The sequence below is a fragment of the Bacteroides sp. ET225 genome (assembly GCF_024733745.1).
GTDB classification, from domain to species: domain Bacteria; phylum Bacteroidota; class Bacteroidia; order Bacteroidales; family Bacteroidaceae; genus Phocaeicola; species Phocaeicola excrementipullorum.
The window spans coordinates 1-57,105 of the sequence record NZ_JANRHN010000004.1 but is presented as its reverse complement, the minus strand read 5'-3'; the positions used below and the strand labels follow the sequence as shown (position 1 = coordinate 57,105).

Here is a 57,105-nt window from a genome sequence, read left to right as displayed (position 1 = left end):
TTCCCAGTATCTGGGTGCCGGATTGCGCAACAAGATGGTTCAGGTGGTGGGAGTTTCCCTGCTGCTGAACCTGGCTGTAGGGCTTGTTATCAGTGCGATTCTGTATTTTGGCGCTCCAACGCTTTTGGGATGGATGGGCTTGCGTCCGGAATTGCTGAAATACGGAGTCGGATACATGGAGATTGTAGGAGCGTTTGCTTTCTTTCAGGCCCTTTCGCTGACCGTTTCGGCTTCGTTGCGGAGCGCGAACAAGGCCGTTTATCCGATGCTTGTGACGGTGCTGGTAAACGTGATGAACATCATCGGCAACTACATGCTGATATTCGGAAAGTTCGGCATGCCCGAACTGGGTGCTGAAGGCGCAGCCATTTCAACGGCATTTTCCCGCGGCGTGAGCATGGTTGTGCTGTTCGTTATCCTGTTCCGCAAGCACATCCCACGTTTTCCGCGGGCCTATTTCCGTCCTTTCCCCTGGGTTGAGCTGAAGAACCTGCTGAAAGTCGGTCTGCCTTCTGCCGGAGAGAATATGTCTTATAGCTTTTCGCAGGTTGTCATCACTTACCTTATCAACATACTGGGAAACGATGCCCTGGCTACACGCACCTATACCGTGAATACGACGATGTTCGTTTATTTGTTCGCCATAGCCATGGCGCAAGGCGGAGCGATCTGTATCGGGCACCTGGTGGGGCGGAAGAAGATTCATGCGGCCTATCTTCTCGGCAAGTACGTGATGCGGCTTTCAATTCTCGTGTCGTTGGCATTGTCGTGCGTCTGGGCAATCTCCGGCCATGCCATCTTCGACTGGCTGACTGACAATGAAGAGATTATCCGTCTGGGCGTGACTGTTCTTGTGGTTGACGTGATCGTTGAAATCGGCCGTGCCGTGAACATTTACGCCACCAATGCCCTCCGTTCTGCAGGAGATGTGAATTATCCGTTCTACGTAGGGCTGGTTGTGCAATGGACCGTATCGGTCGGGCTCAGCTATTTCTTCGGCATCTGTCTTGGCTGGGGACTGGTAGGCATGTGGTGCGCATTCCTGCTTGACGAAAACATCCGGGCATTTATCTTCGTCAAGCGCTGGAACAGTTTGAAATGGGCTAAAAAGGGCTTCGTGAAGTAGATGCTTCACATGCCCTTGGCCGGGTGTCCTCCATTGAGCGCCATGATACAGAAGTAGCAGATCATGGTGCAGAAGATGGTGATCAGAAGTGCCGATGCAGACCATTTCACCAGCTTCTTGTCTTTCTTAGCCGTTCCGTATACGATGCCCACGAGCGTGGTGAGGAAGAGGCCTCCGATGGCTCCTACGAAACCCTGCACGGCGAAACCTGTCAGAATCAGGATTCCCATCGTGATGAGAATGTTGCGTTTCATGGCTTTCGTTTTTTTAGGTTATATGCTGGCTTTCAATGCTTTGATGACGGATGAAGTGAATCCGGAATGTTCCAGTTCGTTGATTCCCTTGATGGTGATGCCTCCAGGAGTGGTCACCTTTTCTATTTCCAGTGCCGGGTGTGTGCTTTCGTTCTGCAGAAGCAGCTGGGCCGCGCCTTCCACGGTCTGAGCCACCATCTTCATGGCGTCTTGCGGCTTTATTCCCATTTCCACGCCCGCCTGCATGGCCGCCTGTATGTATTTCAGCACGTAGGCGATGCCGCATGAGGTGAGCGAGGTGGCTGCGGCAAACTGTTTTTCTTCGATGAGCATGGCCATGCCCATTTCGTTGAAGAGTTTCATCAGCAGGTCTTTCTGCTCTTCCGAGGCGTTTCGCGCTGCAACGAGCGTCATGCTTTCGCCCAGGGATATGGCAGTGTTGGGGATGACCCGGAATAGGGGCATCTCGGGATCCACGTAGTGCGCCAGATTCTCGAACGTAAGTCCGGCCGCTACGGACACCAGAATCTGAGGCTGGCGCAGACGGAGCGGTTTCAGCACCTCTTCCATCTTCCACGGCTTTACCGCCGCTATAACGATGTCGGCATCAGATGCCGCCTCTTTGTTGCTGTTGGTTGTGTTGATGCCGGGAAAATCCGCTTTCAGCATCTCCAGCTTGCCGTTGCTCGGATTCGATACGGCGATTTCGTCTGCTTTGATATAATGCCCTTTGGCCAGTCCGCGTGCAATGGCTCCACCCATGTTACCGGCTCCGATAATTGCTATTTTCATGTTCCGTTTGTTTGTATATTGCAAAGATAAGATTTTTATCGAGAAATAGCAGGTGTTCGGGTGATAATTTGTCGCCGGCTTTGGGAGCTGTTTGAAGCCGGTTGGGGGAAATGAGGCTGGGGCACGGTTGATGTCCCGTTATGTTTATCTCTTCACTTGAGTGAGGAGATCGCTTCACTGCAATGATACGATGTCTTCACTGGAGTGATACGGTCGTATCACTCCAGTGACAGGGCTGACGCATTAAAAAGAATATTGATTATTAAGTACTTATTATTCAGCATATACTGATTCTATAGGTAAAAAAACAGCCTTTTTATCAGGCTTTAGTATATCTCTAAATATCAGATACTCTGAATATCAATGACTTTAGTAATGCGTCAGCCCTGCTCCAGTGAAGAGGTTTGCGTGTCGGGGTGTTTTTTCCTTCTTCCCGTGTTCAGAAGCACAAGAGAAGCGTTGCCCGTTTGTCGAGTTCCAGTTTTTCTTCCAGCTTGATGGTTTGTCCGCTCAGGAAATCCGTAGCGCTGGTCTGGGGGAGTATCTCTTTATATGGCGTTAAGTCGAGTACCTGTCTTTCGTCTGTTCCGTTCATGATGACTACCACCGACTTGCCTTTGTATTCCCTCTGGTAGACATACGTTCCGTGGGCGATGGAGAAGTGCTTCATGCTTCCCTTTCCTATCGCTTCGTTGTTCTTTCTCCACTGCAGGAGCTTTCTGGTGAAGTCATAAGCCTCGTTCTGCAAGGAAGTGCGGCCCTCGGCCTTGAAGCAGTCGGTCTTGTCGCCCTGCCATCCTCCGGGGAAGTCTTTTCTCAGGCATCCGTCACCGTTTGCCTTGTCGCCGTCCATCAGGATTTCTGTTCCGTAATAGATTTGCGGGATGCCTCGGGTGGTGAGCAGGAATGTCATGGCCTGCTTGTAGCGTGTCAGGTTTTGGGCGAGCTCTTCCGTTCGTCCGAAGCGTGATGTGTCGTGGTTGTCCAGGAAAATCAGCAGGTTCATCGGATTGGCATATACGAGGTCCTGCGTGTGATAATCGTAGAGGCGGTACAGGCCGTTCGCCCAGTCGGTGGTTTCTTCGTCGAAAGCCTTGGCCATCAGGTCTGTCAGGGGGAAGTCCATTACCGTAGGCAGATTGGAGTTCTTGGGAGCGGCCAGCTTGCTGTCCTTTTGCCAGTAGGACACGAGCACATTGCTGTTGAGCCATGTTTCTCCCACGATGTTGAAGTTAGGATATTCTTCAAGCACTTCCTTGCACCATTCCGACATAAAGTCGTAGTCGGCATACGGGTGCGTGTCCTGGCGTATGCCGTTGATTCCGGCATACTCTATCCACCAGATGCTCGACTGGATGAGATAGCGCGCCACATGCCGGTTGCGCTGGTTGAAGTCGGGCATCACCTGAGTGAACCATCCGTCGGTGGCTATCTTCTTTTCGTAGCTGCTTGCATGGATGTCCATCACGCTGGCCGTTTTGAAGGAAGTCTGCACGTATTCCGACTTGAAGTTGAACCAGTCTTTCGAGGGCCTGTCCTTGAAGAGATAGTTCTCGCTTCCGCAATGGTTGAATATCATGTCCATCACAACCTTCAGGTCCTTCTGGTGCGCCTTGTCCACCAGCTGCCTGAAATCGGCATTCGTTCCGAAGCGCCGGTCAATCTGATAGTAGTCGGTTATTGCGTATCCGTGGTATGAGCCGCTTTCCATGTCGTTCTCCTGTATGGGGTTCAGCCAGATGGCGGTCGCTCCCAGGTCGCTGATATAGTCCAGATGGTCTTCTACGCCTTTCAGGTCACCTCCGTGGCGTGCAAACAGGTCTTCGCGGTTTATCTTGTTTTCCAGCATGCCCTCCACCACGTCGTTTTCCGGATTTCCGTTGGCAAAGCGGTCGGGCATAATCAGATAAAGCACATCGCTCGATGTGAATCCCTGGATGTCGCTCCCCTTGCGGGTGCGCTCTTTCAGTTCGTAGGGGATGACGGTTGATTTCTTGCCCTGCCTGAGGGTTATGTCGAAATGCTGGGGTCCGGCTTCCGACAAGTCGAGGTAGAGCAGAAGATAGTTGGGGTTGTCCTGCCGGACGATTTCTTTGATGCTGATGTCCTTGCCCGACAAGGTTACATCGGATGATGCGATACCGTTTCCGTAGAGCAGAATCTGGAGTTCGGGGTTTTTCATTCCGGCCCACCAGAATTGGGGAGCCACTTGCTTGACCGTCAGGGCATGAGCCGTAGCCTTGAAGCCTAAAAGACCGAATAGAGTCATGATGATAGCTAATGTTTGTTTCATGATATAGTGTGTGTTTGAGGTTTTTTACAAATTTAAGAGTTTGTTCGGCACACACTTTCTGATAAAATGAAAATATAAATCCTTTTAAAGGCTATTTGTCTTGTATTCAACATGTTGCCAGCGTTTTTCATAGGTGATATTATAAAGGGATATGAACCGCAAAGTAAATGGAAAGGCCACAAAACGCACGGAAAATGCATGAATCTCCGCGCCGTTCTGTGGCCTCTTCTGTGAGTGGGCCTCACGTAAAGTATGGCTGTTCTGCTTCCGTGAGGAAGCGGCTGATTTATTTCAGGATGCAGTGCAGTCTGTTCAAGAAGTCATCGGCTTCGTCCATGCTGAGGCAGAGAGGAGGAAGCAGGCGGATGACGCTTGTTCCGCTTACGCCCGTAAACACCTTCTGCTCGAACAGCAGTTTGCTGCGGAGTTCCTTCACGGGCTCTTCAAATTCCAGCCCGATCATAAGTCCTTTGCCGCGGACCTCCTTGATGCCCTTGAAGTTTTTAAGCTCTTCGAGCAAGTGCGCTCCCACTTTTGCCGCATTCTCCACGAGGTGTTCTTCTTTCATCACGTCGAGCACGGCTATTGCGGCCGCACATGCAAGATGGTTTCCTCCGAATGTCGTGCCCAGCTGTCCGTAGACGGGCTTGAATTTCGGGCTTATCAGCACGCCTCCCATGGGGAACCCGTTGCCGATGCCCTTTGCCATGGTAATCATGTCCGGGCATATGCCGTGGTACTGGTGGGCGAAGAATTTTCCGCTCCGCCCGTAGCCCGACTGGATTTCGTCGACGATGAACACCGTACCGTATTTGTCGCATTCGGTGCGGATGGCCTGCATGAATTCGGTTGTCGGCATCTGGATTCCTCCCACGCCCTGAATCCCTTCGATGATGACCGCACAGACATCACCTTTGGCGAGTTCCGCCTTCATGGCCTCCGTATCGTTCAGCGGGAGATAGACCACATGCCCGTTGTCGTTGACCGGGGCGATGATTTTCGGGTTGTTCGTCACCTCCACCGCCAGCGAGGTCCGTCCGTGGAATGCTTTGGCGAATGAAACCACACGTGTCCTTCCGTTATGGAACGATGCCAGCTTCAGCGCGTTTTCGTTGGCTTCCGCGCCCGAGTTGATGAGGAACAGCTGGTAATCGTCATATCCGCACATTGCTCCCAGACGGTCGGCAACCTCCTGCTGGAGCTTGTTGATTACCGAGTTTGAATAAAATCCCAGTGCGGCCACCTGCTTGCTGATGGCTTCCACGTAATGCGGATGCGTGTGTCCGATTGAAATAACCGCATGTCCTCCGTAAAGGTCCAGATATTCCTGTCCTTTGTCGTCCCATACGTGGCAGCCCTTTCCCCTGACAATGTTGATGTCGAAAAGGGGATATACGTCAAAAAGTTTCATCTCTTTTTATATTTAAAAGGCCGAAGGCTTGAGCATGAGCCCGGTCGTTTCTTCCAGGTTAAACATCAGATTCATGTTGTGGACAGCCTGTCCGCTTGCTCCTTTCAGCAGGTTGTCGATGCAGGACACTATCAGCAGCTTGTCGCCGTGCTTTTCCAGATGGATGAGGCACTTGTTGGTGTTCACCACCTGTTTCAGGTCGATGTTCTTTTCTACGATGTGCGTGAAAGAATCTTCGGCATAATACGCTTCGTACATCTTCACGATCTCTTCCAGCTCCACCTTGGTCCGGACCACGATGGTGGCGAAGATGCCCCGGGCAAAGTCGCCCCGGTAGGGGATGAAGTCGATTTCAGAGTCGAAGCTGTTCTGAAGCTGTTTGAGCGATTGCCTGATTTCGGGCACATGCTGGTGCACGAACGGCTTGTAGATGCTGATATTGTTGTTGCGCCAGCTGAAATGGCTGGTCGGTCCCGGCTTTACTCCCGCTCCCGTACTTCCCGTGATGGCGTTCACCATGATGTCACCGTTCAGCAGCAGGTGCTTTGCCAATGGGAGCAGGCCCAGCTGGATGCAGGTGGCAAAGCAACCCGGATTGGCCACGTGCCTGCTCTGGCAGATGGTCCGGCGGTTCAGCTCCGGAAGTCCGTACACGAAGTCGTGTTCGGGACTTGCGATACGGTAATCCATCGAAAGGTCGATGATTTTAAGATTTTCCGGCACGTTGTGGCAATCCATGAACTTCTTCGTGTCGCCATGCGCCGTGCAGAAAAACACTACATCCACTTCGTCCAGCGGAAGCTCGTCCGTGAACACCAGATCCGTTTCGCCGTACAGCCCTTCATGCACGTCCGTAATCTTGTTTCCCGCGTTGCTCGAGCTGTTTATGAATTTGATTTCTGCGTCAGGATGGTTCAGCAGCAGGCGGATAAGTTCGCCTGCCGTATATCCTGCGCCTCCTATAATGCCCGCTTTTATCATAGTCCGACCGTGTCTTAGATAAGTTCGTCCTTATGGTTGGCATAATAAGCGCGGAGCGGGGTGGAGAGCACCTTGATGAAGCCTTTCGCATCCTCGGCCGTCCAGCCTTTCTGCATTTCGCCGTATTCGCCGAACTTGTTCTTTACCAAATCATCTTCCGATTCCACCCCCACGGTAGAGAAGCAATACGGGCGGAGTTCAAGGATGGCCGTTCCGTTCACGTTGCGTTGCGATTCGGTCAGCATGGCTTCGATGTCACGCATCACCGGCTCCAGGTACTGGCTTTCGTGGAGGAACATTCCGTACCAGTTCGCCACCTGGTCCTTCCAGTACTGCTGCCATTTGCTCAGCGTGTACTTCTCGAGGAAGCGGTGTGCGCCGATAATCAGCATCGGAGCGGCGGCTTCAAAGCCCACACGTCCCTTGATGCCGATGATGGTGTCGCCCACGTGCATGTCACGTCCGATTCCATAGGGTGCTGCGATTTCTTCCACCTTCTGGATGGCCTTGATCTTGTCGTCGAACACTTCTCCGTTTACGGCATACAGCTCGCCTTTCTTGAATTCCAGCTTCACCTGTTCGCTTCCGTCCTTGGTGACCTGCTTCAGGTAGGCGCTTTCCGGAAGTCCTTGTGCCGAGTCGAGGATTTCGCCTCCGCAGATGGATGTTCCCCAGATGCCCACGTTGTATGAATATTTCAGCTTGGTGAAGTCCGCCTCAAAGCCGTGTTCCTTCAGGTAGTTGATTTCATAGTCGCGGCTGAGCGCCATGTCGCGGGTCAGTGTGATGATTTCCACTCCCGGCGCCATGACAAGGAAAGTCATGTCGAAGCGCACCTGGTCGTTTCCGGCTCCCGTCGAGCCGTGGGCGATGGCGTGTGCGCCGATTTCGTTGGCATAGCGTGCGATGGCCAGAGCCTGGAAGATGCGTTCAGAGCTGACCGATATGGGATAGGTTCCGTTGCGCAGCACATTTCCGAAGATCATGTATTTCAGGCTCTTCTCGTAGTATTCCTGAGTCACGTCGAGCGTTACATATTTCACGGCCCCCAGTTTGTAGGCGTTTTCTTCGTTCTTCTTGAGCTGTTCGGCGCTGAATCCGCCGGTGTTGGCACAGGCGGCATACACTTCATATCCTTTTTCTTTTGCCAGATACATGACGGTGAACGATGTATCCAGTCCGCCGCTGAAAGCAACGACCACTTTCTTCTTTTCTTCCATGATTGATATGTTTTTCGGGTTTAGTCTTAAAAATTGTTGTGCTTGTCGTCCGTGTGCAGGGCCGGGTCGTAGAGCATGGCCGTGCAGATGCAGAACTTGCGCTTTTTAGCCATGAGGATGTCATGGTTGATGCAGCCCTCGCATCCTTTCCAGAATGCGTCGTCGTCGGTCAGCTCGTTGAAGGTCACCGGCACATAGCCCAATTCGGTGTTCATTTTCATGACGGCCGCGCCCGAGGTGAGGCTGAAGATTTTGGCTTTCGGCCACCGGAGCCGCGCCAGCGTGAACGAAGCGTGCTTGATGCGCTTGGCCAGTCCGAGCCCGCGGTACTTCGGGTGTACGATCAGTCCCGATGTAGCCACATACTGCTTGTTTCCCCATGATTCGATGTAAGTGAATCCGGCAAAATCATCCCCGCAGAGGGCGATGATCGCTTTTCCTTCCTTCATCTTGGTAGCCACGTATTCGTGCGTGCGTTCGGCGATACCCGTGCCGCGCACCTTGGCTGCTTCTCTGATTGTTTCCAGAATCGTGTCAACGTATGCCTCGTGCGAGGCGTCGGCTACCATTACATCAATTTGTTTATTCGGTTCCATTCTTGTTCTTCTATGATTATTATATATGGTTTATATTCGGTATGATGGTTGACAGGGCGTCAAGCACGTCCGTGCGCGAGATGTTTTCGCGGATAACCAGCATGATGGTGTCATCGCCTGCGATGGTCCCGATTATTTCATAGAAATTGTGCATGTCTATGTCGTAGGCCAGGCTGCTTGCATACCCGGGGCGTGTCTTTATCACGGCGATGTTTCCGGAGAACTCGACAGACACGAAGCCGTTGTGGCGGAGCATCTCGCTTGCGCGCTGGGGGTCGGTCATGCGTTTGTACATCGTGTTGTTGGGCAAGACATACACGTAGTTCCCGTTCATGCTGGCGGCCTTGGCCACTTTCAGCTGTTTCAGGTCGCGCGAGAGGGTAGCCTGCGTGAGCTGGAAACCTTCCTTTGCAAGTTCGTTCAGAAGCTCTTCCTGGCTGCCCACTTCCTTGCTTGAGATGATCATTTTGATTGAATCAAGTCTGCTGTTCTTGTTCTTCATTGCATAATTATTCTTTAAACGCCGCAAATATACGGATTATATTGAAATAATATGCAGTTTCGCGCTTTTTTTTATGGATTTTTTTGCGGAGGCTTGTCCGGGCGGAGATGCGCGCGCCTCTGCATCCCGTGAAACGGGCGCAGGCTCCGTCCGGTTTCACGGGCGAAGCCTGCGCACTTGGGCGGTCAGTCTCTCAGCTTTCTTACGAAGAAGTCATACATCCGGTACACCTCGAACTTCTGCCCCAGGCTGTGGGTTCTTCCCGGGAGGTAGAGTTGCTCGAACATCTTTCCGGCCTTCATCAGCGCCTTGACCACCTGCAGGGAGGATGCCGGGTCTACGTTGTCGTCCAGCTCTCCGTTGATGATGAGCAGGTCGCCCTTCAGGAGATGGGCGTTGTCGACATTTGAAGAGCGGCTGTATGATTCGTCCACCGGATATCCCATCCATTGCTCGTTCCACCAGATCTTGTCCATCCGGTTGTCGTGGCATCCGCAGAAGGACACGGCGGCCTTGTAGAAATCGTTGAAGAACAGGAGGGCTCCCAGCGCGCTCTGCCCTCCGGCCGACCATCCGTACACTCCCACGCGCGAGGTGTCCATGTAGGGGTATTTTCTTGCGGCGGCCTTGATCCAGCGGATGCGGTCGGGATATCCGCTGTCCCTCAGGTTCTTCCAGCACACGTCGTGGAACGCCTTCGAGCGGTTGTTGGTTCCCATCCCGTCAATCTTCACAACGATGAATCCCAGCTCCACGAGCGGGGTGATGTAATATTCGAAGGCCGAGAAGTTCTTGTTGACGAACGAGTCGTGCGGGCCTGCATAGATGTCCTCCACAACCGGGTATTTCTTGTTCGGGTCGAAGTTGGCGGGGCGGAAGATGGTTCCCCAGATGTCGGTCTTTCCGTCCCTTCCCTTTGCGTGGAACACTTCGGGCATCACCCATCCCCCGGCCAGGAGTTCGGAAACGTCGCATCTTTCGAGTTCGGCGACTACCTTTCCGGTCTGCCCGTCGCGCAGGACGCTGACGGGAGGCATGTCGGGACGGGAATACACGTCGACAAACCGGCTTCTGTCGGCCGAGAACGAAACCGTGTGGTTGGCGTTTTCGGGCGTCAGGTCGGCCAGCCCCGTCCCGTCAAAGCCCACCCTGCAGAGATGCATGTTGTAGGGGTCTTCTTTCCTGTTCATGCCCGATGCCATGAAGAACACCTGGCGTGCGTCCTCGTCTACGTGCACCACCCTGCGCACCACCCATTCGCCCGGGGTCATGCACGCCTTCACGCTTCCGTCCGTTCCGTCGATGAGATACAGGTGCTTCCACCCGTCGCGCTCCGAGAGCCAGATGATTTCCTTCCCGTCGGCTATGTCATGGCGGAAGTTGCGGGTATAGTCGATGAAGGTTTCCGACTTTTCGTCTACCAGTCTGCGTATCTCCCCGTTGTCGGCGCGCACCTCGCCCACGATGTAGCGCTGGTGCCCGCGCTGGTTGAACTCGAAGGTGTAGCTCCTGCTGTCGGCTCTCCAGCCGGTGAAGAAGAGGGCGAACTGGTGTTCGTAGGGCCTTGTGTCCAGCGGAATCTGCTTCATGTTCTCCACGTCGAAGAGGGCGGGGAGGCTCACGGGAAGCACGTCGCCCGGCTTTGCATAGTTGATCCACCGGAGCTTGGGCTGGAGCTGCGATTCGGGCGCCGACTCGAGCAGCGGTATCTGCCTTTCCTTCACCTCGCGCACCTTCATTGCGGCCAGCTTCTTCGAGTCGGGCGACCAGCGGAGCTGGCCGTAGGCAAATCCCGGCGCTCCGTCGTTGCTCAGGATCACCGGAGCCGCATCCTTGTCGGTGAGCGAAGCCAGGTATACGTTGCTGTTCCGGATGAACGCTTTCCATTTCCCGTCGGGCGAAACGCCTTCTTCCGCGGGCGCGCCCTGCTGCCGGGCTTGGGGCGCCTGCCCCTTGAGGAGCGCGGCCAGTTCGGGGCGGTCTTCCAGGTATGCGGCCAGCCCTTCGCGCGTGTCTGCCTGCCGCTTCTTTCCGCTTGCGGCGTCTACGAGATAGAATGCGGTTCCCTTGCGTTCGCGGTTTTCGTACCAGAAATAAGACGACTCGCCCAGCCAGCTGGCCCGCACTCCGGGCGAATAGACCTTCTGGAGGCGGTTGCCGAGCGTGTCCAGTCCCTCGAAAGGATAAACGTTTCCTGAGATGCCTGATGCCGGCATCGCCCATAGCATCACGAGCCAGCAGATAATGATTGGTTGCTTTGAGATTTTCATGTCTTTCAAAATGTGATTTTAATTGAATGGAGATTCCCCGGCCGCAAAAATAAGCATTTGTTTTTGATGAGTGAGGGAAGCTTGTGCAAAAAAACAGTATATTTGTGGAAAGTTAAAAGCAGTAACGACCATTCATGAAAAAAGTTTGTATGATATGAAAAGAAATGCGTGTTTATTCCTTTCGTTGTGTGCGGGACAGTTCGCTTTTGCGCAGGAACGCCCGAACATCGTTTTGTTTCTGGTGGACGACATGGGGCTGATGGACACATCGCTCCCCTTTCTGACCGACGGGGACGGGAACGCCAGACGCTATCCCCTGAACGACTGGTACCGGACTCCCAATATGGAGCGGATGGCAAGGCAGGGCATCCGTTTCTCCACCTTCTATGCGCAGAGCGTAAGCTCGCCCTCGCGCGCGTCCATCATGACGGGGCAGAACGCGGCCCGGCACCGCACCACCAACTGGATAAACTCGGAAGACAACAACCGCACCCCCTTCGGGCCTCCCGAGTGGAACTGGCAGGGAATATCAAGCCAGGTGCCCACCCTGCCCAAGATGCTCCGGAAGGCCGGATACCGGACGATACAGGTGGGGAAGGCACACTTCGGGCCCATCGGGAGCGAGGGAGAGAACCCCGGGAATCTCGGCTTTGACGTGAGCATCGCAGGGTCCTCCATCGGCCAGCCCGGAAGCTATTACGGCGAGGCGGGATACGGAAACATCAGCGGAAACAAGGCGCGTGCCGTGCCCGGACTGGAGAAGTATCACGGAACCGCTACCTTCCTGAGCGACGCCCTGACCTTCGAGGCGAACGAGCAGATCGACAAGGCGGTCGGAGCGGGAAAGCCCTTCTTCCTCTATATGGGCCACTATGCCGTCCATGCGCCCTTTGAAGTCGACAAGCGGTTTATCGGAAACTATACGGACCCCGGCAAATCGCCCGCGGCAAGAGCTTTTGCCGCCCTGATCGAGGGAATGGACAAGTCGCTGGGCGACATGATGGACCACCTGGAAGAAATAGGAGAGGCGGAGAATACGCTGGTCATCTTCCTCGGCGACAACGGTTCGGACGCTCCCCTGGGCGACGAGAAGGGATACACCTCGTCGGCTCCCCTGCGAGGGAAGAAGGGAAGCGAATACGAAGGAGGCGTGCGCGTCCCCTTCATCGCCTGCTGGGCGAAGCCCGACGGGAGAAACCGCTTCCAGAAAGAGCTTCCGATACCTGCCGGAAGCATACAGACGCAGATGGGAACCGTGATGGACATTTATCCCACCCTGCTTGCCCTTGCGGGAGTGAAAGCCCCCGAAGGCTATGTGCTCGACGGGACAGACCTGTCTGTGCAGCTGGAGGGAAAGAAGAACGGGAGCCGTCAGGAGAAGTTCCTGATGCACTTCCCCCACGAGCACCGGGGAAGCTATTTCACCACCTACCGCGACGGGGACTGGAAGCTGATCTACTACTACAATCCCCTGATGCCCGACCGCCCCGTGTGCGAGCTGTATAACCTGAAGAAAGACCCGTTTGAGGTGCATAACCTTGCTACCGCCGATGTGGAGCGTCTGGCGGAGATGGTGGATGCCATGGCCGCCGAACTGGAGGCGGAACAGGCCCTCTATCCCGTGGACAAGGAGGGGAACCCGCTCAAGCCGATAAGACTTCACCTGAAATAACCCGCAGACGATGACGACAGATACAACTTGCCTGGCTCCCGAAAAAGACCCGATGGGAGCCGCCATCCGCGACTATTACAGCACGGGGAAAGCCGGGAGGCTCAGGGTGTTCTCGTCGCAGTTCGACGAAGACGAAATTCCCGTGGCCGGGCTTTTCCGCACCTATCCGGAAATGCCTGCGCTCGAACAGAAGGCTCTCCAGCTTGCCGGCGGCCTTATCCTTGATGTGGGAGCCGGAAGCGGATGCCATACGCTCGCCCTGAAGGAGATGGGAAAAGACGCCCTGCCGGCAGACATCTCCCCCCTGGCGGTGGAGGTGATGCGCGCGCGCGGACTGGACGCGCGGCTCGTGAACCTGTTCGACCCCCGCCTTGCCGGACAGTTCGACACGGTGCTGATGCTGATGAACGGTTCGGGCATCATCGGGAGGCTTGAAAACATCGGGGCGTTCTTCAGGCGCATGAAGCAGCTCCTGGCTCCCGGAGGATGCGTGCTGATGGACTCGAGCGACCTCCGCTATCTTTTTGAGGACGGGGACGGGAGCTTTGCGGTCGACCTCGCCGCGGACTATTACGGGCAGGTGGACTTCCGGATGCAGTACAAGAACGTGAAGGGAGATCCTTTCGACTGGCTTTACATCGATTTCGGCACGCTTTCGCTCTACGCCTCGCAATACGGCTTCAGAGCCGAAAAGGTTCAGAGCGGAGAGCACTACGACTATCTTGCCCGCCTGACGCTCCGCTGAAGGGCGGCAGGCCTCAGCCCCCGATGAGGCCGAAGCGGCGCAGGGCATTGGCGATGCCGTCCTCGTCAACGGACGAGGTTACATAGTCGGCCGCGGCCTGCACCTTCTCGGAGGCATTGCCCATGGCCACGCCTATGTTCACGTGCGAGAGCATGGGTATGTCGTTTCCCCCGTCGCCGAAGGCCATCGTGTCTTCCAGGCTGATTCCGTAGTATTCCAGCACCTTGTCTATGCCGTGGCTCTTGCTGTTTCCGGCGGCAATGATGTCGGCAAAGAGCGGATACCAGCGCATGGGCGTGCAGTGCTTCAGCGTGCGCGAGAACATTTCCCCGTCGTCTTTTTCGGGGAAGTATCCCATGATCTGCATGATTTCCTTGCCCCTGGCGTATTCGGCCGGGCGCACGGGCGGGATGTCGATTTCGATGAGCGCTGCCACCTCCCTTACCGTTTCGTCCACACGGGTGATGAACCATGTGTCGTCGTGTACAAACACGAAGGGAGTTTCGGGATGGCTGTGCGAGTAGGCTATCAGACGCTCCACGTCGTCTTCCGGAATCCGGCTCCTGTAGATGTCGCGGTTGCCGGCGGTGAAGCAGTGCACCCCGTTGAGCGTGATGTAGCCGTCGAACTCCAGGTCGCCCGCCGCTTCCATCATCAGCTGCTTCGGGCGTCCGGTGGCGATGAACGTTTTCACTCCCCGGGCGCGCAGTTCTTTCAGGGCGTCGCGGGCGGACTGGGGGACGGCGTGCGTGCGGAATGAAACCAGCGTGCCGTCTATGTCGAAGAAGATTGCCTTGACCATATCGGATTGTCGTTTTTCTTGTTTTTGCGTGCAAATTTACTGAAAATATCCGTTCGGAGCTTCCGAAAGGGCAGGAGAAGTGAGGAGGGAGGCCGGGGCAGTATTAGGATATGACTGTCAAAAGTGAATATCATTGGTAGCATAGCGAAGAAACAGCGTTACCAATGACGGATTATCCTTATCTCTCCTGTTATTCTGACGACCGTAAGGGAGAAGAAACACCGTCTGGCATTAAGCCAATCTCACATCTGCGTGGATGCAGGCGTTCAGGATGACAAATGAAAACAGAGCTTCATCTTGACACCGCCTCCTTCAGAAAATCCTCTTCTTCATATAAGCTTCTCCGAGGGTGAGGAGTTGAGTGTGTTTTTTGCGTATCTCCCCCATAAACCGTATATTTGCAGGCATATAACCGAAAAACTGACAAACGATGGAGTATCAATTCAACCGCATAGCCGTGAAGATAGGAAGCAACGTGCTGACGCGCAAGGACGGCACGCTGGACGTGACGCGCATGTCGGCCCTGGTCGACCAGGTGGCCGAGCTTCACAAAAACGGAGTGGAAGTCGTGCTGGTGTCTTCGGGAGCCGTGGCCTCGGGACGGAGCGAACTGAAGCCGGCGCGCAAGCTGGACAGCGTGGAGCAGCGCCAGCTCTTCTCGGCCGTGGGGCAGGCCAAGCTGATAAACCGCTACTACGAGCTGTTCCGCGAGCACGGCATCGCCGTGGGGCAGGTGCTGACCGCGAAGGAGAGCTTCGCCACGCGCCGCCACTACCTGAACCAGCGCAGCTGTATGCGCGTGATGCTGGAGAACGGGGTCATCCCGATCGTCAACGAAAACGACACCGTGTCCGTGACCGAGCTGATGTTTACCGACAACGACGAGCTTTCGGGACTGGTGGCCTCGATGCTCGGCGTGCAGGCGCTCATCATCCTGAGTAACATCGACGGCATCTACAACGGCTCCCCCTCCGACCCCGGCACGGAGGTGATACGCACGGTGGAGCACGGAAAAGACCTGTCCGACTACATCCGCACCGAGAAGTCGGGCTTCGGACGGGGAGGGATGCTCACCAAGACGACCATCGCGCGGAAAGTGGCGGACGAGGGAATCACCGTAATCATCGCCAACGGAAAGCGGGACAACATCCTGACCGACCTGATGCTGCGGCCCGAAACCACGGTGTGCACGCGCTTCGTGCCTTCAGACGGGGGAGTGTCGAGCGTGAAGAAGTGGATTGCACACAGCGAGGGGTTCGCCAAGGGCGAGCTGAGGCTGAACCGGAAGGCGGCAGACGCCGTGAGGGGCGACAGGGCCGTGAGCATCCTCCCCGTGGGCGTGGCCGAGGTGAAGGGCGAGTTCGAGAAAGACGACATCGTGCGGATAACCGGCGAAGACGGCGGGCTGATCGGCGTGGGGCGCGTGGGCGTGGACTCGGACGAGGCGCGCCGGATGCTGGGAAAGCACGGCCAGAAGCCGCTGGTGCACTACGATTATCTGTATCTGGAGTAGGGGGCGGGGAGGCTCATGGAAAAGCCACAGAACTGCAGAATCCGGCCGGAGCGTCGCCTCCGCATCGAGCGGTCGCTTGCCTACCGCTCAATCAGGATTATAGCCCGGTGGATGGACAGGTATTTCCTCGACCCGATAATCGGTCTTCTGCCTGGAGCGGGCGATTTCCTCTCGTCCGTGCTTGCCGTTCCGTTCCTTTATGTAAGCATATTCCAGGTGCGCTCCCTCCCGTTGACGCTTGCGGTGATATTCAACACCCTGCGCGATGTGGCGTTGGGGCTGGTTCCGTTCTGGATAGGCAACGTCATCGATGTGTTCAACCGCGGCTACCTGCAGAACTTCAGACTGATTGTCGGTTTCGTGGAGGGTGACAGGGAAATCATCGGGAGGGTGAACCGGAACGCGTTCCGGATGGCACTTCTCATCGCGGCCTGCTGCGCGGTTATCTGCTGGCTGGTGAGGCTGGGCATAAGCGTGGCTTCCGGAGCAGGGGATTTTCTTGGCGGGCTGTTTTCCTGAACCCTTGTTTTCCCGACACTTGCTTTGGATTGTCCGGTAATTCCGCTATATTTGTAAGGCTTAATCTGATGTGAGAACATGAAGAACCGCTTCCGCACCGGGCTGATTGCAGCCCTCTGTCTGTGTGCCGGCCTCCTGGGCATACTGACTTTGCGGACTTGTTCAGGGAGGGCGAATGAAAAGGAACTCGTTTCTGCCGCCAAGGCAGATACCTGTGCCGTGCCCGACACGGTTTATCTTTGTGACGAAGTGGAGGAGGAGCCGCAATTTCCCGGCGGGTTTAAAAAGATGCTCGAATATATCGCAAGAAACCAGCGGCTTCCCGAAGAATATGCATCATTGGGTTGTTATCCTTCCCTTGAAAGAGTCATTGTCCAATTTATAGTGAACAAAGACGGCTCGTTGAGTGATATAGAAATCTTGAAGGGATTAGACCCTCCTCTGAACAAGGAGGCGGTCCGCATCATCGAAAGCATGCCCCGATGGACTCCGGGCCGTCAGAAAGGAAAGGTTGTGAGAGTGCGGTATGTAACAATGGTCATATTTAGGGTATGGTAAGAAAAGATAGTATGAAGAACCGCTTCCGCACCGGGCTGATTGCAGCCCTCTGTCTGTGCGCCGGCCTCCTGAACGCACAGGCTTTGCGGACTTGCTCAGGGGAGGCGGATGAAAGGGAACTTGTCGGTATCAATGAGGCAGATACTTGTGCCGTGCCCGACACGGTTTATCTTTGTGACGAAGTGGAGGAGATGCCTCAATATCCCGGCGGATGGGGAAAGATGCTGATGGATATCCGGGAGGAGCTGACGAAGATTGGGCCGGTTGAGGTGGGCCATATGTATGGACATGTAATTCTGCAATGCGTAATCAATAAGGACGGTTCGATATCTGACATAGAGGTGTTGAGGTCGTGGAATCCGTTTTGGGACAAAAGAGCCGTGCGTGCCCTCAGAAGTCTGCCAAAACTGATTCCGGGCAGACATAACGGGAAGCCTGTGAGGGTGAGGTTTGTAGTGCCGGTTTCGCTCAGGCTCGTCCAATGAGGCATCAGCGCCCCCTCAGCATCGCGACCAGCATCTCCCGCTGGAGCGAATACGTATGCCCGTTGCGCTGCACGTATTCCAGCAGCTCCGTTCCGTCCCGGCGGAACTTGGCCTTCAGCTCCGGGTCGCTTTCCGTTTCGTCCGCTATCTTCAGGAGCACCATGGCTGCCAGTTCGATTTTGTCCATGCGGTCCTTGTCGCCGTCATACCGGCCGAGCACATCGCTGATGTCCATCGTCTTGAGCTCCTCGGCAGAGAATCCGAGAATCTGGCGTGCCATGCCGTCGTATTCCTCCCATTCCTGCTTCCGCATGGGCTTGCGGCGCAGAAGCGATTCCACGATGGCCGAAATCACCTGCTGGATCATCCGTATCAGATAGTCTTGTTTGATCATTCCTGCTTTTTTCGCGCAAAGTTATGCGATTGCTTTCATTCTTTCAAGCGAAATGGTTCTTTCTGAAACTTTTTTCCTGCTTTTTTGCTTTTCCGTATCAGAATCTTTCGTATTTTTGGCAGGAACTAACAGAATAACACTATGGACGAACAGATAAGACAGATTGCCGAACGCATCGGAGGCCTGCGCGACGCGCTTGACCTGACAATAGAAGAGATGGCGGACAGATGCCGGATGACGGCCGACGAGTACCGCCGGATAGAATCGGGCGAGCATGACATCGCGGTCAGCACCTTGCAGCAGATCGCCCGCCGGTTCGAGATTCCGCTCGACGTGCTGATGTTCGGCGAAGAACCGAAGATGAACTCCTATTTCCTCACCCGCAAAGGCACGGGCATCTCCGTGGAGCGGACCAAAGCCTACAAGTACCAGTCGCTCGCCTCGGGTTTCCGGGGGCGTATCGCCGACCCGTTTATCGTGACGGTGGAGCCCAAGCCCGATGACACACCGATATATTACAACACGCATGGCGGGCAAGAGTTCAATCTGGTGATTGAAGGCCGCATGCTTCTGAGCATCAACGGGAAAGACCTGGTGCTGAACGAGGGCGACAGCCTTTATTTCGACTCTTCCCTGCCTCACGGCATGAAGGCGCTCGACGGAAAGACGGTGAAGTTCTTGGCCGTCATTATGCAGTAACTAAAAATAAGGAAAAGGATATTATGCTAGAGAGATTTCTTGAACAGACACACTTCACTTCGCAGGAAGATTTCATCAAAAATTTCAAGATAAAGGTGCCCGAAAACTTCAATTTCGGGTATGATGTGGTGGACGCATGGGCCGAAGAGCGTCCGGAAAAGAAGGCCCTGCTCTGGACGAACGACAAGGGAGAGCATATCCAGTTTACATACGCCGACCTGAAGCGGTATACCGACATGACGGCGTCCTACTTCCAGCGCATCGGCATCGGAAAGGGCGACCGCGTGATGCTGATCCTGAAGCGCCGCTATGAGTTCTGGTTCTCCATCATCGCCCTTCACAAAATCGGGGCGGTCACCATTCCCGCCACCCATCTGCTCACCAAGAAAGATATTGTTTACCGGTGTCAGGCCGCAGGCATCAAGGCCATTGTGGCCGCCGGAGAGCCGGTCATCACGAAGCACATCGCCGACGCCATGCCCGAATCGCCCACCGTGGAGAAGCTGGTGAGCGTGGGCCCCGAATGTCCGGAAGGGTTCGAAGACTTCCACAAGGGCATTGAAAGCGCAGCCCCGTTTGTGCGGCCGGCACACGCGAACGCCAACGGCGACATCTCGCTCATGTACTTCACCTCCGGAACAACCGGCGAGCCGAAGATGGTGGCGCACGACTTCACCTATCCCCTGGGGCACATCGCCACGGGGTGCTACTGGCACAACCTGAACGAGAACAGCCTCCATCTCACCATCGCCGACACGGGATGGGGAAAGGCCGTGTGGGGGAAGCTCTACGGGCAGATGATCGCGGGGGCGAACATCTTCGTGTACGACCATGAGAAGTTCACTCCGGCCGACATCCTCCAGAAAATCCACGACTACCGCATCACTTCGCTCTGCGCCCCTCCCACCATCTACCGCTTCCTGATCCGGGAAGACCTGAGCAAGTACGACCTCTCTTCGCTGGAGTACTGCACTACGGCGGGCGAGGCGCTGAACTATTCCGTTTATGAAACGTTCAAGAAGATTACGGGCATCCGCCTGATGGAGGGGTTCGGGCAGACCGAAACTGCGCTCACGCTCGCCACCTTCCCGTGGATGGAGCCGAAGCCGGGAAGCATGGGCGTGCCCAACCCGCAGTACGACATCGACCTGCTCAAGCCCGACGGGCGTCCGGCCGAAGACGGCGAGCAGGGGCAGATTGTGGTGCGCACCGGCAAGGGAAAGCCGCTGGGCCTGTTCAAGGAATACTACCGCGATCCGGAGCTGACCAAGGCCACGTGGCACGACGGAGTGTACTATACCGGCGATGTGGCCTGGCGCGACGAGGACGGCTACTACTGGTTTGTGGGGCGCGCCGACGATGTGATCAAAAGCTCGGGCTACCGCATCGGGCCGTTCGAGGTGGAAAGCGCGCTGATGACGCATCCCGCCGTGGTGGAGTGTGCCATTACGGGCGTGCCCGACGAAATCCGGGGGCAGGTGGTGAAGGCCACCATCGTCCTGTCGAAGGAATACAGGCCGAAGGCGGGCCCCGAGCTGGTAAAGGAGCTTCAGGACCACGTGAAGCGCGTCACGGCTCCCTACAAGTATCCGCGCGTCATCGAGTTCGTCGACGAGCTGCCCAAGACCATCAGCGGAAAAATACGCCGCGTGGAAATCCGCCAGAAGGACAACGGGTGACCCCCCCGGAGGCTTTGCACGCGCCGTATAATTTTTTATCTTTGCCCTCCCAACCGTTCAAGTTCAAGCGTTATGAGCAGACTTTATCCGATAGGCATACAGAGTTTCGAAAGAATCCGTGAGGACGGATATGTTTATGTGGACAAGACTTCCCTGGTGTACCGTTTGGCGACAACCGGAAAGCACTATTTTCTGAGCCGCCCGCGCCGGTTCGGCAAGAGTCTGCTTGTGTCTACGCTCGAGGCTTACTTCCTGGGAAAGAAAGGGCTGTTTGCCGGACTTGCCATGGAGCGTCTGGAACGGGAATGGACGGAATATCCGGTGTTTCACCTCGACCTGAACTCGCAGAAATACGAAACGCCCCAAAGTCTGGCCGACATCCTGAACGCTGCCCTGACCAAATGGGAGAAGGAATACGGCCGGGAAGAGGCTGAAACCTCGCTTTCCCTGCGCTTTCAGGGGGTGGTGCAGCGCGCGGCCGAGAAGACGGGGCACAACGCGGTGATACTGGTTGACGAATACGACAAGCCTCTTCTCCAGTCCATAGGCAACGATTCCCTGCAGACTGATTACCGGAACACGCTCAAGGCCTTTTACGGCGTGCTGAAAAGCTGCGACCCCTATATCCGCTTTGCCTTGCTTACGGGAGTTACGAAGTTCAGCAAGGTGAGCGTGTTCAGCGATCTGAACAATCTGATAGACATCTCGATGGACGGGCAGTATGCTTCTGTATGCGGCATCACGGAAAAGGAACTTGCGCATAATTTTGCGGACGACATTCATCTGCTGGCCGACGCCAACGGAATGGCGGATGAGGATGCTTTCAGAAAGCTGAAGGAATGGTATGACGGCTATCATTTCACTCCTGAATGCGAGGACATCTACAATCCGTTCAGCCTGCTCAATACATTCTTCAGGCGCAGGTTCGGAAGCTACTGGTTTGAAACGGGCACGCCTACGTTTCTGGCAGAGATGCTGAAGGAATGCCGCTATGACTTGTATGCCTTGTCGGACGAGCAGACCACCTCGGATGTGCTGGGCAGTGTCGATACGATGAAAGACAATCCGGTTCCCATACTCTATCAGAGCGGTTATCTGACGATAAAGGGCTACGACGCGCGTTTCGGCCTGTACCGCCTGGGCTTCCCGAACGAAGAGGTGGAGAAGGGCTTTATGAGTTTCCTGCTTCCTTATTATGCTCCGATACGCAAGTCCGAGAGCATTTTCCGGATAAGCCAGTTTGTGCGCGATGTGGAAAGCGGAAACGTCGGTTCGTTCATGCGCCGCCTCCAGAGCTTCTTTGCAGACACCCCCTACGAGCTCGCCCGCGATCTGGAACTCCATTATCAGAACGTGCTTTTCATCGTGTTCAAGCTGATGGGCTTCTTCACGCAGGTGGAATACCATACTTCCCGGGGGCGGATCGATCTTGTCCTTCAGACCGAGAAGTACATCTACGTGATGGAGTTCAAGCTCGAAGGCACGGCAGAAGGCGCCCTCCGCCAGATAGAGGAGCGAAATTATGCCCTTCCTTTCGCCTCCGACCCGCGGAAGCTTTTCAAGGTGGGGGTGAACTTCAGCAATGCGCTCCGGGGAATCGAGAAGTGGGAGGTGCGAGAGCGCTGAAGTCCCCCTCCCGGAGGCGGAATCACACCGCCGGCAGGCTGTTCCCGTTGATTTTCCGGTACAGGTCGAGCGCGTACACGTCGGTCATCCCCGAAATGTAGTCGAGCACGGCCTGGATTCTGGCGTAGAGCGTCGGAGCCTGGATTTCGTACTGCCTCGACACGCGGTTGATCAGCAGCTGCGAGTAGGCCTTTTCGGGATAGCGCACCGCGTCGATCATCAGGTCGATGAGGGTGGTGATGACCTGGAAGCCGGCCAGCTCGATGTCTACCACATCCTTCGAGAAGTAGATCTTGTCGAAGGCCGTCTGCGAGCAGTGCCTGTATGCCTCCCTTACGTGGTCGGAGAGGTGGGCGATGAGGGTGCCCTCGAACTCTCCTTCCAGGATGCTTTCCTCGTTGTCTGCAAACGTCCGCACGCATTCGCTTATCAGCACCCCGATGGCCGACGAGCGCAGGTAGGCTATCTGCTCGTTCGTGTCGTCAACCATGCTGCATATCTTTTCCACCCTTTCCATGCGGTGCGGCGTGAAGAACCGGCAATACAGGTCCCTGGTCTGCTCGGTGGTGAGGATTTTCAGCTTGTGCGCATCCTCTATGTCCATCATCTGGTAGCAGATGTCGTCGGCGGCTTCCACCAGATACACCAGCGGGTGGCGGGCATAGCGCAGGGGCTCTCCCTCTTTGCTGAGCCGCTTGATGCCCAGCTCGTCGGCTATCCGCCTGAAGTCGTCCTCCTCGCTCAGGAAGAAGCCGAACTTCTGTTTCGCTCCGGCAAGGCGCGAAGAGAACGGATACTTCACGATGGACGCCAGCGTGGAGTAGGTCATGACGAACCCTCCGGGGCGCCGGCCCTGGAACTGGTGGGTGAGCAGGCGGAAGGCGTTGGCGTTGCCCTCAAAATGAATCAGGTCTTCCCATTCCGCGTCCGTCAGGAGCGGGCGGAGCGCCATGCCCTTCCCCTCGGAGAAGTAGGTGCCGATGGCCTTCTCGCCCGAGTGCCCGAAGGGGGGGTTCCCCAGGTCGTGGGCAAGGCATGCGGCCGACACGATGGAGCCTATCTCTGTGATGTGCGTGTCTGAAAGCGCGGGGTGCTTCTTCAGAAGCTCGGCGGCGACTTCGTTTCCCAGCGAGCGTCCCACGCACGAAACTTCCAGGCTATGGGTCAGGCGGTTGTGCACGAAGATGCTCCCGGGAAGCGGAAACACCTGGGTCTTGTTCTGCAGGCGGCGGAACGGGGCCGAGAAGATCAGCCGGTCGTAGTCGCGCTGGAATTCGGTGCGGTCCTCTTTCCGTTTCTCGTGCAGGTTCTCAAGCCCGAAGCGTTTGTTCGATAGAAGTTGTTTCCAGTTCATTGTCAGTGCTTTTGTTTGAAAGGGTAAATCCAAAACTTGATTGCAAAAATATAAAAAAATGGTAAATGGCGCCATTAATTCCGCGGAATGTGTAAATTCGCATTCTTAAACAAGACGTATATGGCGGAAAAGATGAAGATACAGATTATAAACAAGTCGAAACATCCGTTGCCTCAGTATGCCACAAGCTTGTCGGCGGGCATGGATCTCCGTGCGAACATTGATGCGCCCATCGTGCTGAAGCCTTTGGAGCGGTGTCTGGTGCCTACGGGCCTGTATGCGGCCATTCCGGCGGGCTATGAGGCCCAGGTGCGCCCGCGCAGCGGGCTGGCCGTGAAGAAGGGCGTTACGGTGCTCAACTCTCCGGGCACGGTTGATGCGGATTACCGGGGAGAGATATGCGTTGTCCTCGTCAACCTCTCGGCAGAAGACTTCGTGGTCGAGGATGGCGAGCGCATCGCGCAGATGGTCATCGCACGCCACGAGCAGGCCGAATGGCAGGAAGTGGAGGCGCTTGACGATACGGAGCGGGGAGCCGGAGGATTCGGACATACGGGTACGGTATAAATAAGCTTACGGATTATGGTGAGGAAGATTTTCTATCTGGCGGGCATCGTGGCCCTGCTTGCGGCTTGCGGCACTACGGGGCACCAGCGCGCGGCAAGGCCCGCGCACGAAAAAGACCCGCTGACCTTTGAGCAGCGCCGGAAGTTCGACTATTTCTTTCTGGAGGCTCTGCGGATGAAGGAAAAGGGCGACCTCGACGCGGCGTTCGAACTCTACGGCCATTGCCTGGACATCAATCCGCGCTCGGCCGCCGCATTGTATGAGATTTCCCAGTTCTACATGGCCTTGGGACAGGAGAAGAAGGGAGAGGAGGCGATGAAGCAGGCCGTGCGCTCGGACGAGTCGAATTTCTGGTACAAGCAGACGCTGGCCGCCTATTACCAGCAGAAGCGTGACATCCCGAAGGCCATAGCCGTGTATGAAGACATGGCCCATCAGTTCCCCTCGCGCCTGGAGCCTCTGATCTCGCTCGTCGACCTTTACGGGCAGACCAAAAGCTATCCCGAAGAGATAAAGGTGCTCGACCGCCTGGAGGAGCTCGACGGAAAGTCGGAGCAGATCAGTATGGAGAAGTTCCGCTGCTATCTGCAGACGGGCGACAAGGAGAAGGCGTTCAGCGAAATAGAAAGCCTGTCGAAGGAGTATCCTTATGACATGCGCTACCAGAATATGCTGGGCGACGTGTATCTTGACAACGGCAAGGCGCAGGAGGCTTACGACACCTACCGGCGCATCCTGAACGAGGTGCCGGGGTATGCACCCACCGTCATCTCGCTTGCCCAGTACTACAAGAAGACGGGCAACGACAGCCTCTACCGGGCGCAGATCGACACGATCCTGGTGAACGACAACGTGCCGTCGGACACGAAGATGGAGCTTATGCGCCAGCTGATCCTGGTGTCGGAGCAGACCGCCGGGGACAGCACGGAAATCGTCGGCCTCTTCAGGCGGATTCTGGAGCGTCCCCAGCCGAACGCTGACCTGGCCATGCTCTGCGCGCAGTACATGATTACCAAGAAGATGGAGAAGGAGTCGGTTCCGGTGCTCAACCAGATTCTTTCGATCGACCCCGAGAACAAGCCCGCACGCCTTCAGCTCCTGGCGTATGCCATCCGCGAGAACAATCTGGACGAGGTGGTCAGAGTGGCCGCTCCGGCGCTCGAATACAATCCCGACGCCATGGAGTTCTACTACTACCTGGGGCTGGCATACTATCAGAAAAAGGATACCGGCAAGGCGCTGGAGGTGTTCCGCAAGGGAATCAGGCAGGTCAACGAAAAGAGCGACAAGGGCATCGTTTCGGACTTCTACGCTATCCTGGGCGACATCTACAGCACGAAGCAGATGAAGGCCGAAGCGTATGCGGCTTATGATTCGGCGCTGGTGTACAATCCGAACAACATCGCCACGCTGAACAATTATGCCTATTACCTCTCGGTAGAGCGGAAAGACCTCGACAAGGCGGAGGAGATGAGCTACCGCACGGTAAAGGCGGAGCCTGAAAACGCCACGTATCTTGACACTTACGCCTGGATCCTGTTCGAGAAGGAACGCTACACCGAGGCGCGCATCTACATCGAGCAGGCGATGAGGAACGGAGGCGACACGAGCCAGGTGATCGTGGAGCATTGCGGAGATATTTATTATATGCTGGACGAGAAAGACAAGGCTTTGGAATACTGGAAGAAGGCCGAAGGCATGGACCCCAGTCCGGACGACGGCTCCACTCCGCGCACCGAAGCCGAACTGAAGCGTCTGAAACGGAAAATAGCTTTGAAAAAATACATAGCCGAATGAAAACATCTTTTTTACGTTATCTCGGAATCATGGCGCTTGTCGTTCTGGCGGCGGCCTGCTCTTCTTCGCGCCACGCCGGAAAGTCGCAGATGATCGGAAACCTGAAGGGCGAAGAGTATCTGGAAAAGGTCATCGAATATGCCCCGCGCTGGCAGGCGCTGACGGGAAAGGTGGCCTTCAGCCTGGATATGGACGGCAAGTCGGCCAGCCTGAACGCCACGCTCCGCATGAAGAAGGGCGAGGTGATCCAGCTGTCTGTGGCTCCCTTGCTGGGCATCGAAGTGGCGCGGATGGAAATCACTCCCGAGCGCATCCTTGCCGTCGACCGCCTGCACAAGCGCTATGTGGAGATTTCGTTCGAGTCGTTGAGCGGGATGCTGCGGACGGAAATCGACTTCAATGCCTTGCAGTCGCTTTTCATGAACGAGGTGTTCCTCCCCGGAAAGCCCCAGCTTGAGGCGGGCGACGTGAGGCGATTCCATGTGTTCCCGGCGGGGAGCAGGGCGATGCTCGTGCCGAAGTCTTCGCGCGCCCTGTCGTATCAGTTCTTCACGGGAACCGAAAGCGGCCTGCTTGAAAAAACATGCGTGGGGCTGGACGGAATGGACGGCTATGCGCTGGAGTGGGACTATAGCGACTTCTCCGGGCTCGACGGGAAGCTTTTCCCGAGGCACATCGTTGCCCGCGTGCCGGCAAAGAACTTTTCGCTCGACATGAAGCTCTCGCGCATGTCTGTAAGTGCCGACTGGGAATCTTCGTCCGCCTTGTCTTCGAAATACCGCAGGATGGAGCTGCGCGAATTGTTGGACATGCTGGTCAAATAACGTGCGGATATGAAACGTCTTTGGCTCATATTGCTGGTTTGCTTCTGTGTGTCGGGTGCCGGAGCGCAGACTACGAGGAAAATCCGTCAGCTTGAAGAGCAGCGCAATGAACTGCGCCGGCAGATCTCCGAGTCGGAAACCTTGCTGAAGTCGGCCAGAAAAGACGTGAAGAGCCAGCTCGACAATCTGGCCTTGCTCTCCGGGCAGATTGAAGAGCGGAAAAGATACGTGCAGGCTATCGAGGCAGACATCAGGGCGATCCAGCTGGAGATAGGCCGTCTGAGGGCGGAGCTGGCCCGCTTGCAGAAGGAACTGGCCGAAAAGCGCCTCAAGTACGAGCAGTCTGTGCGCTACATGTATAAGAACAAGTCGGTTCAGGAAAAGCTGATGTTTGTTTTCTCGGCCGACAATCTGAGCCAGATGTACCGCAGGCTGCGCTATGTGCGCGAGTATGCCGACTACCAGCGCCTGCAGGGAATGCAGGTGCAGCGCAAGCAGAAGCAGGTGGCCGACAAGCGGAACACGCTTGTGGCGAGCCGGAAGGCCAAGGAAGAGCTGGCAAAGCAGGGAGAGGCGGAAAAGCTCAGGCTGGAAGAGCAGGAAAAAGAACGCAAAGAACTGCTCCAGGCCTTGCAGAAGAAGCAAAGGAGCATCCAGGCGGAACTCTCGAAGAAGCGCCGCTCGGCCGACAGGCTGAATGCGGAAATCGACCGCCTGATCGAGATTGAGGTGGAGAAGGCAAGGGCGCGCGCCCGGGAAGAAGCGCGGAGAAAGGCGGCGGAAGCCGGAAAGAAGGCGGATGCACCCAAAGAGGAGGCCGCGCCCGGAAAGGCGGGCAAAATGGAGGCCTACAGGACAGACTCGGAAGACCGGCGCCTCTCGGGCGTGTTTGAGCGCAACAAAGGCATTCTTCCGGTGCCGATAACGGGACCTTATGCGGTGGTAGGACACTACGGGAAATACGAGGTGAAAGGCTTGCGCAACGTGCGCCTCGACAACAAGGGCATAGACATCAAGGGCAAGCCGGGAGCAAGCGCGCGTGCCATATTCGACGGAGAAGTGTCGGCGGTGTTCCAGTACAACGGGCTCACCAACGTGCTCGTGCGCCACGGAAGCTACATCTCGGTCTATTGCAACCTTTCGTCCGTCCGCGTGAAGAAGGGAAGCCTCGTAAAGACGAAAGACATCCTGGGCGAGGTGAACACCGATGCCGACGGCAATACCGTGCTTCATTTCCAGCTTCGCAAGGAAACCGCCAAGCTGAATCCCGAACTTTGGATTGCGCGCTGATGCTCTTCCGTTTGTCCGGCTGCATCCGGGATTCAGGCCCGAAGCTTTCCGGGCAGGATTCTTGCCCGTCAGGTTTCCGGACTTGTGCCGTCAGGCCTCCGGACTTGTGCCGACATCTTTTTCAGATTCTCAGTCCGTCGAGCAGGCGGATGTAGAGGTCTACGGCCTCTTCCACTTCGCCCACCATGATGTATTCGTCGGCGGTGTGCGAGCGGGATGACTTGCCCGGGCCTATCTTGACCGAAGGGAAGGGCATGAGCGCCTGGTCGGACAGGGTAGGAGAGCCGAACGGGGTCTTCCCCAGTTCTGCGGCGCGTTTCACGAAGGGATGGCCGGCAGGGATGCTCGACGAGTTGAGGCGGAACGAGCGCGCTTTCGCCTCGCAGGAAATGTGCCGGCATACCTCCTCAAACACCTCCTGGTTTGAATAGCATTCGTTGGTGCGGATGTCGACCACGGCGCTGCATACGTCGGGAATCACGTTGTGCTGCGTTCCGGCATTGATTTGGGTGACGCTCATCTTTACCGGTCCCAGCAGGGGCGAAACCTCCGGAAACTGGTAGGAGCGCAACCATTCGATGTCCGGAAGAATCTTGTAGATGGCGTTTTCGCCCTCTTCGCGGGCGGCATGTCCCGAGCGTCCGTGTGCGGTGATGTCAAGCACCATCAGTCCCTTTTCCGCAATGGCGGGATTCATCTCGGTGGGTTCGCCCACCACTCCCAGCGCAATCGGCGGGAGCTGGGGAAGCACGCTCTCGATTCCGTTCTTGCCCGACACCTCTTCTTCGCACGAGGCGAGGAATATCAGGTTGTAGCTCTGTTCCGTGGTTGTCAGATAGCGGTATGCCTGGAACAGCGCGGCCAGGCTTCCTCCCGCGTCGTTGCTCCCCAGTCCGTAGAGCTTCCCGTTCTCCGTCTTGGGGGTGAAAGGCTGCTTGCGCCATCCGCTCACGGGCTTTACCGTGTCGATGTGCGAGTTCAGCAGGACGGTTGGCTTGCCCGTGTCGAAATTCGGGCTTATGCACCAGATGTTGTTCCCCGAACGTCCGGTCATGATTCCGCTTTCTTCGATATAGTTTTGCAGGAAGTCGGCCGCAGCATCTTCTTCGCGGCTGATGGAGGGTATGCCGATGAGCGCGTGAAGCAGCGTGAGGGCCTCCGAGGTGTAGTATGCTATGTCTGTCATGTGTGTATGTTTGCTTTTTGTTTGCCAAAGGCAAAGGTAATCAAAAAAATCGGTTCTTCAAAATGCCGCCTTCCGTTTTGGAGGCCGGCCGCTGGTCTGTTTTGCGCGAAAGCTGGCGTCCTTTCAGGCCATGCCGTGGGCTTCGGATCCCGTTGCCCGGCGGAGTGCGGTTCAGCAAAAACGTTTCGGGCGATTGCAGGTTTCAGGAATAAATATTATATTTGCATCATTAACGGAAGTAAAGAAAAGCATACGGCTATGGCAAACACTTATCTGTCACGATTGATCAGAAAACAGGCGCAAAAATACGGCGACAAGGTGGCTTTGAGGTACCGCGACTACAAGACGGAAACCTGGAAGCCGGTTACGTGGAACTATTTTTCAGACCTGGTGGAGGTTGTGGCAAACGCGCTGGTGGGGCTCGGCGTGGAGGAGCAGGAGAACGTAGGCGTATTTTCGCAGAACATGCCGGAATGCCTTTACGTTGATTTCGGAGCTTTCCGTGACCGTGTGGTTACAGTCCCGCTTTATGCCACGAGTTCGGAAGCGCAGGTGCACTACATCGTGGAGGATGCCGGCATACGGTATCTGTTTGTGGGAGAGCAGTATCAGTACGACGTGGCCTGCCGGGTGCAGGCGCTGTGCAAGTCGCTGAAGCAGATCGTCATATTCGATCCGGACGTGAAAAAATCTCCCGGCGACACGAATTCCGTCTATTTCTCTGAGTTTATGAAGAACGGCCTCTACAAGCCTTACCGCATGGAGGTGGACCGCCGTTCGGACAGTTCCTCTCCCGAGGATCTGGCAAGCATCCTCTATACTTCGGGCACGACGGGCGATTCGAAGGGAGTGATTCTGCGGCATTCAAACTATGAAGCCGCTTTCAAGGCAAACCATGCCCGGCTGACTGACCTCGGAGAGGACGACGTGGTGCTGAACTTCCTGCCGTTCACCCATATTTTCGAGCGTGCCTGGTCGTACTTCAGCCTCGATTGCGGGTGTACGCTCTGCATCAACCTCCGTCCGCAGGACGTGCAGAAGACGATGCGCGAAATCCGCCCCACGGCCATGTGCAGCGTGCCCCGCTTTTGGGAGAAGGTCTATGCGGGAGTGCAGGAGAAGATAAACGAAACGCACGGCCCTGCCAAATGGATGATGCTCGACGCTATCCGTGTGGGAAAGGAGCACAACATAGATTATCTGATGAACGGAAAAACGCCTCCCTCCATGCTTCACTGGAAATACCAGCTGTATGAGAAGACGGTTTTCAGCCTGCTGAAAAAGACGGTCGGTATCGAAAACGGAAACTTTTTTCCTGTGGCGGGAGCCGCGATACCCTATGAGGTGGAGGAGTTTGTCCATTCTGTAGGAATCAACATGATAACCGGATACGGGCTGACGGAAAGCACGGCCACCGTTTCGTGCGACTGGAAGGGTGATTTCCGTTTGGGCAGCGTGGGGCGAGTCATTCCGGGCGTGGAGCTGCGTATAGGCGAGAACAGCGAAATCCAGCTGAGGGGAGGGACCATCACCCAGGGATATTACAAGAAAGAAGCGAAAACGCGCGAGGCTTTTACCGAAGACGGATGGTTCAAGACCGGAGATGCGGGATACGTCAAAGACGGATTCCTGTATCTTACCGAACGGATCAAGGACCTGTTCAAAACGTCGAACGGGAAATACATAGCCCCTCAGGCGATTGAAACCAAGCTGGTGGTGGACAGGTATATCGACCAGATAACGATTATCGCCGACGAGCGCAAGTTTGTGTCGGCACTCATCGTGCCCGATTACGCTCAGGTGGAGAAGTATGCGCGCGACCACCGCATTCCTTATGCCGGCCGCAAGGACCTGCTCGCCAGACCCGAGATAACCGCTCTCTTCCGGATGCGGATCGATACGCTCCAGCAGGAGTTCGCCCATTATGAGCAGGTGAAGCGTTTCACCCTGCTCCCCGAACCGTTCAGCATGGAGAGAGGCGAGCTTACCAATACGCTGAAGCTGAAGCGGTCGGTTGTAGCGCAGAATTATAAGGAACTCATCGACAAAATGTATGAGGATGTGCCCGAATGAACAGATGGTATGAGTTTTTTTTCGTAACTTTGCGCCCGGACAACAATAACGTTTAGAAAGATATGATTACCATAGATCAGCTGAAAGATGTAAAAGAGCGTACGGATGCTTTATACCGCTACCTGGGCATTGAAGAGAAAAAGATTCAGGTAGAAGAGGAGCAGCTTCGCACGCAGGCTCCCGGATTCTGGGACGACCAGAAAGCGGCCGAGGCTCAGATGAAGAAGGTGAAAGGCTTGCAGCAGTGGATTGCAGGGTATCAGGATGTGAAAACTCTTGCCGACGAGCTCCAGCTTGCATACGATTTTTATAAAGACGAACTGGTGAGCGAAGCGGAGGTGGACGACGCCTATGCGAAGGCGGTCAGCGCCATCGAAGAGCTTGAACTGAAGAACATGCTGCGCTCTGAAGCCGACCAGATGGACTGTGTGCTGAAAATCAACTCGGGAGCCGGAGGAACGGAAAGCCAGGACTGGGCTTCGATGCTGATGCGCATGTATATGCGCTGGGCCGAGGCGAACGGTTACAAGCTTTCGGTGGCTAACCTTCAGGAAGGCGATGAGGCCGGAATCAAGTCGGTGACCATGAATATCGAAGGAGCCTATGCCTACGGATACCTGAAGGGAGAGAACGGGGTGCACCGCCTGGTGCGTGTGTCGCCTTATAATGCGCAGGGAAAGCGCATGACTTCGTTCGCTTCCGTGTTTGTCACTCCGCTGGTGGACGATTCGATTGAAGTCACGATAGAACCTGCGCGCTTGTCGTGGGATACTTTCCGGAGCGGAGGTGCCGGAGGTCAGAATGTAAACAAGGTAGAGTCGGGCGTGCGCCTGCGCTACCAGTACAAAGACCCCTATACCGGCGAAGAAGAGGAGATTCTGATTGAGAATACCGAAACGCGCGACCAGCCGAAGAACAAGGAGAACGCCATGCGCCAGTTGCGCTCTATCCTGTATGACAAGGAACTGAAACACAGAATGGAGGAGCAGGCGAAAGTCGAGGCCGGAAAGAAAAAGATTGAATGGGGTTCCCAGATAAGGAGCTACGTGTTTGATGACCGCCGGGTTAAGGACCACCGCACAAACTACCAGACTTCGGATGTGAACGGAGTGATGGACGGAAAAATCGACGGATTCATCAAGGCGTATCTGATGGAATTTGCAGACAAGGAGGTGTGAAAACCTCCTTTCTTTTTGTGCGCATGAAAAAACGTTCCCCGTTTTTTGCGCTTTTCCAATATATGTCGTATTTTTGGTAACGATAAAATCTAAAAAACAGAAACTATGGGAAAGAATAATGCAGACCGGATAGCCAAAAGGCAGAATTTTGAAAAGCGTGAAGAAGAGCGTGCAAACCGTTTGTTCAAACTGATATGTTTTGCACTGCTGTTGCTTGCGCTGCTGATGATTGTAGGGTTTGCCCTCGCTTCGTGATTCCGTACAGGTATGGCTCAGGAAATAGAACGCAAATTTTTGGTGAAAGACAAGTCGTACCGGCACTCAGCCTTTAGAAGCTATGTTATCCGTCAGGGATATATTTGCGCTGAGCGCGGGCGTACGGTGCGTGTGCGCATCCGTGACGGCAAGGGCTTCCTTACCGTCAAGGGCCCTTCAAACCCGTCGGGAACCAGCCGCTACGAATGGGAGAGGGAACTCCCGCTTCCGGAAGCGGAAGAGCTGATGATGCTGTGCCTTCCCGGCGTGATTGACAAGGTGCGCTATCTTGTAGAGTGCGGGACACATGTTTTCGAGGTGGACGAATTTCACGGGGACAACGAGGGGCTTGTAGTTGCGGAAGTCGAGCTGCGCTCGGAGGATGAAGCCTTCGGAAAGCCTTCCTTTTTGGGGAAAGAAGTGACCGGAGAGAGGAAATATTACAATTCTTCGCTGATGGCCAATCCTTATAAAAACTGGTGACAATACCCTGTTTCCTGTCAATTAAAGGGGTAAAAACGTACAATTGATAGTTTTTACCCCATGGATTGCCAGATTTCAGGTGTCCGTATTTGTTCTTTTAGGTTAACATTGCATGGACAAAACGAGATGGGATATTAATTCTAAAAGGACAGATTTATGAAAACAGCTACTTTCGCTCAGAATTTGCTGAGCATGCAGACAGAACTACGTCACTTTGCCTATAAACTTACGGCAGACAGGGATGATGCCGACGACCTTCTTCAGGAAACATCGCTCAAGGCATTGGACAACCAGGAAAAATATGTGGCTGAAACGAACTTCAAGGGTTGGATTTATACGATAATGCGCAATATATTCATCAACAACTACCGCAAGGCTTTGCGCGACCAGACTTATGTGGACTATACCGACAATCTGCATTTTCTGAATCTGAGCGTAGACCTGGCGGATGATTCGATGGAAACGTCTTATGATTCGAAAGAGATACGTAAGGTAGTGAATGCGCTTCCGAAAGAATTCCGCGTGCCTTTTGCCATGTATGTCGCAGGATTCAAGTATCGTGAAATCGCCGATAAGCTGGCTCTTCCTTTGGGGACGGTGAAAAGCCGCATTCATTTTACGAGAAGAAAGCTTAGGGAAGAACTGAAGGACTTCAAGTGACTTTCAGTTTGTCCGTATGGCGGAGGCGTGCAGAGTTTGATTCTTTTCTCTGTGCGCCTCCGCAGCGTTTTGCCTTATGCTTTCCCTTTCTTGCTGAAGTGTTTCCGGGAGAGCGGCTTCCAGAGATAGTATGCCAGCAGGGAAGCCAGGGCGACTCCCGTGCAGTTGGCGGCAAAGTCCAGCCAGTCGCCGCTTCTGTTTTCCGTACAGGTGGCCTGAAGTATTTCAATCGTTCCGCTCATAAGGACAGGGAGAACAATGCATCCGGCGGTTGCGCGCCCCCGGCGGATGGAGGGGTGCCGGAACAGGTATTCGATCCATAGCAAGGTGGACAGTCCCCCGTACATGCAGATATGGACAATCTTGTCGATGTTGGGGATTCCGTCCATGTCTGTCTGTGGAGGTGTGAAAAACGACAGGTAGCAGATAGCTGCTGCCGTAAGCAGAGAAAGAGGATAAGACCGAAGGTAATACATTTGAATCAAAATTTTGTTTATGTGGTAAAAATACGATATTTTTTGTACATTTGCCCTCGTTTTTCATTCTAATTGTAATTAAAAGGGCATTCTTATGAGCGAACGAGTAAATTTTGGAAGCCGTATCGGTGCGATTCTGGCCGCGGCAGGTTCAGCTGTGGGATTGGGAAATGTATGGCGTTTCCCGTATGAAACTGGCAATCATGGAGGTGCAGCCTTTATCCTCGTCTATCTGGGCTGTGTCTTTATATTCGGCCTCCCCATCATGATAGCGGAATTTACCATCGGACGCCGGTCGAAGGCGTGCACAGGAGGGGCTTACGATGCCCTTGCCCCCGGAACGCTCTGGAAATGGGTAGGCTATCTGGGCGTGCTGACTGGTTTCCTGATTCTTGGCTATTATTCTGTGGTTGCAGGCTGGACGCTCGAATATATCTGGCAAGCTTTGGCCGGAGGATTTGCCGGTAAAAGTTCCGAAGATTATGTGGTCATGTTCCAAGACTTCTCCCAGCATCCTTTCCGTCCGTTGCTTTGGCTGTTCGTTATCCTGTTCATAACCCATTGGGTTGTGGTGAAGGGGGTGAAGGACGGCATCGAAAAGTCTTCGAAAATCATGATGCCTCTGCTTTTTATTCTTATTGTCTTGTTGGCCGCCTGTTCCATTTCCTTGCCCGGATCGGAAAAGGGGCTTGAATTTCTGTTGAAGCCTGATTTCAGTAAAGTGACTCCGGATGTGTTCCTTGGAGCCATGGGGCAGGCGTTCTTCTCTTTGAGCCTTGGCATGGGATGCTTGTCGACTTATGCTTCTTATTTCGGGAAAAAGACCAATCTCGGGCAGACGGCCATGAGTGTCGGTCTGATCGATACGTTTGTAGCCGTGCTTTCCGGTCTGATTATTTTTCCGGCGGCCTTTTCGGTAGGTATCCAGCCGGATGCGGGCCCTTCGCTGATATTCATTACCCTGCCAAACGTTTTCCAGCAGGCGTTTGCAGGAGTTCCTTTGCTTGCTGCGGTATGTTCGGCTGCCTTTTATGTGCTGCTGGCTCTCGCGGCAATTACGTCTACAATCTCGTTGCATGAGGTTTCTACGGCTTTTCTGCATGAGAAGTTTCGTTTTACCCGCAGCCGTGCCGCGGTGCTGGTTACTTCGGGGGCGATGCTTGTAGGCGTCGTGTCATCGCTTGCTTTGGGCGAGTGGAGCGCTTTCAGAATTTGCGGGCTGAACATGTTTGACGCTCTTGACTTTCTGACCGCCAAGATAATGCTTCCGGTAGGGGGTATGTTTGCGGCTCTCTTTGTGGGCTGGATTATCCGTAAGGACATTGTCAAGGGAGAAGTCACCAACTACGGAACTTTGCGCGCTCCTTATTATCCGGTTTATCGGTTCATCCTGCGGTTTGTGGCTCCGGTTGGAATCCTGCTGATTTTTGTTAACGAACTGGGCTGGCTGGGCTGATGTGGAAGGACTTTTTCTATTACACGAAGTCGGAGCGCAGGGCTATTGTTGTTCTGCTTCTGATACTTGCGGTTGTCTTTTCTTTTCTGTTTGCTTTCCGCTGGGCAGGCACTCCTTCTTCAGAATCTTTTTCTTCCGGTGATGCGGAACTGGATTCTTTTATGTCCTCTTTGCAGGAGCGTAAACAGGTGAAGAAGGGCGTGGGTAAACGTTCGTATAGCAAGCCCGAAGAGGTGCGTACCCCTGTTGTGTTGAGGCCGTTTGATCCGAATACCGCAGATTCGGCCTCTTTGCGCAGCTTGGGCCTGTCTGCTTTTGTTGCGCGGAATATTCTGCGTTACCGTGCAAGCGGGGGTGTTTTCCGCACCGCGGAATCTTTGTCGCGGATTTATGGGATGGAAGATACGCTGTTTCAGAAACTCAAGCCTTATGTCGTTATCGGCCCGGCCTATGTGCCGCATTCGGATTCGGATTCTGTCCTTTCGCGGTATGGAGGGAAAGATACGGCCGATGTCCGCCCCATGTATCCTGCAAAATATCCGGAAGGCACTTTGGTTTCGCTGAATGAGGCTGATACTTCCCAATTGGTGCGGATTCCCGGGATAGGCTCCGGGCTGGCAAGGATGATCGTGTCCTATCGTGAACGGCTGGGCGGATTCAGCAACATCGGGCAGTTGCAGGAGATTCCCCATGTGGGCCGAGAACTGAACCGATGGTTTCGTCTTGACGGCGGTCCTTATCGCAAATTGCGGGTTAACCGTGACGGCATTGACCGTCTGCGCAATCATCCTTATATGGATTTTTATAAAGCCAAGGCCATCCTGGAATATCGCCGCAAGCGAGGTCGGCTGGACGGGATTTCCCAGATATCCATGTTCCGGGAGTTTGAAGAGGCTGACATTTCTCGCTTAAGTCCTTATTTTTCTTTCGATTAATTTCGGGTGTAACGGTGGACATAAACGGATTTTTTCATTTTTGATATTGTAAGGGAAATGTTTCCCGCTTAAAGCAATATTACTATGAATAAAATCTTGTTAATGGGGGTGTGCTTGTTGCCCCTGGTGGCCGGATGCCGCCAGAATGAACTTGCGCAGGAAGTGAATAATGTGGAAGCGGCCATCAAGCTTCGGGCATCGGTTTCTGTTCCCGGCCTGTCGCGTACCGTATTTGATGCGGAGGATGCTTCAACGTCTTTCTCGGAAGGGGATGCCATCGGATTCTTCATGCCGGAAGACGAAAACCAGGTGAAATGGACTTTGTCTGGTGATGGCTGGAACTCTGAGGTTCCTTTGATGTGGGAAAATAAGGTGGATGAATTTGAATTCTGCGCTTATTATCCTTATGCGGAAGACACTGAGAGCCGCGAGTCTGTGCCTATGCCGGATTTGAGTGCGCAGAAAGGGGATGCGGCAGGTATCGGCGCTTATGATTTTCTGGCGGCTCGCTGCACGAGCAGTTATTCCTCCAATTCCGGCGCGGTTTCTTTTGTGGGCAATCATGCTTTCAGGCATGTTTGCACCCTGTTGTCGGTGACGATCAAAAAGGATTTGTCCGGAGAGGATGTCCGTATCAGCGGGGCAACATTGAGAGGGACCGGGCTCTTTAGCCGCATGCGGTATAAGTTCGCCCCTTCTTCGGTTGATGACGGCGTTCAGCCGGCAAGTTCTCCTTCGGTTGACGAGTTGTCTTTCGATTATGAAGAGCCGGTAGAGATTCCTGATGAAACAGGATATTCGCTGTTCATCATCTGCAACCCCACGGTGTTGTCCGAAAGCCCTCGCTTTTCGATCGCATATGTCCGTGACGGAATATCCTATACAGCTACAACCGACAAGCTGGGGAAAGAGTTTTTGTCAGGCACTTTTAACAAATATACACTTAAGCTGACAAAAGAAGGCCTTGAACTGGTGGGGCAAGAGATTGCCGGCTGGGATGAGGAAGTGATTCCGGATATCCCGTTGACCGAAACTCCGGCCGAATGATTTTATCGTTCATTCTCCTTTTTTTAATCTGATAGGATATTACCTTATTTGAAAAATTAAACAGGCTTCTGTTAAGGCGGCTGAAAATATTCTGATAATTTTTGGTCGTTCTGTTTTGTTTATCGCCCAAGTTTTCTTAGTTTTGTGGAAAGCTTGGGCGTTTTGCATGTAAAAATGTAATTTTATGCCGTAAAGAATGGAAAAAACGTCGTTTTTTGTGCGATTGGAATAATATTCAAGTTTGATAAGCCAAAATAACATCTTTTCATTTTGATATGTCGTAAAATTGCCTTTTCTTTGTGCGGAAATAGAAAAATAACAGCTTTAACAATGAAGTTTTTGATGACCCTAATACTATTTTTGCCTGTTTCAAAGGCGGTCGTTCCCTTGGCAGAGGTGAAAGGACAACCCGCAGGTAGCTGGAACACGAGCAGAAAGGAAGGGGAACGTGTGGCGAGAACCGTGCAGATGAATAGAAATGCTATGAAAAACATCGTCGTTCACTTGTCGGGCGTGCTTGCCTTTGTGAAAAAATCTTTGTTGTGGGCTGCTGTGCCTTTTCTTTTTCCGGAGAGAGTTGGAAATTCACTAATTTTTTAAACAATAAACAATTAATCTTATGGAAACTAAAAAAACTAACAACAAGCAAAAACAAGGTTTCAAAGGTATTGAAGCTGCAGGTTTGGTGATTATCGCATGCTTTATCGTGGCATTGTGTATTTACAAGTTCGTGTTGGGCGATCCTTCAAACTTCATGAACAACGACCCGAACAACCATCCGCTGCCGGGCAACATGCTGGGTACTATCTATAAAGGTGGTGTAGTCGTTCCGGTAATCCAGACTCTGTTGCTGACTGTATTGGCTTTGAGCGTTGAACGTTATTTCACAATCCGTGCAGCTTTTGGCCGCGGCAAATTGGTTAAATTCGTTGCTCAGATCAAGGACGCTTTGGCTAAAGGTGATATGGAAGCCGCTCAGGCATTGTGCGACAAGCAGCGCGGTTCTGTAGCAAACGTTGTAGGTGCTACTCTGCAGACTTATCGTGAAATGGAACAGAACTCAGAACTTGACAAGGATCAGAAGGTGCTGGCTATCCAGAAATCATTGGAAGAAGCTACTGCATTGGAATTGCCGATGTTGCAGCAGAACTTGCCGATCATCGGTACCATTACAACACTGGGTACTTTGATGGGATTGCTCGGTACCGTTATCGGTATGATCCGTTCATTCGCCGCTCTGTCTGCTGGTGGTGGTACTGACTCAGTTGCATTGTCAACAGGTATTTCTGAGGCCTTGATCAACACTGCATTCGGTATCTTGACTGGTGCTTTGGCCGTTATCTCTTACAACTATTTTACTAACAAGATTGATAAACTGACTTACAGCCTTGACGAAGTAGGCTTCTCTATCGTACAGACATTTAACGCTACTCATAAATAATTGTTCCGGAGGATGGTTTCCCTCACGGACCAGTGGTGACAAACAACTAATTTTTAAATCAGTCAATTATGAGTAGAGCGCAAATTAAGAAAAAATCGATGTTTATCGACATGACGGCCATGAGTGACGTCACGGTGCTGCTGCTTACTTTCTTCATGTTGACAGGTAACTTCATCAAGAAAGAGCCAGTACAGGTGGTAACTCCGGCTTCAGTTTCCGAAATTAAAATTCCGGAAACGAACATCTTGTCGATTCTTGTCGATCCTGAAGGCAAGATTTTCATGAGTCTTGACAAACAGCAGGATATGGCAAATACATTGGAAGCCGTAGGAAAGGAATATGGCCTGACCTTTACTCCGGAAGAGGTGAAGAAATTCTCCGTCTTCCAGACATTCGGCGTTCCGATGAAGAATATGAAGCAGTTCCTCGCGCTTCCCGGTGAAGAACAGGATAAAGTGCTGAAGAATTATGGAATTCCTTGTGATAGTGTTGATAATCAGTTTAAGGTTTGGATCCGCAATGCTCGCGCAACGAACCGTGACTTGCGTATTGCCATCAAGGCAGACCAGAACACTCCTTATTCAGTTATCAAGACTGTTATGAATTCCCTCCAGGATTTGAAGGAAAACAGATACAATCTGATTACTTCGTTGAAACAAGTGTCTGACAATTAAAGAAAGGGATTAGATATGGCAGAAATACAAGATAATGGAGGGAGCAAGAAAGGAAAAGGTTCTAAGCAGAAGAAAATGGCTGTCCGCGTGGACTTTACGCCGATGGTGGACATGAACATGCTTCTGATTACTTTCTTCATGTTGTGTACCTCTTTGAGCAAGCCTCAAACAATGGAAATCAGTATGCCTTCCAATGATAAGGACATCACCGAAGAACAGCAGAATAAGGTGAAGGCTTCACAGGCTCTTACGCTGCTGCTTGATGCGGACAACAAACTTTATTATTACGAAGGCGAGCCGAACTATAAGGATTACACTTCTCTGAAAGAAACGACTTATACTGCTGACGGACTGCGTGCAATCTTGCTGCGCAAGAACTATGACGCTGTAAAGAAAGTGGAAGAGTTGAAGCAGAAGAAGGCTAATCTGGAAATTACGGAAGAGCAGTATAAGGAACAGGTTGCCGATGTGAAAGCCGGCAAGAATACGCCGACTGTCATCATTAAGGCTACCGACAAGTCTACTTACAGAAACCTGATTGATGCACTTGACGAAATGCAAATATGCAGTATCGGTAAGTATGTGATTGTAGACATTACAGAAGGTGACCAGTTCTTGATCGACAACTATACTTCTAAGGGACAGCTGAGTGCAAACGCTGTAAGTTGAAATGTGTAACACCTAATAAAGAACAGATATGTCAAAAATAGATTTAACTTCTTTGGAATGGTGTGAACTCATTTTCAAAGATAAGAACAAAGCTTATGGAGCGTACAAGATGCGCCGCGATTTGGGCCGCCGTCAGTTGGCTGCCGTTATTATCGTGCTTGTTGTGGCACTTGTGGGCTTTTATCTTCCGCGCCTGATCCGGATGGCTATTCCGGAACAGAAGGAAGTGAATGTTGAAGTAACTCAGCTCTCTCAGTTGGAAGAACCTGAGGTAAAACAGGAAGAACTGGTAAAGCCTGTTGAGCAGATCGCTCCTCCTCCTGCTTTGAAGAGTACCATCAAGTTTACTGCTCCTGTCATCAAGAAGGATGAGGAAGTAAATGAAGATGATGAGCTGAAAAGTCAGGATGAATTGACTGAGTCTAAGGTTCAGATCTCTATCGCCGATGTGAAAGGTAACGATGAATTGAACGGTAAGGATATTGCCGACTTGCAGGAAGTCATTACTCAGGCACCGGTTGAAGAAGAAAAGCCGTATACGATGGTAGAACAGATGCCCCAGTATCCTGGTGGTCCTGCCGAACTGTTGAAGTATATCGCAAAGAACTTGCGCTATCCGACAATCGCTCAGGAAAACGGTATTCAGGGACGTGTAATCTTGCGCTTCGTCGTATCAGCTACAGGTGAAGTTAAAGACATCACCGTGCTCCGTTCACTCGACCCGTATTGCGACAAGGAAGCTATCCGCGTGGTAAGCACATTGCCGAAGTGGATTCCTGGAAAGCAGAACGGACGTAACGTGCCGGTTTACTATACTTTGCCGATTCAGTTTAAATTGCAATAATTTATCATTCAGTTTGCGTGTATGAAAAGAGTGTTCTTTTTGTGTTGTGCTCTTTCTCTGCTGCTCGCTTCTTGCGGAGGACAGAAAAAGACAGACGGAGAAACAATGTATTCGGGAGATATCAAGATAGCTGTCGATGAATCGTTCAAGCCTATCATGGAAGAGGAACTTCAGGTTTATCGGGCGTTGACCCCCGAAGCTAATGTTACTCCAATCTATTGCAGCGAAGTTGAAGCCATCAATCTGTTGCTTAAAGACAGTGTGCGGCTTGTTATCGCCAACCGTAGATTGACAGAAAACGAACTCGCTTCTTTTCATGCACGCAAATTTTTTCCGGAGTCAATCCGTATGGCCGTCAGCGGTATTGCTTTGATAACAAATCCGGCAAATACGGACTCCTTGCTTACAGTGGGACAATTCCGTAATATCCTGACAGGGAAAATTACTGAGTGGAAAGAACTGTATCCCCAGTCTAAGTTGGGGAAGCTGCAAGTCGTATTTGACAATCCAAACTCCGGACTTATCCATTATGCTATCGATTCTATCTGCGAGGGTCAGAAACTGGCTTCTACGCTGACTGCTTTGAAATCCAATGAGGAGGTGATAGACTATGTGTCGAAAACACCGGGTGCGATGGGAGTTATCGGTGCCAATTGGATCGGGAATGTCAGCGATTCAACTCGACTTTCTTTCAACGAATCTGTAAGAGTTATGGCCGTAAGTAATTCCGGACATGCTACGGTGGCGAACAGCTTCAAGCCTTATCAGGCTTATTTGGCTTTGAGGCAATATCCGCTGACGCATGATGTCTTTATTCTGGTAAATGACCCGAGAAATGGTTTGCCTACCGGATTGATGACTTTTCTGACTAAGGACAGAGGCCAGCGTATCATTCTGAAATCGGGACTTGTCCCGGCAACCCAACCGGTCCGTTTGGTAAATGTTAAAGATGAATTTTAATTAATTACGTAGAATATGATTATGAAAAATAAAGTTTTTGGAGTGCTTTGCTGCAGTTTCCTGTTCTCTGTTTCCATGTATGCGCAGGAACCGCTTTCTCCTGAATTGTCAAAACAAGTTGAGCAGATTGCTGCAACCATCAAGAATAATCCTGATGCGGCTGCTGAAAGCTTTGATGAATTGGCAAAAGGAAAAAACAAGAAAAATATTTCATTGCTCGTTGCAATCGGAAATGCTTATTTGAAGGAAGGAAAAAACGCCGAGGCTAAAGAGTATGCCGATCGTGCAATGAAAGTAGACTCAAAGTCTGCTACTACTTGCATGTTTGCAGGTGATGTTGCCTTGGCTGAAAAGAATGTAGGAACAGCTTGCGGTTATTATGAGCAGGCAATCCTGTTTGATGCTGACTGTTTTGAAGCTTATTACAAATATGCGCGTGCATATATAGGCGTTAATCCGCAGTTGTCGGTGGACAAATTGCTGGAACTGAAAGCTAAGCATCCTGAAGAAATTAACGTAGATCGCGAACTGGCTGTCGCATACTACCAGATGGGGAATTACAGCCAGGCTAAGCAGGCTTACGATGAGTTCATGCAGAAGGGACAACCCGAAAAGTCTGACTATGGACGCTATGCCATGCTGCTTTATTTGAACAAGAATTACGATCAGTCGCTTGATATGGCCAACAAGGGTATAGAAGTTGACCCGAACAGCCATTTGCTGAAGCGTCTTAGAATGTATAATTTGAGCGAACTTAAATCGTATGATGAAGGATTGGCCGCAGCCGACAAATTCTTTGAGGATCCGAACAATCCTGACTACGTATATCTCGACTTCTTGTATCGTGCCCGCCTGTATGTGGCTCATGGCGACAATGACCTTGCTATGGCTGAATTTGACAAGGCCATGAAGGCAGACAAGGATAAAGAACATCCGGAAATAGCAAAAGAAGCTTCTGAAGCAAATGAAAAGGTACAGAATTATCCTGAAGCTATCCGTTGGTTTATGGTTTATCTGGACGGATTGAAAGGAAAAGAAGAAGTTACGGATTTGTTCTTGCTGGGACGTTTGAACTATATGGCTGCCGGCTCTATGGTTGCATCGGTTGATTCTTCAAAGACTGATCAGATAATTGCTGCTGTAGATACGATCCAGAAGAAGGCTTATCTGTTTGAGGCGGATACGATATTTGCTCAGGTGTCCGAGCGTGTTCCCGACAATTACCTGGGTTACTTCTGGCGCGCACGTACCAATGCGATGCTTGACCCGGAAACGACTCAAGGACTGGCCAAGCCGTACTACGAAAAGGCTCTGTCTATTCTGGAAGCAAATCCGAATGCTTCAAAATCTTTGCTGATTGAATGTCAGAGCTACTTGGCTTACTATTATATTCAGATAAAGGATTTTGAACAGTCGAAGATTTACTGGAACAAGAACTTGGCTATTGATCCGGAAAATGCTACGGCAAAACAAGCTCTTGACTGGATTAAAACCTTGCAATAAGAAATTTTATTTTTCTATTTCATATTCATAATTTTAACACGGCAAAAGCTGTTATTTGAAAAATGAGGGCGATGAAAAATGAGTTTTTCTCGTCCTCTTTTTTCTAAACCGTTTATTTCTCATGGATGTAATTATAGATTTTATTCTGCATATAGACCAGCATATGATTGCTGTTGTTCAAGACTATCATCTTTGGACGTATGCGATACTTTTTCTGATAATCTTTTGTGAAACTGGTTTGGTTGTCACCCCGTTTCTTCCCGGTGATTCTTTGCTCTTTGTCTGTGGTGCAATCTGTGCCCAGCCCGATATGCCTCTTGATGTCCATATATTGACTCTCATCGTTTTTGCCGCTGCATTCTTAGGCGATTCATGCAACTATATGATCGGTCACTATTTTGGTCAGAAGCTGTTCAGCAATCCTAAATCAAAGATTTTCAAGAAGAGCCATCTAGACAAGACTCATGAGTTTTTTAAGAAGTATGGAGGGAAAACCATTATATTGGCCCGCTTCGTGCCTATTGTCCGTACTTTTGCTCCTTTTGTTGCAGGCATGGGGAAAATGCACTACTATTATTTCATGATCTATAATGTGGTTGGTGCTTTGGCTTGGGTATGTCTTTTTACGTATGCAGGCTATTTCTTCGGTGATCTGCCTTTTGTTCAGAAAAATCTTAAGCTGTTGCTTGTAGCAATCATCTTCATCTCTTTGCTTCCGGCTATTTTTGAAGTGGTGCGGGCTAAGCTCAAGAAGTGATATCGGCGGCTAAAGCCATATGCGGCGGTATGCCGGGACAGGAATCGCTCTTTTGTATGGAGCGCGATGATTCTTGTTTCCTTTTCCGGCAACCGTCGTTTTTTTGTTTGCTTCGCTTGTCCTTTTCGCGAAAAAACTTGTAACTTTGCCCTTTCTTAAATTATATTTTTTCTCGGTTTGAGATATGAAAGCATTGAAAGAACGAATTTTGCGGGACGGGAAGTGTTTTGAAGGCGGTATCCTTAAGGTTGATAACTTTATAAATCATCAGATGGATCCGATACTGATGAAATCGATGGCAGTTGAGTTTGTACGTCGTTTTGCTGGTGCCGATTTCAATAAAGTGATGACGATTGAAGCAAGCGGCATTGCGCCTGCTATCATGGTGGGATATCTTTTGGAGCTTCCTGTAGTCTTCGCAAAGAAGAAGAAGCCGAGCACGATGGAAAATATGCTGACGACCAGTGTCTATTCTTTCACGAAGGGTACAACGTATACAGTATGTGTCAGCAAAGACTATCTTTGTCCCGGTGACAAGGTTTTGTTTATCGATGACTTTCTGGCTAACGGAAATGCGGCTAAAGGAGTTATCGATCTTGTGCGTCAGGCGGGAGCAGAACTTGTTGGCATGGGCTTTCTTATTGAGAAGGCTTTCCAGCACGGAGGCGACAGCTTGCGTGAGCAAGGTATTCATGTGGAGTCGCTGGCCGTGATCGAAAGTCTGGACAATTGTCAAATCAGTTTGAGAGATTGATTTTATGGAAAAAGAGCAGTCGGGTGTGCAGCGTGCGGGACTGATTTATGGGTTAAACGACCGCCCGCCTTTGAAGGATACGCTTTTTGCAGCTTTCCAGCATTTGCTGGCTATATTTGTGGCAATCATCACACCGCCGCTGATCATTGCCGGTGCTCTGAAACTCGATTTGGAAACGACCGGATTTCTCGTTTCGATGGCATTATTTGCCTCAGGAGTTTCCACGTTCATCCAGTGCCGTCGTCTGGGGCCGATTGGCTGCGGGCTTTTATGCATTCAAGGGACTAGCTTCTCTTTCATCGGACCGATTATATCGGCGGGATTGACCGGAGGGTTGAGTGCCGTTTTCGGTGCCTGCATAGCCGCTTCAACTGTAGAGATGCTTATCAGCCGTGTCTTGCGCTATACGCGTAGAGTCATTACTCCTCTGGTGTCAGGCATAGTTGTCACTTTGATTGGGATGAGCCTGATTCGGGTGGGGATTACGGCATGCGGGGGAGGTGCTGCGGCTCAGGCAGACGGCAGTTTCGGCTCTTTCCGTCATGTAGGGCTGGCTGCGCTGGTACTGGTGCTCATCATCTTTTTCAACAGAAGTTCCAACCGTTACCTCCGCATGAGTTCAATCGTTATCGGTCTGGTTGTGGGATATGTGCTTGCATGGGTTTTGGGAATGGTGGATTTTTCTTCTGTCCAGAGTTACGGAGGTTTCAATGTCCCGATGCCTTTCCGCTATGGCATTTCGTTTGACCTTTCTGCTGTCATTGGGCTGGGGCTGGTTTATTTGATTACGGCGATTGAAGCATACGGTGATATAACCGCTAATTCGCTTATTTCCGGAGAGCCTGTCGAAGGAGAAACGTTTGTCAAGCGTGCGTCCGGCGGCATTCTTGCCGACGGCTTCAATTCGATGCTGGCAGGCATGTTCAATTCTTTTCCGAATTCGATTTTTGCGCAAAACAACGGCATGATTCAGCTGACCGGCGTTGCAAGCCGCTATGTCGGATACTTTATTGCCGGCTTTCTCATTCTGCTGGGATTGTTTCCGGCTGTCGGGCTGGTTTTCTCTTTAATGCCGGAACCTGTGTTGGGAGGAGCTACGCTGCTGATGTTCGGAACTGTGGCTGCGGCCGGAATCCGCATTATTTCTTCACAGAAAATCGACCGTAAAGCCACTTTGGTCATGGCTTTGAGCTTTGCATTCGGATTGAGCGTGGAGCTTGTTCCGGAAATCTTGGGACAATTGCCCGAAACGGTGCGTAACATCTTTTCATCAGGCATTACGACGGGCGGACTTACAGCCATTCTTGCGAATCTGCTGATTCGTATCGACGAATGACCGGCTTTTGCTTTGGACTCAGAGCGTCAGTTCATAGTCAACAACTCCAAGCCAGCGTCCGAATTTGCATCCTACTTCGTGGAAGTGCGACGCCTGTTTGAATCCCAGCTTTTCGTGCAGGGCGATGCTTTCACCGTTACCTTCTGTGATGCAGGCAATCAACGTGTGGTATCCTTGCTTGGCGCAAGCTTCTATCAGTGCTTTCATGAGGGAGCTTCCGATGCCCTGGCGTTTGAATGAAGGGTGCAGATAGACGGTAGTTTCTGCCGTGTGGCTGTATGCGGCTTTTTCTTTCCATCCATGGATATAGCAGTATCCGATTATCCGATTTTCCTGTTCATACACCAGATAAGGGTAGTGCGCGGCAATCTTGCGGATCCGTTCACGCATGTCTGTGTCGCTTACCGGATCCAGCTCGAAGGTTACGGTTGTTTCGTTCACATATCCGTTGTAGATGGCTGCTATCTGGGCAGCATCCTGAAGTCTGACTTGCCGTATCATAGTCATAAGATTAATCCCAATGCCAGAAGGAGGCCGAAGATGAACATGTTTCTGGATGTTTCTCCCAAAATGCGGTTCAGCTCTTTTCCGTGATTGATTTTCGCCATCTTTACAGTGGTCAGGATATGTAGCAGCAGGTATATTTGCGGCAGAACGACGGCAAACAGCTTTCCGAGCAGAATGAAATAGAAGCAGCACCAGCACGCAAGCAGGCCCAAAAGAAAGTACAGAATCAGTCCCGCACGTGCGCCGAAGCGTACTACAAGCGTCCGTTTCCCGCTGACGGCGTCCTGTTTCCGGTCGCGGAAGTTGTTCACCATCAGCAGCGTGTCGATAACCAGTCCGCAGGCCAGCGAAGCCATTGTCACGCTCATGTTCCAGTTGTGTGCCATTACATAGTATGTGCATCCTACGGGGACGAAACCGAAAAACACCAAGACCAAAACATCGCCCCATCCGTGATAGGCGAGCGGATAGGGTCCGGTGGTGTAGAGGAATGCAAATAGGAGGCAGGCGATGCCTACAGGAATCATTTCCCATCCTCCGAAATACAAGAGGCATAAGCCCGTGATTGCAGCCAGTCCGGTTGTAACGGCGATTCCCACTTTCATGGCCTTTATCGTAATCCATCCTTGCGCACAGGCACGCTCCGGTCCCAAACGGTCTTCACGGTCGCTCCCTTTCAAAAAATCGAACAAGTCATTGATAAGGTTTGAATCTATCTGCATCAGGAAGGCGAACAGAAGGCAAAGCGTTGCCGGAAGAATTTGGAAATGTCCGTATATGTATGCCAATGCACATCCTGCCATGACGGGGATGGTTGCAGCCGTCAGCGTTTTGGGACGTGCGGCCAGCACCCATGCCTTAAAAGAATTTGTCTGAACTGTTTCCATTCGTATGCTTTTATTGTTGAAGCAAAGTTAGCTAAATTTTGTCAATTGCGGACATATTCAAAATAATTGGACTACCTTAGTCCTGTATTTTAACAAATTGCGTATGGTTGCTGTTTGCCGCTCAAGAGGCGGGAAGAAAAGGCTCGGGCCAGAAGAAAAGACGACTGATTTTTTGCAGGAATCTGCATCTCCAGCCTAGAGATATAAATCTTCAGTCTGAAGATACAGATTTTTAGCTTGAAGATACACATCTCTAAGCTGAAGATAAACTTTATGAAAGGCTCTGCCGGATTTTCCAGGAGGGCATATTTCTTTTAGCGAGGTGGCACTGCTCTTCCGGGAGCGTGGCCGGAGTTTGGCAGGCATTCGGCTGATAACGGACAAATGATGATGAAACGATTGTTTAAGAATTTCTTTTTCCTGCTTTTGGTGGCTGCCTGCCTTTCTTCGTGCGCCACGGCCTCCCTTTCGAAATATAAAGGTGTGGGACGTATCAAGCGGTATGACTTTTATAGCGAGCAACTGCCCGATTCGTTCGACGGATTCCGGATGGCTTTTGCAACGGATTTTCATTACGAAAGCCGTTTTACTTCCGGGCGGCTGGGTGGAGCTATCCGTGCATTGCAGGCAACGGAGGCTGATGTCTTGCTGCTGGGAGGGGATTATCGTGGAAGAAACGGCGGCAATATGGATGAACTGTTTTCTGCATTGGCGCAAGTGCACACCCGTTATGGGACATATGCTGTAATGGGCAATCATGAAAGGGGAGAGTCGGATACGCTGGTACGCAGGGCGATGGCACATGCCGGAGTGTGTCTGCTGGAGCATAAAGTGGATACTTTGTGGAAGGGGAAGGAATTTATTCTGCTTTGCGGCATCCGCAATCCGTTTGATTTGGGGCGGAACGGCATTTCTCCTACGTTATCGCTCAAGCCAGAGGACTTTGTCGTGATGCTGACCCACACACCCGATTACGTAGAAGATACAGATGTTTCGAACACCGATTTAGCCTTGGCCGGGCATACGCATGGAGGTCAGATCAGTCTGTTCAAGCGATGGACGCCTGCCCATTTTTCGAAATATGGCAACCGCTTTCTCACCGGGATGAAGCACAACAGTCGGGGCATCCCGATAATCATCAGCAACGGACTGGGGACATCACGCAAGGATATCCGTTTGTTCACTCCGAGTGAAGTGGTGCTGGTAGTGCTGCATAAGAAATGAAAGATGTAACATCTTTGTGTTAAATAAGTGTGCAAAATTAATGATCTACGTGAGTTCGGGATAATCTTAAAACAAAACCAATTGTCTTGTATGTTCAATGGTATATCCCTGCAATGCTTCGGGCTTATTGTCATAAAAGCAATATGCTGCCAAAGCTGCAACCAAATTCATTAAGAAGTTATTGATAGGCCTGTGTCTTGAATGGACCGGCTTTGCCGTATTCTTGAGCATGTCATTGATGCATTCGATGACAAAACGCTTACGCAACATGATTTTATCCCAAAATGGCATCAGTCTGTTTTTCATGTTCACTTTGATTCCTGTAACAAGATGTATGCCATCTTTAAAAAGGTCCTCAAAAAGTCTTGGAGAGATGTACCCCCTGTCAGCAAAAAGCCTGCCGTACAGCTTTTTGGCAACTACGTTCCAGACTTTGGGATTCCTGTCATCCACATTGGCTCCGGTAAGACAGAAGGTGGTGATTTCTCCCCGGTCATTGCAGGTGAAGTGCAGCTTGAATCCATGGCACCACCCCATTGTCCCCTTTCGGCCTATAGCCATGCCCTTGAAAACCTTGTTGGCATGGCACCTGAGGTTATGACAGGCCGGAATCATCGTACTGTCCACGAAGCTGATACCCGAACAGCGACCAAAGGCATAGAGTTTAAGAAAGAACATCAGCTTGAAGAATACACGGCTTTCAAGTTCCACAAACCTGTTATAGGATACCGCATCCGGAAAATCCTGATGCAGATGTACCCTGATATAATGCAGGTAGTAGTGCTTGAAGTTGGCGAACGTGCCAAAATGAAATACAATCAGGATGGCCATAATCTCACCATCGGAGAGGGAGGCATTACGATGCCGACGGCGGATTCCGTTTGAAGAAATAAGCTCGCCTTTAGCAATTTCCATATCAAATTTCTTGCTGAATTCATCTACCATACAGAAAATATCCGTAATTTTGTCTTGGGTAATCATAGAACCTTGGTTTTGTAAGTTGTTGTTTGTCAGACTAAAATTTACAAAATATTTCTGTGATTACCTGTTTTTCTTTCCATTATTAGCTTATCCCGAACTCACGTATTGATTTTCTTTGTAAAACTATAGATGTCGTTTTTGCCTTCCTCCCGGATAATCTGACCGTAATCGTTATGGGGAGAACGGAAAATATTGTCCGTGAAAGAGGCATTGAATACATACCTTTCCGGTTTGGTCAGATTATAATTCAACTCCAAGTAATGGTCGGCGTAATTGAAAGGAGTAGTTATGCCTTTCAGATAACGGTTACGGTTTCCGTCCGGAAGGCTGAAAGACTGGTTCTCATCCACAAAACGGTCATTATAGTCACGATAGCTCACATAGTAGTTGAAACCGAACTCCGACAGTTTGTGATTGACCTTGATATACACATTGTCATGCCAAAACCGATCGTAACGGCATTGGTCAGATTGAATCCTCCAGCAACGCCCAACTCCATGCGCTTCACTACATAGTTGATGACGGCTTCCACATCCGTATTGGCATACCGCATATCCGGATTGTCAATGTATTCCACCCTCAGAACCTCGTCCGGCCTCAGAGTCTGAACCTGTGCGGTGGGTGCTTCAATATCGTTGATTCTTAACTGCACACGTCCTCCGCTTACGGTTGAAATGCTCCTTTCCATACTGTTCACCTTCAGTCCCGGAAGCTGCATGTGGTCCAGCAACTCATAACCGGACGTATCCGCTTTAATCTGTCTGGAAGAAGGTATCACAATCTGCCGGTCTATTTTTTCCACCACATTACTGCCTGTTACCGTTATGCCTTTTAAAGCCATGGCGTCCTGCACCAACCGGATATCTCCTAAGTTTATTTTCCTGTCCAGATTTTCTAATAGTATGGACTGCGGCTGGTAGCCTATGTATGAGACCTGCAACAGGTAGCTTCGGGAAGATAGATCTTTCAGGATAAAATTTCCTTTATCATCCGATGTGGCTCCTGAAACAAATACCGAATCCGGCAATGACAGCAACACCACATTGGCGTAGGGCAACGGCTGGCTGTCCTCGTCAGTCAATTTCCCGCTTACGGTTTGTGCCGATACCCCAACTGAAATAAGTGTACAAACCAATATTAATAACATTCTGATAGTTTTCATTTTTACAGTCTTAATCAATTTACATACGGCTCTTTTGGCTGTCTCCGGCTCCCGTTCCCTTGTATTTGCTCTTGGCTGCATTAAGTTTGTAACGGACTGTCACCACAAACTCCTGTCTGTCCCATACGCTTTGTTGATACAGATAATAGTCGCCGCTATACATGCTATAGCTTATCTTATTCGTATTGAAAATGTCATTGCCTCTCAATTCAACGCTCAAAGCATCATTCAGGAAACTCTTTCTGAGCGACACGTTCACATACCCGTTCGGTTTCTCAAAATAAATATTCTGTGTCGCACCCGGGCTCTGTATGTATGAATCAAGGCTCACCATGATATCTAAAGGCAACTCCCAAGTATTATTGAATGAAGCGGTAAATATGGGATTGTCCAAGTTTTTCGATTCCTTGAAATAATCGACAACCAGCCACTGTTTCTGCATTCCAATACCCAGCATAGGAGACCAGCACCCGATTTTAGGAGTGGCCGACAAAAATGTGGCAAACATGGGAACAGACTTATCCCAGTTGCGTTGACTTAGCATGGTCAGTGAAGCATCTTCATTTACCAGTTCTCCCCAATTAAGAATCCAGTCCTTTGTCTGAGAGTAGGACAATGACATTTGCAGGAATCTCCAGACACCGGAAAGTGTCAGGTCGTGTATGATGGTAGGACGAAGTGTGGGATTGCCTTTTTGAAGGGTAAATCGGTCTGAATAAAACACATTGTTACTCAGCTCGCTGTAAGTCGGTCGTTGAGTTTTTGCCGTATAGCTCACCTGTGTCTGCACTTTTCCCAATTGAGTTGAGAATGAAATATTCGGAAAGAAGTTATCGAATGTACGGCTTTGTTCGTCAATATGCCTGCCGTCTTCGTAATAGTCAAACTTGACATGCTCATACCTCAACCCAAGCGACCAGTCGCCCCACGGAAAACTGCGGTTATACTCCGCATATCCGGCAGCATTGAGTTCCTCAATCTTGCTGAATGAAGACAGCACGTAATTTTCTTCGTTCAGATAGTCGTCATTTCTATGGGTATAGGTTACTTCACTGCCCACAACAAAAGCGCCTCCACCCAATGGGAGTGACAAAGTCAGCTTTCCTGCCACAAGCCGGTTCTTTACATGATTGGCAGAATGGACATCACGGCTTTCCGAAGTCTGGCTGGTTTCCTGAAATACGGAGTTGCTACGCTTGCCATTCTGAAGATAATCGGCATTGAAATCAAGATTCACATCTCCGAATTGTCCGTTATAGTATGCGTTTAATTCATGGTCAGGTTCATAATTATAGTAATCGCAACTGTTTACCTTTATGTTGTCATAGAATATATTATCCACATTTATATTGGTTTCTTTAGAAAGCGGATTCTCTTCCTTCAGAGTCTTTCCTGCCTTATATTTCATACCAAAAGTATGATTGTCATTCAGCTGATAATTGAATCCGACATTGCCGTTTAGCATCTTTGAATAAAACTCGCCATTGCTCTTCATATCATGATTCCAAACTTTTGTTCCTCTTTCTTCCAGTTTCATACTGAAATCCTGCCAGCTTTCCATTTGGTTGTAATATATAGAACCGAAAATATCCAAATTATCATGCCGGTAATTGAAGTTTGCCTGTTCTATCAAATCCGTATTCTTCGACTGATAATAGCTGGAACGCAAATTGAATCCGAAACCATCCCCTTGACGTTTAACCGTTTGAATACGGACAACAGCTTTTACGGTTGCGTCATATCTTGAACCGGGATTACGGATAACCTGTACATTCTTGATTTCATTAGAGTTAAGTCGCTCAAGCTCAGATAAGTCATGCAGTTTCTTGCCGTTTATATATATAAGAGGTGTTCCTTTCCCGAAAACCTCAAATGCATCCTGCTTTTTGGTAATACCCGGTATTTTGGTCAATACATCATTGGCAGAACCAGCCTTGCTCAACACACTGTTCTCCACATTTGTCACCATAGCATCACCTTTCATGCGGGTCACAGGTAAATTACCATTGACAACAACTTCACTCAATAGATTAATATCTTCTTGCATCACAATAGTTACCGGAGAATTTGTATGAGCTTTTGTTATTGGTAAAAAACCAAGACATGAAACTCTAAGTATATTCTCATCAGTAAATGGTCCTATACTAAAGTTTCCATTTTCATCACTTATCGTTCCTTGAACAAAAGAAGAATCACAACGATTCAATAACACAACATTGGCAAAACTTATAGGATTTCCACTCTCATCAATTAAAGAACCTGAAATACTCTGAGCCTTAATTATAAATGTATTGAATAATAATACCAATAATGTAACTAACTTTCTCATATTTCAATTTTTAACGCATTCCTAAAAAAGTCTCTAGATATTTTGTCAAGCCTTCACTATCTATTGAACAATTGAAAAATATCTTATTGTTAAATAAAAATAATAAGAATAATAAAAACACTTTTTTCATAATTGCATATCTATTTTGTTTAACTTTTCTATCGCAAAAATAGATACTAATACGATTATAAATCAAAAAATGATATAGATACGAGATAGACAAGTGTAATGATTATAAAATTTATAAACATTTATAAATCAATATTTTAAGAATGCATCAATTTTTTAATATAGACAAATGCAATTCTCAATATTCCCAAAGCCAAATATCAAGGCTTTTTTCTTTTGAAAATTCACCCAACTCTGAATAAATCTTTGTTTTTATGCGAAGTTTACTTCGTGAAACTGATGTTGGAGCTATATTCAAAAAAACAGATATTTCTGTGATGGAAAAACGAAGTTTAATCAAACAGCATAAAATTATTTCGTGCTTACTGAGGGATGAGATTTCTTTTGATAATCGTTGTGTGAAATTATGAAATATATTATCTGTTACTTGACATATGTCACTTAGTTCCGTATCATTCAAGTAGACAGGCTTCAAATGAAGATTTCGTAAGAATGGTATTTGCGTCAACAATAAAGAACATAATTCTTTTTCCCTTTTTTCTAATAATAGAAGTCTATCAGATAAAGTCTTTACATTCGACAATTCATGAGAAGATATAGAATAGGAAGCAATCTTTTCATGCAGCATATTTTTCTCTAAAGACAAACGTTCATTTTCTTTTTTCAAATTCTTGAGTGCCTCTATCTGCTCAATATAAAGCTCCTTCTTCTTATTGTTTTCTGCAAACTGTGACTGAAGTTCTACAATATATGATTCGTTCTTTTCAACTTCCAGTTCTTTTTGATGTAGTTGTAAAGCCAAACTTGTTAACTCCTCTTCTTTCTTTTGTATTGTAATTCGCTTACGCAAATAAATATAAATAAGTAAAATACCCAATAGCAGAACTATTACTACAGTAAACATCCACCAATAGGTGATATTAGCTTTCTCCAACTCCAACTTTTGTTTTTCTGTAATTAATTTTTCATTATTATACTTTTCTTTATAGGCTATGATTTGTTTTCCTTTATCTATAGCAATAATAGAGTCATTATAAAACAATAATGAGTCACAATAAGTTTTCAGGTATTGGTTGTATTTAGGGTTCTCACTTAATCTATATAAATATTCATAAATAGATGCCTTTGTATAAATATTATCAGTATTCAATGCTTTATTTAGATAATAAAAAGCTGAATCTAATTTGCCTAAATGAAAATAGTTCTTGCCTATTAATGAGAATGGACGATATTCTATTGGAAATGACTGCAAAATACTCAAAGATTTTTCTATTTTATGACTATTCGTATACACTAAAGCTATTTCACGTTGAATGTCATAATAATAATCCGTATTTTTAAGTCCAAGCTCTGCTGCTATTGCACTACATCTTTGATAGGACTCTATCGCTTTGGGAAGTTTATTTGAGATACAATAGCATCTGGCTAAATATTGTAATGCACCCATTTGATACCGTAAGTTTGAATCTCTGACAGCATAATCGTATGCCTTTGTGCAGGATTCCAGTGCATAGTCTGTTAAGTTACGATATAAATATAACTTTCCTAAAGAAGACATTATAAGGTATCCTGTTTTATAATCTTCCGTTTTTTCTACTTCTGATTTGCCTTCCAAATAATACTTCATTGCTTCTTCTATATGACCCAAATTGTAATTGATGTTTCCCATATAGAGGGCCGACATTGCCTTTCTACGGGCATTATTTGTAGGCTTGTAATAATCGTATGCTATCCGTACAAGCGAATCGGAAGAGATTTTCATCAGCTGTTTTACCTTTGCCTGTGAGGTCAGCAGACACCACAGCGCATGGTTCTCCTTATCAGTTCGTGACGAAGGAATCTCCATACTTTCCAATATATGCAATGAACTGTCCGGATGGTCAAACATGACCTTTTCTGCTTGTTCAAGTTCCGGCATCAGTTTGTCTGCTGTTTTATTTCCGTTGCATCCTGAATTTATCAAAATGGAATGTAATATTATAACAGCGTATATTATTTGTTTCATATAGTCATCATTTTCGATGCAAAAGTATAAAAATATTAATTTTAACTATGTTTTTTAGGGACATTTGTCGAGCATTTTTATCTAATTCATATTGTATAAGCTGATTTCTTTTTAAAGTATAACATCCAAATTGAGATGAATAAAGAAAAATTATAGCCTTAGTTTCTGAAGCTGTTTTGATTTCATTCGATAAATTTGTCAAGCATGATTTGGATGAATGCAAGCTGTACCATAGCTTCTGCGGTTTCAGCAAGGAATTCGTAATCGATGGTCAGCCTTCTGAAGTTTTCCAGCCATGAGAAAGAGCGTTCCACAATCCGGCATTTGGGCAGTACCTGAAATTTGGACGGACATTCGTCCGGTCTGAGCACGACCTCCAATATCCATCCGAATTTCTTCTTGACTCAGTCAGCCAAACCTCCCCTGTAGCCTCCATCCGCCAAGATTTTAGCCAGACGCGGAAATTTATAAGCGAGTTTCTCTATGGCTTGTGGGGCGCCCTTGCTGTCATGCAGGCTGGCTTTATGGACTGCGACGGCTAACGGAAGGCCAAGCGTATCGACAATGATGTGCTCTTTCCGTCCCTTGATCTTCTTGCTCCCGTCTATACCGCGGTCAGAATCAACATGATGGGAAGTCTTTACGCTTCGGGAATCCATGATGCCAAGACTGGGGATTTCCTCCCGTCCCGCCTGTTTACGGATAAGGGAGTGCAAGGCATCCATCACCTCTTCAAACACGCCTTCAAGCTTCCACTTGCGGAAGTAGTAATAGACGGTTTGCCAAGGGGCGAAGTCAGAAGGAAGCATACGCCACTGGCAGCCGGTCTTGTTGATATAAAGGATGGCATTCATTATCTCTTTAAGCGAATTTTTTCGGTTCCTCGCTTGCGGCTCTAAAATATTTTTTATAACTTGCTACTGTTTTTCAGTCAGGTGGGTTGGATACTGTGTCATAACTTTATTGTTTGGTACCTTTAAAGATATAACATTTTTCCAATTGACCGGCTGATTCTGAATGGTATGTAGCCCTATAACATTATTCTTAAATCAATTCAAAACAGTTTCTAAATAACCCATAAACAATCACATCTATGAAACCTTTGTTATTATTCTTTGCAGCATTTGCTCTGTCGCTTTCAGTGAAAGCGCAATATGCGTATGCCATAATAGATACTGTGCGGCTGAATGCCGCGTACAAGTCCTTGATAGAAAAAGGAGATGCA

Annotated in this window: 56 protein-coding genes (1 of these 56 only partly in view); 33 read left to right on the top strand and 23 right to left on the bottom strand. The window is 50.7% G+C overall.

Annotation, left to right across the window (positions count from 1 at the left end; all coding sequences use genetic code 11):
- A protein-coding gene (locus NW212_RS02915) for an MATE family efflux transporter (RefSeq protein WP_258337147.1) crosses the window boundary here: on the top strand, positions 1-1,126 show its 3' portion. It extends 230 nt beyond the left edge of the window; 1,126 of the gene's 1,356 nt are visible here — the last part of the coding sequence; the start codon falls outside the window, past its left edge; its stop codon occupies positions 1,124-1,126.
- 5 nt (positions 1,127-1,131) lie between these two features.
- Here NW212_RS02915 and NW212_RS02910 read toward each other — a convergent pair whose 3' ends face one another.
- From NW212_RS02910 to NW212_RS02870, 9 genes are all read right to left on the bottom strand, one after another.
- Positions 1,132-1,380, bottom strand: coding sequence for a hypothetical protein (locus NW212_RS02910; protein ID WP_258337146.1), 249 nt, complete (start codon positions 1,378-1,380; stop codon positions 1,132-1,134).
- An 18-nt stretch (positions 1,381-1,398) separates the two neighbouring features.
- Complete coding sequence (gene proC, locus NW212_RS02905) at positions 1,399-2,172, bottom strand: pyrroline-5-carboxylate reductase (protein ID WP_258337145.1); 774 nt, start codon at positions 2,170-2,172, stop codon at positions 1,399-1,401.
- Positions 2,173-2,611: 439 nt separating this feature from the next.
- Entirely contained in the window at positions 2,612-4,465 is a 1,854-nt protein-coding gene (locus NW212_RS02900; RefSeq protein WP_258337144.1) for a glycoside hydrolase family 13 protein, read from the bottom strand.
- Between the two features lie 286 nt (positions 4,466-4,751).
- The gene (locus tag NW212_RS02895) at positions 4,752-5,876 is read right to left on the bottom strand and encodes an aspartate aminotransferase family protein (protein ID WP_258337143.1); all 1,125 of its coding nucleotides are present in this window, start codon (positions 5,874-5,876) and stop codon (positions 4,752-4,754) included.
- Positions 5,877-5,888: 12 nt separating this feature from the next.
- Positions 5,889-6,857 (bottom strand): N-acetyl-gamma-glutamyl-phosphate reductase, encoded by a 969-nt coding sequence (argC, locus tag NW212_RS02890; RefSeq protein ID WP_258337142.1) that lies wholly within the window; start codon positions 6,855-6,857, stop codon positions 5,889-5,891.
- 14 nt (positions 6,858-6,871) lie between these two features.
- Positions 6,872-8,077, bottom strand: coding sequence for an argininosuccinate synthase (locus tag NW212_RS02885; RefSeq protein WP_258337141.1), 1,206 nt, complete (start codon positions 8,075-8,077; stop codon positions 6,872-6,874).
- 26 nt (positions 8,078-8,103) lie between these two features.
- Complete coding sequence (locus NW212_RS02880) at positions 8,104-8,673, bottom strand: GNAT family N-acetyltransferase (RefSeq protein WP_258337140.1); 570 nt, start codon at positions 8,671-8,673, stop codon at positions 8,104-8,106.
- A gap of 19 nt (positions 8,674-8,692) precedes the next feature.
- Positions 8,693-9,175 carry an arginine repressor gene (gene argR / locus NW212_RS02875; protein WP_258337139.1) on the bottom strand — a complete coding sequence of 161 codons (483 nt, stop codon included), beginning with the start codon at positions 9,173-9,175 and terminating at the stop codon, positions 8,693-8,695.
- A 185-nt stretch (positions 9,176-9,360) separates the two neighbouring features.
- Positions 9,361-11,445 carry a S9 family peptidase gene (locus tag NW212_RS02870; RefSeq protein ID WP_258337138.1) on the bottom strand — a complete coding sequence of 695 codons (2,085 nt, stop codon included), beginning with the start codon at positions 11,443-11,445 and terminating at the stop codon, positions 9,361-9,363.
- Positions 11,446-11,599: 154 nt separating this feature from the next.
- Between NW212_RS02870 and NW212_RS02865 the strand changes: the two genes are divergently transcribed.
- Positions 11,600-13,117 (top strand): sulfatase, encoded by a 1,518-nt coding sequence (locus tag NW212_RS02865; protein WP_258337137.1) that lies wholly within the window; start codon positions 11,600-11,602, stop codon positions 13,115-13,117.
- Between the two features lie 10 nt (positions 13,118-13,127).
- Positions 13,128-13,862, top strand: coding sequence for a bifunctional 2-polyprenyl-6-hydroxyphenol methylase/3-demethylubiquinol 3-O-methyltransferase UbiG (locus tag NW212_RS02860; protein ID WP_258337136.1), 735 nt, complete (start codon positions 13,128-13,130; stop codon positions 13,860-13,862).
- A 13-nt stretch (positions 13,863-13,875) separates the two neighbouring features.
- Here NW212_RS02860 and NW212_RS02855 read toward each other — a convergent pair whose 3' ends face one another.
- Positions 13,876-14,664: a Cof-type HAD-IIB family hydrolase gene (locus NW212_RS02855; RefSeq protein WP_258337135.1), complete on the bottom strand. Its 789-nt coding sequence runs from the start codon at positions 14,662-14,664 to the stop codon at positions 13,876-13,878.
- 430 nt (positions 14,665-15,094) lie between these two features.
- On the opposite strand from NW212_RS02855, the gene proB reads away from it, so the two are divergent.
- From proB to NW212_RS02835, 4 genes are all read left to right on the top strand, one after another.
- Entirely contained in the window at positions 15,095-16,177 is a 1,083-nt protein-coding gene (gene proB / locus NW212_RS02850; RefSeq protein WP_258337134.1) for a glutamate 5-kinase, read from the top strand.
- 15 nt (positions 16,178-16,192) lie between these two features.
- Entirely contained in the window at positions 16,193-16,696 is a 504-nt protein-coding gene (locus tag NW212_RS02845; RefSeq protein ID WP_258337133.1) for a DUF4112 domain-containing protein, read from the top strand.
- Positions 16,697-16,774: 78 nt separating this feature from the next.
- Complete coding sequence (locus NW212_RS02840) at positions 16,775-17,254, top strand: energy transducer TonB (RefSeq protein ID WP_258337132.1); 480 nt, start codon at positions 16,775-16,777, stop codon at positions 17,252-17,254.
- Between the two features lie 11 nt (positions 17,255-17,265).
- The gene (locus NW212_RS02835; protein ID WP_258337131.1) at positions 17,266-17,739 is read left to right on the top strand and encodes an energy transducer TonB; all 474 of its coding nucleotides are present in this window, start codon (positions 17,266-17,268) and stop codon (positions 17,737-17,739) included.
- A 4-nt stretch (positions 17,740-17,743) separates the two neighbouring features.
- On the opposite strand, the gene NW212_RS02830 is transcribed toward NW212_RS02835, so the two are convergent.
- Positions 17,744-18,133, bottom strand: a complete 390-nt coding sequence (locus NW212_RS02830) for a hypothetical protein (protein ID WP_258337130.1) — start codon at positions 18,131-18,133, stop codon at positions 17,744-17,746.
- A 141-nt stretch (positions 18,134-18,274) separates the two neighbouring features.
- Between NW212_RS02830 and NW212_RS02825 the strand changes: the two genes are divergently transcribed.
- The 3 genes from NW212_RS02825 (at position 18,275) to NW212_RS02815 (ending at position 22,137) form a co-directional block, all read left to right on the top strand.
- A complete protein-coding gene (locus tag NW212_RS02825) occupies positions 18,275-18,832 on the top strand; it encodes a helix-turn-helix domain-containing protein (protein WP_258337129.1) in 558 nt (185 codons plus the stop codon).
- A 23-nt stretch (positions 18,833-18,855) separates the two neighbouring features.
- Positions 18,856-20,511 (top strand): AMP-binding protein, encoded by a 1,656-nt coding sequence (locus tag NW212_RS02820; protein WP_258337128.1) that lies wholly within the window; start codon positions 18,856-18,858, stop codon positions 20,509-20,511.
- A gap of 72 nt (positions 20,512-20,583) precedes the next feature.
- Positions 20,584-22,137 carry an ATP-binding protein gene (locus tag NW212_RS02815; protein WP_258337127.1) on the top strand — a complete coding sequence of 518 codons (1,554 nt, stop codon included), beginning with the start codon at positions 20,584-20,586 and terminating at the stop codon, positions 22,135-22,137.
- Between the two features lie 22 nt (positions 22,138-22,159).
- Here the strand turns inward: NW212_RS02815 and NW212_RS02810 are convergent, their stop codons facing one another.
- Positions 22,160-23,491: a deoxyguanosinetriphosphate triphosphohydrolase gene (locus NW212_RS02810; RefSeq protein ID WP_258337126.1), complete on the bottom strand. Its 1,332-nt coding sequence runs from the start codon at positions 23,489-23,491 to the stop codon at positions 22,160-22,162.
- A gap of 132 nt (positions 23,492-23,623) precedes the next feature.
- On the opposite strand from NW212_RS02810, the gene dut reads away from it, so the two are divergent.
- Genes dut through NW212_RS02790 form a run of 4 tightly spaced genes read left to right on the top strand, consistent with a single transcriptional unit; the run spans position 23,624 to position 27,969 of the window.
- Complete coding sequence (gene dut / locus NW212_RS02805) at positions 23,624-24,058, top strand: dUTP diphosphatase (RefSeq protein ID WP_258337238.1); 435 nt, start codon at positions 23,624-23,626, stop codon at positions 24,056-24,058.
- A gap of 15 nt (positions 24,059-24,073) precedes the next feature.
- Positions 24,074-25,855 (top strand): tetratricopeptide repeat protein, encoded by a 1,782-nt coding sequence (locus NW212_RS02800; protein ID WP_258337125.1) that lies wholly within the window; start codon positions 24,074-24,076, stop codon positions 25,853-25,855.
- A complete protein-coding gene (locus NW212_RS02795; protein ID WP_258337124.1) occupies positions 25,852-26,679 on the top strand; it encodes a DUF4292 domain-containing protein in 828 nt (275 codons plus the stop codon). The genes NW212_RS02800 and NW212_RS02795 overlap by 4 nt, the downstream gene beginning before the upstream one ends.
- Before the next feature lie 9 nt (positions 26,680-26,688).
- Entirely contained in the window at positions 26,689-27,969 is a 1,281-nt protein-coding gene (locus NW212_RS02790; RefSeq protein WP_258337123.1) for a murein hydrolase activator EnvC, read from the top strand.
- A gap of 121 nt (positions 27,970-28,090) precedes the next feature.
- On the opposite strand, the gene NW212_RS02785 is transcribed toward NW212_RS02790, so the two are convergent.
- On the bottom strand, positions 28,091-29,155 hold the full coding sequence (locus NW212_RS02785; RefSeq protein ID WP_258337122.1) for a M20 family metallo-hydrolase: 1,065 nt from the start codon (positions 29,153-29,155) through the stop codon (positions 28,091-28,093).
- A gap of 258 nt (positions 29,156-29,413) precedes the next feature.
- On the opposite strand from NW212_RS02785, the gene NW212_RS02780 reads away from it, so the two are divergent.
- From NW212_RS02780 to NW212_RS02760, 5 genes are all read left to right on the top strand, one after another.
- A complete protein-coding gene (locus NW212_RS02780; RefSeq protein ID WP_258337121.1) occupies positions 29,414-31,228 on the top strand; it encodes a long-chain fatty acid--CoA ligase in 1,815 nt (604 codons plus the stop codon).
- 62 nt (positions 31,229-31,290) lie between these two features.
- The gene (gene prfB, locus NW212_RS02775) at positions 31,291-32,406 is read left to right on the top strand and encodes a peptide chain release factor 2 (RefSeq protein WP_258337120.1); all 1,116 of its coding nucleotides are present in this window, start codon (positions 31,291-31,293) and stop codon (positions 32,404-32,406) included.
- 105 nt (positions 32,407-32,511) lie between these two features.
- Positions 32,512-32,661, top strand: coding sequence for a hypothetical protein (locus NW212_RS02770; protein ID WP_258337119.1), 150 nt, complete (start codon positions 32,512-32,514; stop codon positions 32,659-32,661).
- Between the two features lie 12 nt (positions 32,662-32,673).
- Positions 32,674-33,144: a CYTH domain-containing protein gene (locus tag NW212_RS02765; protein WP_258337118.1), complete on the top strand. Its 471-nt coding sequence runs from the start codon at positions 32,674-32,676 to the stop codon at positions 33,142-33,144.
- 156 nt (positions 33,145-33,300) lie between these two features.
- The gene (locus tag NW212_RS02760) at positions 33,301-33,804 is read left to right on the top strand and encodes an RNA polymerase sigma factor (RefSeq protein ID WP_258337117.1); all 504 of its coding nucleotides are present in this window, start codon (positions 33,301-33,303) and stop codon (positions 33,802-33,804) included.
- Between the two features lie 74 nt (positions 33,805-33,878).
- Here the strand turns inward: NW212_RS02760 and NW212_RS02755 are convergent, their stop codons facing one another.
- Complete coding sequence (locus tag NW212_RS02755) at positions 33,879-34,280, bottom strand: VanZ family protein (protein WP_258337116.1); 402 nt, start codon at positions 34,278-34,280, stop codon at positions 33,879-33,881.
- An 88-nt stretch (positions 34,281-34,368) separates the two neighbouring features.
- On the opposite strand from NW212_RS02755, the gene NW212_RS02750 reads away from it, so the two are divergent.
- From NW212_RS02750 to NW212_RS02690, 13 genes are all read left to right on the top strand, one after another.
- Positions 34,369-35,736 (top strand): sodium-dependent transporter, encoded by a 1,368-nt coding sequence (locus NW212_RS02750; RefSeq protein WP_258337237.1) that lies wholly within the window; start codon positions 34,369-34,371, stop codon positions 35,734-35,736.
- Positions 35,736-36,671 (top strand): helix-hairpin-helix domain-containing protein, encoded by a 936-nt coding sequence (locus tag NW212_RS02745; protein ID WP_258337115.1) that lies wholly within the window; start codon positions 35,736-35,738, stop codon positions 36,669-36,671. Before NW212_RS02750 ends, NW212_RS02745 begins: the two co-directional genes overlap by 1 nt.
- A gap of 84 nt (positions 36,672-36,755) precedes the next feature.
- On the top strand, positions 36,756-37,718 hold the full coding sequence (locus NW212_RS02740; RefSeq protein WP_258337114.1) for a fimbrillin family protein: 963 nt from the start codon (positions 36,756-36,758) through the stop codon (positions 37,716-37,718).
- A 330-nt stretch (positions 37,719-38,048) separates the two neighbouring features.
- Entirely contained in the window at positions 38,049-38,318 is a 270-nt protein-coding gene (locus NW212_RS02735) for a hypothetical protein (protein ID WP_258337113.1), read from the top strand.
- Positions 38,319-38,337: 19 nt separating this feature from the next.
- Positions 38,338-39,159, top strand: coding sequence for a MotA/TolQ/ExbB proton channel family protein (locus tag NW212_RS02730; protein ID WP_258337112.1), 822 nt, complete (start codon positions 38,338-38,340; stop codon positions 39,157-39,159).
- Between the two features lie 68 nt (positions 39,160-39,227).
- Positions 39,228-39,833 (top strand): biopolymer transporter ExbD, encoded by a 606-nt coding sequence (locus NW212_RS02725; protein ID WP_258337111.1) that lies wholly within the window; start codon positions 39,228-39,230, stop codon positions 39,831-39,833.
- A gap of 15 nt (positions 39,834-39,848) precedes the next feature.
- Positions 39,849-40,502: a biopolymer transporter ExbD gene (locus NW212_RS02720; RefSeq protein ID WP_258337110.1), complete on the top strand. Its 654-nt coding sequence runs from the start codon at positions 39,849-39,851 to the stop codon at positions 40,500-40,502.
- Positions 40,503-40,530: 28 nt separating this feature from the next.
- Positions 40,531-41,346, top strand: coding sequence for an energy transducer TonB (locus tag NW212_RS02715; protein ID WP_258337109.1), 816 nt, complete (start codon positions 40,531-40,533; stop codon positions 41,344-41,346).
- 21 nt (positions 41,347-41,367) lie between these two features.
- Positions 41,368-42,306 carry a PstS family phosphate ABC transporter substrate-binding protein gene (locus tag NW212_RS02710; protein ID WP_258337108.1) on the top strand — a complete coding sequence of 313 codons (939 nt, stop codon included), beginning with the start codon at positions 41,368-41,370 and terminating at the stop codon, positions 42,304-42,306.
- Between the two features lie 21 nt (positions 42,307-42,327).
- Complete coding sequence (locus tag NW212_RS02705; protein ID WP_258337107.1) at positions 42,328-43,809, top strand: lipopolysaccharide assembly protein LapB; 1,482 nt, start codon at positions 42,328-42,330, stop codon at positions 43,807-43,809.
- A gap of 121 nt (positions 43,810-43,930) precedes the next feature.
- Entirely contained in the window at positions 43,931-44,566 is a 636-nt protein-coding gene (locus tag NW212_RS02700) for a DedA family protein (RefSeq protein ID WP_258337106.1), read from the top strand.
- Positions 44,567-44,750: 184 nt separating this feature from the next.
- Positions 44,751-45,320, top strand: a complete 570-nt coding sequence (gene xpt, locus NW212_RS02695) for a xanthine phosphoribosyltransferase (protein WP_258337105.1) — start codon at positions 44,751-44,753, stop codon at positions 45,318-45,320.
- A gap of 4 nt (positions 45,321-45,324) precedes the next feature.
- Positions 45,325-46,656, top strand: coding sequence for a nucleobase:cation symporter-2 family protein (locus NW212_RS02690; protein ID WP_258337104.1), 1,332 nt, complete (start codon positions 45,325-45,327; stop codon positions 46,654-46,656).
- A gap of 18 nt (positions 46,657-46,674) precedes the next feature.
- Here the strand turns inward: NW212_RS02690 and NW212_RS02685 are convergent, their stop codons facing one another.
- Both NW212_RS02685 and NW212_RS02680 read right to left on the bottom strand, forming a co-directional pair.
- The gene (locus tag NW212_RS02685) at positions 46,675-47,157 is read right to left on the bottom strand and encodes a GNAT family N-acetyltransferase (RefSeq protein ID WP_258337103.1); all 483 of its coding nucleotides are present in this window, start codon (positions 47,155-47,157) and stop codon (positions 46,675-46,677) included.
- 2 nt (positions 47,158-47,159) lie between these two features.
- Positions 47,160-48,050, bottom strand: a complete 891-nt coding sequence (locus NW212_RS02680) for a 1,4-dihydroxy-2-naphthoate polyprenyltransferase (RefSeq protein WP_258337102.1) — start codon at positions 48,048-48,050, stop codon at positions 47,160-47,162.
- A 399-nt stretch (positions 48,051-48,449) separates the two neighbouring features.
- Here NW212_RS02680 and NW212_RS02675 point away from each other — a divergent pair, with 399 nt between their 5' ends.
- Positions 48,450-49,274, top strand: a complete 825-nt coding sequence (locus NW212_RS02675) for a metallophosphoesterase (RefSeq protein WP_375337938.1) — start codon at positions 48,450-48,452, stop codon at positions 49,272-49,274.
- A 66-nt stretch (positions 49,275-49,340) separates the two neighbouring features.
- Here the strand turns inward: NW212_RS02675 and NW212_RS02670 are convergent, their stop codons facing one another.
- From NW212_RS02670 to NW212_RS02640, 7 genes are all read right to left on the bottom strand, one after another.
- Positions 49,341-50,255: an IS982 family transposase gene (locus NW212_RS02670; protein WP_258337100.1), complete on the bottom strand. Its 915-nt coding sequence runs from the start codon at positions 50,253-50,255 to the stop codon at positions 49,341-49,343.
- A 98-nt stretch (positions 50,256-50,353) separates the two neighbouring features.
- Entirely contained in the window at positions 50,354-50,686 is a 333-nt protein-coding gene (locus NW212_RS02665) for a hypothetical protein (protein ID WP_258337099.1), read from the bottom strand.
- Positions 50,632-51,417 carry a carboxypeptidase-like regulatory domain-containing protein gene (locus NW212_RS02660; protein ID WP_258337098.1) on the bottom strand — a complete coding sequence of 262 codons (786 nt, stop codon included), beginning with the start codon at positions 51,415-51,417 and terminating at the stop codon, positions 50,632-50,634. The genes NW212_RS02665 and NW212_RS02660 overlap by 55 nt, the downstream gene beginning before the upstream one ends.
- A 19-nt stretch (positions 51,418-51,436) precedes the next feature.
- The gene (locus NW212_RS02655) at positions 51,437-53,746 is read right to left on the bottom strand and encodes an outer membrane beta-barrel protein (RefSeq protein WP_258337097.1); all 2,310 of its coding nucleotides are present in this window, start codon (positions 53,744-53,746) and stop codon (positions 51,437-51,439) included.
- A gap of 307 nt (positions 53,747-54,053) precedes the next feature.
- On the bottom strand, positions 54,054-55,880 hold the full coding sequence (locus tag NW212_RS02650; RefSeq protein WP_258337096.1) for a lipopolysaccharide assembly protein LapB: 1,827 nt from the start codon (positions 55,878-55,880) through the stop codon (positions 54,054-54,056).
- Between the two features lie 182 nt (positions 55,881-56,062).
- A complete protein-coding gene (locus NW212_RS02645) occupies positions 56,063-56,251 on the bottom strand; it encodes a transposase (protein WP_258337095.1) in 189 nt (62 codons plus the stop codon).
- A 33-nt stretch (positions 56,252-56,284) separates the two neighbouring features.
- A complete protein-coding gene (locus tag NW212_RS02640; RefSeq protein ID WP_258337236.1) occupies positions 56,285-56,782 on the bottom strand; it encodes an IS5 family transposase in 498 nt (165 codons plus the stop codon).
- Positions 56,783-57,105 lie beyond the last annotated feature (323 nt).

Coding starts and splice junctions, on each gene's coding strand:
- NW212_RS02910 (WP_258337146.1), bottom strand. CDS start 1,380: ATGAAACGCAACATTCTCATCACGATGGGAATCCTGATTCTGACAGGT.
- proC (WP_258337145.1), bottom strand. CDS start 2,172: ATGAAAATAGCAATTATCGGAGCCGGTAACATGGGTGGAGCCATTGCA.
- NW212_RS02900 (WP_258337144.1), bottom strand. CDS start 4,465: ATGAAACAAACATTAGCTATCATCATGACTCTATTCGGTCTTTTAGGC.
- NW212_RS02895 (WP_258337143.1), bottom strand. CDS start 5,876: ATGAAACTTTTTGACGTATATCCCCTTTTCGACATCAACATTGTCAGG.
- argC (WP_258337142.1), bottom strand. CDS start 6,857: ATGATAAAAGCGGGCATTATAGGAGGCGCAGGATATACGGCAGGCGAA.
- NW212_RS02885 (WP_258337141.1), bottom strand. CDS start 8,077: ATGGAAGAAAAGAAGAAAGTGGTCGTTGCTTTCAGCGGCGGACTGGAT.
- NW212_RS02880 (WP_258337140.1), bottom strand. CDS start 8,673: ATGGAACCGAATAAACAAATTGATGTAATGGTAGCCGACGCCTCGCAC.
- argR (WP_258337139.1), bottom strand. CDS start 9,175: ATGAAGAACAAGAACAGCAGACTTGATTCAATCAAAATGATCATCTCA.
- NW212_RS02870 (WP_258337138.1), bottom strand. CDS start 11,445: ATGAAAATCTCAAAGCAACCAATCATTATCTGCTGGCTCGTGATGCTA.
- NW212_RS02865 (WP_258337137.1), top strand. CDS start 11,600: ATGAAAAGAAATGCGTGTTTATTCCTTTCGTTGTGTGCGGGACAGTTC.
- NW212_RS02860 (WP_258337136.1), top strand. CDS start 13,128: ATGACGACAGATACAACTTGCCTGGCTCCCGAAAAAGACCCGATGGGA.
- NW212_RS02855 (WP_258337135.1), bottom strand. CDS start 14,664: ATGGTCAAGGCAATCTTCTTCGACATAGACGGCACGCTGGTTTCATTC.
- proB (WP_258337134.1), top strand. CDS start 15,095: ATGGAGTATCAATTCAACCGCATAGCCGTGAAGATAGGAAGCAACGTG.
- NW212_RS02845 (WP_258337133.1), top strand. CDS start 16,193: ATGGAAAAGCCACAGAACTGCAGAATCCGGCCGGAGCGTCGCCTCCGC.
- NW212_RS02840 (WP_258337132.1), top strand. CDS start 16,775: ATGAAGAACCGCTTCCGCACCGGGCTGATTGCAGCCCTCTGTCTGTGT.
- NW212_RS02835 (WP_258337131.1), top strand. CDS start 17,266: ATGAAGAACCGCTTCCGCACCGGGCTGATTGCAGCCCTCTGTCTGTGC.
- NW212_RS02830 (WP_258337130.1), bottom strand. CDS start 18,133: ATGATCAAACAAGACTATCTGATACGGATGATCCAGCAGGTGATTTCG.
- NW212_RS02825 (WP_258337129.1), top strand. CDS start 18,275: ATGGACGAACAGATAAGACAGATTGCCGAACGCATCGGAGGCCTGCGC.
- NW212_RS02820 (WP_258337128.1), top strand. CDS start 18,856: ATGCTAGAGAGATTTCTTGAACAGACACACTTCACTTCGCAGGAAGAT.
- NW212_RS02815 (WP_258337127.1), top strand. CDS start 20,584: ATGAGCAGACTTTATCCGATAGGCATACAGAGTTTCGAAAGAATCCGT.
- NW212_RS02810 (WP_258337126.1), bottom strand. CDS start 23,491: ATGAACTGGAAACAACTTCTATCGAACAAACGCTTCGGGCTTGAGAAC.
- dut (WP_258337238.1), top strand. CDS start 23,624: ATGAAGATACAGATTATAAACAAGTCGAAACATCCGTTGCCTCAGTAT.
- NW212_RS02800 (WP_258337125.1), top strand. CDS start 24,074: ATGGTGAGGAAGATTTTCTATCTGGCGGGCATCGTGGCCCTGCTTGCG.
- NW212_RS02795 (WP_258337124.1), top strand. CDS start 25,852: ATGAAAACATCTTTTTTACGTTATCTCGGAATCATGGCGCTTGTCGTT.
- NW212_RS02790 (WP_258337123.1), top strand. CDS start 26,689: ATGAAACGTCTTTGGCTCATATTGCTGGTTTGCTTCTGTGTGTCGGGT.
- NW212_RS02785 (WP_258337122.1), bottom strand. CDS start 29,155: ATGACAGACATAGCATACTACACCTCGGAGGCCCTCACGCTGCTTCAC.
- NW212_RS02780 (WP_258337121.1), top strand. CDS start 29,414: ATGGCAAACACTTATCTGTCACGATTGATCAGAAAACAGGCGCAAAAA.
- prfB (WP_258337120.1), top strand. CDS start 31,291: ATGATTACCATAGATCAGCTGAAAGATGTAAAAGAGCGTACGGATGCT.
- NW212_RS02770 (WP_258337119.1), top strand. CDS start 32,512: ATGGGAAAGAATAATGCAGACCGGATAGCCAAAAGGCAGAATTTTGAA.
- NW212_RS02765 (WP_258337118.1), top strand. CDS start 32,674: ATGGCTCAGGAAATAGAACGCAAATTTTTGGTGAAAGACAAGTCGTAC.
- NW212_RS02760 (WP_258337117.1), top strand. CDS start 33,301: ATGAAAACAGCTACTTTCGCTCAGAATTTGCTGAGCATGCAGACAGAA.
- NW212_RS02755 (WP_258337116.1), bottom strand. CDS start 34,280: ATGTATTACCTTCGGTCTTATCCTCTTTCTCTGCTTACGGCAGCAGCT.
- NW212_RS02745 (WP_258337115.1), top strand. CDS start 35,736: ATGTGGAAGGACTTTTTCTATTACACGAAGTCGGAGCGCAGGGCTATT.
- NW212_RS02740 (WP_258337114.1), top strand. CDS start 36,756: ATGAATAAAATCTTGTTAATGGGGGTGTGCTTGTTGCCCCTGGTGGCC.
- NW212_RS02735 (WP_258337113.1), top strand. CDS start 38,049: ATGAAGTTTTTGATGACCCTAATACTATTTTTGCCTGTTTCAAAGGCG.
- NW212_RS02730 (WP_258337112.1), top strand. CDS start 38,338: ATGGAAACTAAAAAAACTAACAACAAGCAAAAACAAGGTTTCAAAGGT.
- NW212_RS02725 (WP_258337111.1), top strand. CDS start 39,228: ATGAGTAGAGCGCAAATTAAGAAAAAATCGATGTTTATCGACATGACG.
- NW212_RS02720 (WP_258337110.1), top strand. CDS start 39,849: ATGGCAGAAATACAAGATAATGGAGGGAGCAAGAAAGGAAAAGGTTCT.
- NW212_RS02715 (WP_258337109.1), top strand. CDS start 40,531: ATGTCAAAAATAGATTTAACTTCTTTGGAATGGTGTGAACTCATTTTC.
- NW212_RS02710 (WP_258337108.1), top strand. CDS start 41,368: ATGAAAAGAGTGTTCTTTTTGTGTTGTGCTCTTTCTCTGCTGCTCGCT.
- NW212_RS02705 (WP_258337107.1), top strand. CDS start 42,328: ATGAAAAATAAAGTTTTTGGAGTGCTTTGCTGCAGTTTCCTGTTCTCT.
- NW212_RS02700 (WP_258337106.1), top strand. CDS start 43,931: ATGGATGTAATTATAGATTTTATTCTGCATATAGACCAGCATATGATT.
- xpt (WP_258337105.1), top strand. CDS start 44,751: ATGAAAGCATTGAAAGAACGAATTTTGCGGGACGGGAAGTGTTTTGAA.
- NW212_RS02690 (WP_258337104.1), top strand. CDS start 45,325: ATGGAAAAAGAGCAGTCGGGTGTGCAGCGTGCGGGACTGATTTATGGG.
- NW212_RS02685 (WP_258337103.1), bottom strand. CDS start 47,157: ATGATACGGCAAGTCAGACTTCAGGATGCTGCCCAGATAGCAGCCATC.
- NW212_RS02680 (WP_258337102.1), bottom strand. CDS start 48,050: ATGGAAACAGTTCAGACAAATTCTTTTAAGGCATGGGTGCTGGCCGCA.
- NW212_RS02670 (WP_258337100.1), bottom strand. CDS start 50,255: ATGATTACCCAAGACAAAATTACGGATATTTTCTGTATGGTAGATGAA.
- NW212_RS02660 (WP_258337098.1), bottom strand. CDS start 51,417: ATGAAAACTATCAGAATGTTATTAATATTGGTTTGTACACTTATTTCA.
- NW212_RS02655 (WP_258337097.1), bottom strand. CDS start 53,746: ATGAGAAAGTTAGTTACATTATTGGTATTATTATTCAATACATTTATA.
- NW212_RS02650 (WP_258337096.1), bottom strand. CDS start 55,880: ATGAAACAAATAATATACGCTGTTATAATATTACATTCCATTTTGATA.